Below are 57,671 nucleotides of genomic sequence, written 5' to 3'. Positions count from 1 at the left end.
AAATTCGTGAAACCGAGAATTCCATTCAGGGGAGTCCTGATTTCATGACTCATGTTGTTAAGAAATGATGTTTTCAAATGATCGCTTTCTTCGGCTTTTACCTTGGCTGCCAACAGTTCTTTCTCCTGATTGATTTTATCAATATACACACTCAATTGGTTTGCTATAAGTTCCATGAGCTCGATACTTGCCTGGTTGTATGCGTTTGGGTCATGATAACTTTGAACCACAATTGCCCCTTTTGCGATGTTTGCAATACTTAGTGGTACACCAAGCCATGATTCAGCACAAGTGCCATGAAGGATGATCTCCCCGTCTTCAGCATGTTTGAGAATTGCCGTTCTGCCAATCAGTAATGATTTCATTTCCTTGATTACCTTGCCTGTAAGTGATTTTTCTGCAGGCCAGTGCGGAGTATTCTCTTTTTCGTCTTTTCCAAAGGGTGAAGTCAGTAATCCGGTGGTTTCATCATAAAATACGATATAAAAATTGTTTGCCTCAATGATGGACCCCAGCTCAGTTCTGACAATTTCAAAAAGATCGCCTAAATTCCTGGCGGTAACCATTGCGTTTGCGATCCGGTATTGCATTTTTGTTATATGCTCAGCCCGTTTGCGGTCAGAGATATCTCTTACGATGGCTTGCAGCATTGAGGTTCCTTCAAGAATGACATGATTCAGCGCCACTTCGGCATAAAACAAGCTGCCATCGGTAGTTTTGTGCTGCCATTCAAAAAACTGAGGTTTGTCAGCAAGCGCCTGCTGTATGTACTTTAAGGCTTTAGCTTTAGAATCCTTTCCATCCGGCTGTTTTTCAGGAGAGAATTCATAAGGTTTGCATCCGATAATTTCATTGCGGCTGCAGCGAAACAACTCTTCAGTCCTTGAATTGCAATCTATAAAAACATCTTCGGTCATCAGGAATATTGCATCGTTAGCACTCTCGAACAAGGTCTTGTATTTTTTTTCGCTTTCCTCGAGTGCAAGCACATACCTTTGCCTCTCTTCCTCACCTTCCACCTGCTTGGTTATATCCCGGAAATTGAAAACCAGGGATTCGATAACAGGATTGTGAAACAGGTTCGTAATGGTGCTTTCCAACCATCTCCATGTACCATTTTTATGCAAAAGCCGGTATTGTATGCACATCGTTTTCCCGGGCTGTGTAAGAAGCTCACCCATGGCTGTATGAACAGCCGGCAGATCATCCGGGTGAGTAATGTCATCCGGGTGAAGATCCTTTGCATCGTCAATGGTATAACCCAGCGTACGGGTAACAGATGGGCTCACATAGGTGAACCTGGAGTCCTCATTCAATAGCACGATGCTATCAGGAGCGTTTTCGATAAGTGAACGATAACGAATTTCGTTGCTTCGAATAAGTTCATCAGTAAGTTTTTTTTCAGTAATGTCCTCGAAAGTGCCCAATATTCCAATTACTTCTCCATCGGTATTTACCAGGGGTGTTTTATTGGTTCTTATAAAGATGATGCTACCATCCGGTGAAGTTTGTGGTTCTTCAAAATTCAGTTTTGCTTGATTATTTTCAATAACTTTCAGGTCATCTGCGCGATAAAGTTTGGCTTGTGCTGACCAACATGTATCGAAATCTGTCTTGCCAATGATTTCATTTGGGTCGTTATAACCGGCATCTATGGCAAATGGTTTATTGCAGCCCAGGTAAACAGAATTCCTGTCTTTCCAGAACACCCTTACTTGAATAGTATCAAGGATAGTACGCAACATCTGCTGTGTTTCATGGCTTTTCAGAAGTTCTTCCTCAGCATGTTTTCTTGCCGTGATATCTCTCACAACGGCCACTACCCTGCCTTTCCCTCCGATTTCAGCTTTTTTCAAAGAAACTTCTACCCAAAAACTTTCGCCGTTCTTCTTTTTCGCGAGCCAATCAAAAACCTGAGGGCCTTCATAAATGGCGTTTTTTACATGGGCCTGGGCCACCTTTTCGGTAAAGGAACCTGTGTTGGCGCTTAAGTCGCCAATATTACCTTTGAATACTTCTTCATTGCTATCATAACCGAAAAGAAGCAGCATGGATTCATTCACATTTGTGATCAAACCAGTGCCAGCATCAATTATAAAAATGGCTTCATTGGTTGAATTTAAAATTTCACGGTAATTGCTTTCAGTAATGTCTGATTCATCCCTGAGTTTCTGACATTCAGTTTGCTCACCTAAAACCAAACCGGCGCCAAAGTCCTCATTGGATGGCTTTTTTTTGCTGATTTTAGTCCTTTCCTGTATGTCCTTTTTTTGTGTCATAATTATTATGTGGTATAATCCAAAACTTGCTCTGCCTGTCAAGCAGGAGAGCGGGTTTCAGGAAACTGAGGCCGCATGAGTACCAGTGCTAAAAATACTCTTGATCAGAGCTGTATCAGGGATGTGCAGAATTTGTATTTAAACTCTGAAAACGAGCTTGCTAAAGTAAGGATTAATTCAGTTGGCCTTTGAGTTAATACGCCAATAAGAATTCTATGCATGAATAAAATGCGAGAAATAGCCGTAGGATTTTGTGAAACATCCGCTTGAAAACGTTGATGTTGGAACAGTAGTAATTGTTTCCGGGCTGTTAGGGGTGAAATCTGTCTAAATATTTAAAGTTCGCGGCTTGTAAAAGAACTTTACAATTTCAGTTATTAGATCAACAGGCATTTCAGAACCCGAACAACTTATTGATGGTATCCACTACCTCTTTTTCTGAAAATCCCAGTTCAAAATGCATTGAAGGTTCCAAATAAGACAATGTTTTATCTTGTTTGAAGCGTTCTTCGCCACCGCCCGTGATATTGAGCATAATCAACGCTTCTGCCGGCAATCGGTTCTCAATTTTTTCTTTAATGAGAGAGGCGGTTGCAACAGCTGCAGCGGGGTGGATATCAATGCCTTCGGTTTGCAGAAAAAGCGAAGCCGCTTTGGCAGCTTCCTTATTCGATGCTTTGAGCACGTTGCCACCGCTCTCTGTGAGTGCATTATATAAACCACCCGCAATGCCGTATGGAGGTTTGCGGTTGCTCAGTACTTTGGCGTTGATCTGTGCTGCCTGCTTGCGGGCCAGGTTGTCATTAAGCGGCAATATATGGCGTGAACCGGCTTTCCAGGCATCATAAATCGGGAGGAAGGGTTCGTTTTGCGAAACCATGAGCTTCATCATCACAGTACCAAAGCGGCCATCATTAATTAATCGTAGGTTAGCTTCCCATGCTGCTATTGCTCCTGTGCCGCTGCCAATAGCCTGGAAATAGTACTCAGGAATACTTCCGATTTTGGTAGCTGCGGATAAAACCGTTGTTCCCATTCCATCGCGGCGGGCAATATTTTTTGCGCCGCCCTCAGCAATAAAATATGGACTGCAGCAGGCAAGGTTCGCAAGATGGATGGCATCAAAATAATCGCTGCCCCGGCTGGTAACAATGAGTTTTACATTGTCGCTGATCGGGCTGTCGAACCACATGCTTCCGATATTGTCTTCGGGCATGCACAACAACAGCGGTATGTTATTATCAGAACAAACACGGGCAAACGAACGGGCGGTATTGCCAGCAGATGCAACAACCAGCACTTTTTTTTCTGCATCGTTCATGCGACCACAAACCGAAAAAGCCTCGGTTTCTTTAAAGGAGCATGTTTTCATCATAGCGCCGCGCTCGGGCCAGTAACCGCTGAAAGTTATATAGAGGTTTTTCAGGCCTAATACATTGGCAAGTCCTTCACTTTTATAGGTTACAGGCGCTGATGAGCCCATGAGCAGTCTCTTTACGGGCAACCATGAGGCGAATTTGTACAGGCCATAATTTTCATCCAGCAGATGGAGCTGGGGGTTTTCGTATTCAGCTCTTATAAGCGACGGAGTTTCTTCGCCGGGCGCTTCAAGCAGCCAGCCGCTATCGTCAAATACTTTTCCTGATGCAATAGATTTTAGTTTGTACTGAGTAGGAGTGAAGTTGTTTTTGGTCATCGTTTTCTTAGGATTTATAAACTTCCATCAGGCAGAATTTTCGCCAAAAATACACAAACCGTGAGAAAGGAAGAAAATCCGAAATGTGGCTCAGTCTTGAATTTTGAACTTTGAGCTTGGGGCTTAGAGCTTAGGGCTTTGAATTTTGAATTTTGAATTAATGCCTTTAAATGCTTCCATCAACTGCACCGTCATCATCAGCATCATCAGATTGTAAATTGTGTCTTCGATTGGGATCGTGAACAGGCGGATTCCCAGGTTCTGAGACGGGTCGTACCAAACCACCGGGCTTTCAATAAAACTGCCTGTCAAAATTCCATTGACCAGGAAAAACGGGATAATGGAGACAAAATAGGAGAGCAGGAACATACTCAGCCAGGGTTGACGCCGATAAAGATTATACAGAATCAGCAAGGCTGTGGCAATGAAAATGATGGAAGTATAAAGCCTGTTGAAATAGATGATGCCAACAAGTAGCAATGTGATGCTAAGGATGAAAAGAAAAGGCCGGTGAATGTTTTTAAGCGGGTCAACCTTCAGGTAAGCAACCAGGCAGGCATAAATGAAAACGCAGGCATATGGCACAGTGATGAAAAACATCCACTCTTCAATCGGCAGTCCGAGCATGCGCACTCCAATGAGGTATTCATCATTAAAACCCCAAATTCCAAGCGAAGCAAAAATGGCATCTTTGCCAATGAAAACTACAGCCATAATAAGAATGGCCGGGAACAGGTATTTCCAATCTTTGTAGAATGCTACCTTTTTGTCGAAACTCAACAGCAAAGGAGCAGCGATGGTGAAGATATTGATGTAAAGATATAATCTGTCCATAGTTGGCTGGAATTATTTCAACCGATTGATAGATCCTGGTTCAGGATCAGAATGATAAAAAACAGCGTTTGTATTGCAATTACATAAGCCGCCAGGCGGTTCTTAAGGTTAGCCACAAACTTGAATGTGCCCAGTAGCATCAGGAAAGCAATGAGCCACCATGCTGCATAGTTTTGCAGAGGTATCGAACCTCCGGCCCAGGTCCAGAAATCAAAGTGGATGGCAACGGGTTCGAGAAATAAGTCATAGGCAACCATCAGCGTAGCTGCAACTGCTGCTTTCAGCCATAAGGGCCATGAAAACTGTTGCACGAGCGCTGCGGTTGCAAATACAAGGATTGCCCAGTTCAGGCCAATGATCAGGGGTACATCAAATAGTTTGAGCCCTAATCCTGAGCCATATGCATACTCGCCGAAAATAATTCCTGTAATGATTCCGATTAGTTCAATCACATATCCGGAAACGGCGATAACTGCAAACCATGCAATGTACCTGCGGCTGATCCCTTCGGCATTGTACAACAAAATACCGGATGCAAACAACAGGTTGAATGGCGTAAGTTTCATCAGATCATCAGCATTGCCGAGCAAAACAGTTACTATACCTACAGTATAAATAACTATAAGAAGAAACAGGCTAAGCTGGAATCGGTTTTGAAGAAATTTCATGACGGTTGCGGACAGATTTCTGAAACAATTTTAGCCGATAACAAACATAATGGAATCCCGCCACCTGGGTGCACACTTCCGCCACAAAAATACAAGCCGCCAATGCGACTGCTTTTATTGGCATGCCTTAAAAATGCAGCAAAACGGTTATTTGAGTTTGTTCCGTAAAGCGATCCTCCTAACGAGGAAGTCTTAATTTCAATATCATGCGGAGTAAGCGTACTCTCATTTTCAATAAATTCCTGCAAATCAACTTTCAATATCTGGTTCAATTTCCGGAATATTTCAGAACGGTATAGCGGTATCAGCGTGTGCCATTCGTGCCCTTTATCTTCAGGAACGTTCACCATTACGAACCAGTTTTCGCAGCCAGCCGGTGCATCGGCACGAACGTCTTTTGAAGTGATGTTCACATAAACAGTTGGATCATCGGCAGGAACCCTGCCTTTAAAAATGTCTGCAAATTCCTTTTTGTAATCTTTGCTGAAAAAGATATTGTGCAAGCCCAATTCAGCGAATGTTTTCCTGATTCCCCAAAAGAAAATCAATGCAGAACTTGACCTTTCCTGCTTCAGGATTCGCTCAGGCGCTTGTTGCTGAGCCAATAGCCTGCGATAGGTTGGAGCTACGTCCATGTTAGAAACCACCAACTCAGCTAAAATGGTTTGTGTATTTGTTCGAACACCGGTTACACGATTATTTTCAACGATGATTTCTTCAACCTTCTCGTTGAAATGAAAAACAACACCCAGATCTTTTGCAAGCCTAAAAAGGCTTTCCGTAATATCATGCATGCCGTTGACCGGATGAAAAGTTCCGATTCCGTGTTCAAAATGCGGAATTATATTGAGAACACCCGGCGCCCGGTAAGGGTCCGAACCATTATAAGTTGCATAGCGGTCGAACATCTGCACAAGTTTTGGATCACCAAGAATTTCAGCATTATCCTGGTGCATGGTGCTGAACAGACCCAGCTTGTGCAGATTGAAGAGGGGCTTGATTATATCCTTGTTTATCCAGGTCGAAAAGCGGTTCAGTGGTTTTTCAAGGAAAGTCCGGCCTGCGAGTTCGTACATCAGCCTACTTTTATTAAGCTTTTTGATCACAACGTCTGCTTTTACGCTTAATTTTTCCTCAACTTCGGCAGCAAACTTTTCCTGTTCTGCCCATGCTGTAAGCCTTGTTCCATCATCCCAGAAATACCGGCACGATTCATCTTTGCGCCTGTAATTGAAATATTTGCTTGGATCCTTGCCGGCAGCAATGAAAAGTTCATCCATGTATTGAGGCATCGTAAATAACGAGGGGCCGGCATCAAAGCGGTAATTGCCCTGAGTAAACTGTGTAAGCTTTCCGCCGGGATAAGCATTGGTTTCGAACACATCAACGGAATAGCCTTTAATTGACAAACGCACGGCAGCGGCAAGCCCTGCAATACCTGAACCGATAATGATGGCTTTTGGGGTCATGGCTAGGCGGGTAAGAATATAATTTGTTTTTGTTCAACAGATCAGTAGAAATGCTAAACACTGGAAAGCCTGAATTTGTTTAGGAAGTGTTTAGAGAGTTTAGAGTGTTTAGGATGTTTAGAGAGTTTAGAGTTAATTTTATCTTATTCCTTCACCCGCGTCAGTTTCATGGTTTGCCGGGTATATTTAAAGGCAGTGAATTATAAATTATGGACGTGTAACAATTTCCGTATAATTTTGTTTCTAAGAAACTCAGCCTAGCTACCGATTGAATGAAAGATTTAACTGAAGGAAAACCTTCCGCTCTCATTTTGCAATTTGCCACGCCAATGCTCATTGGCAATGTATTCCAGCAACTTTACAACGTAGTGGATAGCATTATCGTAGGGAATTTCCTCGGAAAAGAAGCATTGGCAGCCGTTGGCGCCTCATTCCCTTTGCTTTTTATGCTCATCTCATTTGTAATCGGCATTGCATCGGGCTCAACCATTATTATAGCGCAGTACTTTGGGGCGAAGGACATAAACAATGTGCGCCGTGCCATTGATACAATGTGGGTGTTTTTGTTTTTTTCTTCTATTGTGATCACGGCATTAGGTATAATTTTCAGTAAAGCAATTTTTCAGCTTATACGACTCCCTGAGGATGTGTTACCACAAGCCTTGTTGTATTTTAATGTTTACATGGGCGGGATCATACTGTTTTTTGGATTCAGCGCTACCAGCGCTATTTTGCGAGGTTTGGGCGATTCAAAAACCCCATTGTATTTTTTGGTGATTGCCACCATCACCAATATTGCCCTTGATCTTCTCTTTATCGTGGTTTTTAAATGGGGAATTGCCGGTGCTGCCTATGCTACCATTATTTCGCAAGGGGGTGCATTCATCTCGGCCATCATTTATTTGAACCGGACCCACGCTGTCTTTAACCTTTCATGGCGGAAACTTGAGTTCGACTGGTTGATTTTTAAGAAAAGTCTTCATATAGGCCTTCCTTCCGGCTTGCAGCAAACCTTTGTCTCGCTGGGGATGCTGGCCTTGTTCAGGATCGTAAATGATTTTGGAACCGATACGGTAGCCGCATACAGCGTAGCGTTGCGGATTGATTCACTTGCCGCGCTGGCATCAATGAATTTTGGCGCTGCATTGTCAACTTATGTGGGTCAGAACCTCGGCGCCAAAAAGCCTGAACGTGTTTACGCCGGCCTGGTAGCCACTTTAAAAATGTCTTCTTTTGTTTCATTAATAGTCACACTGGTAGTCATTCTTTTCCGCCACCAGCTTATGGGTATGTTTACTTCCGATCCGGTTGTAATAGACATTGGCGCGGAATATTTACTGATCGTTTGCTCCTTTTATGTTGTTTTTTCTGCCATGTTTGTGATAGGCGGTTTGCTGCGCGGCGCCGGGGCTACACTCATTCCAATGTTTATCACCCTGTTTGCTCTTTGGGTGATTCGAATCCCTGCTTCATGGTGGCTATCGCGCCAAATGGGAGTTGCCGGAATCTGGTGGGCTATCCCGCTGGGCTGGGCAATTGGAGCCGGGTTCTCATGGATTTATTACCTGAAAGGGAACTGGAGGAAAAAGGTGGTAGTGGGGTAGGAGTGTTTGAGATTTTAGATTTACGAATGTAGAATGACGATTGACGAATGTAGCATCATGAATAATAATTCCTATAACTTTGGGAGAGGAATAACAATTGAATTTTGAAATGTTTAATCTTCGTAGAATGTATATTCAACGTTTACTTCATAATGCTGTGGCAGGGTCTGACCCTGGCCATCAATATATACTTCGCTTCGGATCAGGTTGTTTTCCTTATCAAATTCCCTTTTCACTGAAACCAGTTGTTTGCCCTGGTTGCTGATTTCTTCCTGTTGGATGATATTGTCCTGCTCATCATAGGTAAATTTAATAGCGACATCTTTTTCGCTGCTCTCTTCTATAATGTTGAGCAGCCGGCCTTTTTCATCTTCAGCATAGGAGGTTTCGCTGATTATATCGCCGTCTTCATCGTAGGTGATTTCTTCCTTTTTGCGTCCAAGACTGTTATAGCTGGTTACAATAAAAGCGTTTGTACCGCTTTCGTTGTCAACTTTTCTATGTTCAACGGAGTTTCCTTTTTCGTCGTATTTGAATTCGTCGAGTTGCAACAGCTTGTTTTCACCATCGAAGATCTGTGTTTTTACCAAAAAATCATCCCTGTATTCATTGAATACTTTTTGCTCAATTTCCCCTTCATCGTTTACAGTAACTTTACTGATAATACGATACTGGTTGTCATATTGGTAGGTGGTTGTATCAACGGAATCATCAATATAGTGTTTAAACTCCCTTAATATCAAACCTTTTTCATCGCGTTCAAATGATTTCTCTTCCGAAGTTTCATTAGCATCGGCCATGTATTTTTCGTTGATCAAAAAGTCGTTTGCATCATACTCATTGATAATTCGCTCAACAAGAGCACCATCCTGCGTGTAAACTGACTGTTCGGTCAGGTTTCCTTTTGCATTAAACTCACTGTGGCTATAAAGCCAGGCTTCATGTTGTCTTTTATTGCCAGGCATTGCAAGGAGGTTCTTTCGGTAAAGGGCGATTGATTTCCGTTGAGGCATAGTAGTTTTATTTACTCATTTTCTGCAAAGCTAAACAAACACCGCTTTTCATAATCCTGAACGTGCTAAATTTCGATAAATTTGCATCCTGATCCGTGTAGTTTAGTCCCGTTTTGTTGTGTTCATCAAGATAAATCCCCACAATTACCTGTAACTAATGAGCAACAAGAAGTTTAAAATTATCAAAGCTTCCGGCGAAGAGCAGGACTTCTCAGAAGAAAAGTTGAGGAATTCCCTGCATCGGTCAGGAGCGCCGCAGGCGCTGGTGGATGCCATAGTCACTGAAGTGTATTCATATATGCGTGACGGCATTACGACCAGGCAAATATACGACATGGCTTTTCAGATACTCCGCAAAAGAGTGAGATCCAATGCGGCCCGTTACAGCCTCAAGAGAGCAATTATGGAACTTGGGCCAACAGGATTTCCTTTCGAACGCCTGGTTGCTGAGGTTTTCATAAAACAGGGTTATGCCGTGGAAGTCAGCAAAACGATTCGGGGAAAATGTGTCAGACATGAAGTTGATGTAGTCGCTCAGAAGGATAACGTTATAGTGATGGTTGAGTGCAAATACCATAATACGCAAGGAAAAATCTGCAATGTGCATGTTCCTTTGTATATCCGGTCGCGGTTCAATGATATTGAAAGTGTATGGCGATCGGATCAGCGAAATGAAAATATTGATTTTGAGGGATGGGTGGTCACCAATACACGTTTTTCGGGTGATGCGGAAGAATACGGTATTTGTGCTGGGCTCAAACTTGTGGGTTGGGATTTCCCTCATAAGGACAGCCTAAAAGAAATGATTGAAAAAGCAGGATTATTACCCATTACAGTAATAACCGGACTTGCCGCTAAACAAAAACAAATACTGCTTGAAGCGGGAGTATTGTTATGCAGTGAACTTTGCCAAAAACCACACCTTCTCGACCTGCTTCACCTTGATCCCAGAAAACAGGATAAAGTCATGGAAGAAGTGCATGATTTGTGTTTGCTCTGAAAACCTTATTTTTGACAAATATTTATCACCCAGTCCTGCATGCAACAAACTAACGAATTGAACAATAACTGGCGCCGCGTAGCCGCAAGCGTTTACAAAAAACCTACCGATGCCAAAATCCTTGGTTCGGTTGAGATTGATGTAACAGAAATTGAGGATTATATCAACCGCAAGCGCAAAGAGGGCCTTCGTATCACCCTTACACACGTATTTACACTTATCATTGCCAGGGCTTTAAAGCAAGATGTCCCTGAGCTGAACGTTTATGTCAGCCGCGGAAAAGTCATCCCACGACCAACCATTGATGCAAGCATCAGCGTGTTGTTGCGCGATCAGCAGATGAGTTCCATTAAGGTGACCGATGCAGATACTTTGACCCTTGCTGAACTTGCCGATTTGCTTATGGAAAATATCCGCGATTCGCGAAAAGGAACAGAAAACAAAACCATGAAGATGAAGGGAATCCTGGCAGGTATTCCCTGGCCTTTCCGCGGCTGGATTTTCAGGTTTCTGAAAGTTCTGTCCATTGACATGGGCATCTCCATTCCTGCCTGGGGGCTTTCGGCCAGCAGCTTCGGCTCGTTTATGATCTCAAATATCGGCAGCCTTGGCCTTGATGCCGGTTTTCCAGCGCTTTTTCCAATATCCAATGTTTCGTTTGTGATGATCCTCGGCGGTGTAAACATGAGGCCCTGGGTAGTTGAGGGGCAAGTTGTTCCGCGTCGTGTGCTTTGGCTTGGTACTGCCATTGACCACCGTGCCGTAGATGGTTCGCACGGAGGAAAGTTGTTTCGTTACATCCGCGAAGTCCTCAGGGATGTCGAGCAGCTTGAAAGAAAACCGGTTTGGTTCGAACCAAAAGCTGTTTAAACTCCAAGCCCAAAATCCAAAATCCAAAGTTCAAAGCTCAAAGTCTAAGATTCAACTTCAAATTAGCTGTCATTTGAGATTTACGAATCTTAAATCTGGAATTTTGAACTATTAATCCATCCCTTCATTACTCCATCACTCCACTACTTCATTATGCCATACTGCTAAACTGCTACACTGTATTACAGCATCACTATTCTTGTTGCGAACCATCAGGGAAGGTTGCAGGTTTAGAAAAAGCGGGATTGGTAAGAAACTCGTCGTCTCGCAGGGTTCTGATAAAAGCAAGCAAATCCTGTTTTTTCTTTGGTGTAAGTTGAACGCCACCGTTGTTAACATGGTGCATAAGCGGGTGCACATAAGGGGAAAGTTTCACATCATGAGAGTAAAAATCAATTACTTCCTCAAGTGTTGCGAACCGGCCATCGTGCATGTAAGGCGCTGTTAGTTCGATGTTTCTCAGGGTAGGAGCCCGGTAAGCGCCCTTGTCATTCGGATCGCCTGTGATGGAGTAGCGATCGCGGGGATCATCAAAAACGGTGTCTTTACCGTTGTTGTAATAAAGATTCGTGGTAAAAAGCGGCACACCGCTACCCCCATGGCAATGAAAACAATCAGCGCCTTCTTCGGTCATAAAAAGCTCATAACCGCTGAGTTCATCCTGGCTTAACTGTTCCTCGCCACGCAAATAGCGATCAAACTTTGAGTTTGCCGAAATCAGTGTTCGCATAAACTGGGCAATAGCCTTGCCAATGTTTACCATAGTTACAGTTTCCGAACCGAAAGCCTTGAAAAAGAGTTCAGGGTAACCCGGAATGCTTTGGATTAATGCAACGGTACGGTTGGTGTCGCCGTGCATTTCATGTGGGGCTACAACGCCCATCCACACCAGGTCTTCGAGCTGTCTTCGTGAAGTATCGCTATTGCTTTCGTGGATCAAACCATTCCAGAGATAACCGTTGTGGTTGAAAACCTTATTGATGAGTGGCATCATATTGTGCGGAGTCGGAATACCGGTCAAGCCGAAAGTTTTTCCACCGGTAAATTTCGGATGTTCAATGCCGCAAACAAAAGACCGCGATTGAATATGGCAGGTGCCGCAACTCATCAGCGAATCGGCATGGGTCCGACCCGAGAGACGGCCATCGTAAAAGAGATAGCGGCCAAGTTCCACACCTTCAACCGTCATTGGATTATCATCAGGAATGTTAAGTTTGTTAGGGAAAAACCTGGGAATTTCAATCTCGTAAGGTGTTGGGTCGTAAACAGGATCATCGTTATCCTTGCCGCACAGAGCAAATAGCAACAGGAAAATGAGCGAAGCCAGGAAGAGGAATATTTTGTTGTGATTCATGATGAGCAAAGTTAACGAATCTTTGTGAGACCCATGGCTTTGACTGATGACTTCAGGTTGTATTTCACTGTAAGGAGTTCAATACAGGTCACATCATTTTTTTGCTTCCACAATCCTGGGTTTCTCCTTGCTTACGGTAGCCCCCAGCACAAAGCCTGCGCTAATGATCACGAGGTTTTTAATTATATATTGCCCTTCGAGAGTGGGAGCATACGGAATTCTTGTAAACACTTCGGCGGGGAAAAGAAAAACCGGTGACATGGTTCCGATCATTTGCAGAAAGAGCAGGAAAAGGGTAACGCGCATGTAAATACCGGTGAGCAAGCCTATTCCGATAAGCACTTCCCATACAGCGAGAATATGAATAGAGATGCTTCCCGGGATCAGACCAAATGCCAATACATCAACAGTGCGGATAGCGAGGTCCTGTGCCGGACTGAGGCCGGAAAAGAACTTCAGGATCCCGAACCAGAAGAAAACAATCCCGATACTCAGTCGCAACAGCACAAGGCCATATTTTGACATCCATGAGGTAATGCGCTTATCAAGCCGGTCGTAAAGAATTTTAGGTTCTTGCATGAGATTTTTTTAGCATTGGAAGAGTTGCTTTGATAACATTTTAGGGTGTTTCAATGTTCAGAAAATAAATTCATAAACATTAGAGACAACGCATACCCGGCTTACCTTCTATGCTATCAATAATGCTGTTTAGGGTAATTTGTTTTTAAAAAATACTCTGAGGACTCAGATCTGATGCAATCAAACTCCTGTTTAATGATTACTAAAACTAAAAAGCTAATTTTGGTGTGTTTAAAATAATCATATGAAAACGAAAAGACTGATTCTATTCCTGATGCTTATGACCCTGAGTTTAACAATGATGGGTCAGGTGAAGTATGAACAGGAAAAGAGAATATCTGAAAAGGATGTGCCAAAAAGAGCCAGGAAGTGGTTGAAAGATGCATTTGAGGATATCAGGACAGCAAAATGGTACTTTGAAACCACCCCAGCAGTAAATAGCTATGAAGCAAAGTTCAGGTGGGAGAGCCATGATTATAGTGTGAAGTTTGACACCTCAGGGCTGATTGTGGATGTTGAAAAAAAGATAGAACTATCCGAAATGCCCAAATCAACCAGCTTAGTTATTCTTTCGTATTTCGATGATCATTTTCAAACATACAAGATCCAGAAAATTCAGGAACAAGCAACTGGGGACGAAGATGATCTTGAAGATTTCATTGATGAAAACGAAGAAGAAGGAATTACCATCAGATATGAGATTGAGTTTCATGGTGTCACCCATGAAGAAAATAAACTCTGGGAGATGCTATTCAGCAGTGAGGGAGAATTGATCATGCAGCGCGAAATTTATTTATCTCCTAACTTTAATTTCGACTTCTAAAATTCAAGTATCTGCTGTTTCACCTGAAAAGCCCTTAATTATCTGAAACAACTAATGCAAAGATCAAAATCACTGGCTGTTAGTGGAGCGGAAAAGTTGCCACCACCTCATTTTAAAATAAATCAACTCCTACTGTTCCTTATTTTATTCCTTTTGCCATCGGTTATTCCTGCACAAAAATTCGTAAAATCCTCGGCTTTTTCGCCTGACTTAGCTATTAACTTCAAACTGAACGAGGATTATTTCCTGAACACGAAAATAGAAGCGTTTCACTATTTTGTGGAGCGGGATGTGAATGATTCGCCAATCTGGGTCAGTAACTTCGATGGAACGGATTTTCAACTTTTCCTTACTAAAAGGCTAAATCCTTACAACCGGGTATCGCTGGGTTATCAATATGGTTTTGAACCCAATGATCCTGGTTCGCACCGGATTATACAGCAATTCTCGACTATTTCCCGCCCACGCAATTTAACTATTGGACATCGTTTGCGAAGCGATCAAACCTTTTATCAGGAAGAATCCTTTAAACTCAGGCTCAGATACCGCTTTAGCCTTGAGGTTCCGCTTCAGGGGCAGGCACTTGATCCGGGTGAATTTTTCCTTCTCGCATCTGAGGAAGTTTTATTCGATTATCAGGATTCTACAGTTGGCTTTGAAAACAGGCTGGTATTCAATATCGGCTATATGATCAAACCCTCGCAAAAACTGCAGTTTGGCTTCGATCTGAGATCCGAAAACGGACAGCTATTTACTAACAACACATTGTTGGTCAAGTTAGGCTGGATTGTAAACTTGTAAGAAGTGATACAGGAACAATAGTGACTCCATAGTAAGCCAAGCTTATATAACTAATAATCCCTGAGTTCCCTCGCAATTCTTCAAAATAATTTATTGAAAACAGTACAATTCCCGCGATCTTACTTCTCTTTCCTACAAGGCATTCAGAAAATTTTTCTTAAAAAATGCAAAAAATAATTGAATACGAAGTTTTTCGTACTATCTTTGCTACGAAAAACTTCGTACTATGAATTCTAAAAAGCACAGACCTACCGAAAGCGAACTTGAAATCCTTCAAATACTCTGGGAAAAAGGCCCGGCCACTGTCCGTGAGGTTCATGAGATTATCGAATCCAACCGTGATATTGGCTACACCACTACATTGAAGATCATGCAGATCATGACAGATAAAGGCTTGCTTCAGCGTGACACTTCGCAGCGATCACATTTATACAACCCGGCTTTTAAACGCGAAGATATAGAGGGAGATATGCTGAATAAAATGATTCAAAACCTTTTCAGTGGATCGGCAAGCCGGATGGTGATCGGGGCTTTGTCGCAGAAGAGTTTGACAGAAAAAGAGATCGGTGAAATCCGTGATTATTTAAATCAACTTCAAGTCCCGGAGCCATGAACATCACAGAACATCTGTACCACCCTGCTGTAAATGCACTTGGATGGGCCTTGTTACACTCCCTGTGGCAGTTTGCTTTGATTGCTGCATTAATGATGTTGCTACTGAGGTTTCTCAGGCATTCATCTCCAGTAACCCGGCATAACCTTGTCCTGATTGCGCTGCTGGCAATGCCGCTAACTTTTGGTTACACATTATTCAGTCAGTGGGTGGTTTTTTCAAGAGCGCAGCAGCTTGTTTCGCTTGGCTTTGAGGATGTGGTCTGGTTAACTCACCAGGGCAGCACTTCATTTTTTGCGGTTCCGAAAAATTACCCGGTATTCCTTGAAAAGTTTGATGCTTTCACACCAATGATCTTCCTAATCTATCTCGCAGGCATAATCCTGTTTTCATTGAGCGGTTTGGCTGGTTATATCAGGCTTTTCGTTTACAAAAACCGTTATTCTTATCCTTTGCCCGAAAAATGGGTTGATAGAGTTTCAGACTTGATCTACAAATCAGGGCTTAGGCTAAATGTACAACTATTTATCTCTTCGCGCATCAGCGTTCCCTGTGTGGCAGGGTTCATCAAACCGGTGATATTGTTACCTCTGTCTTTCTTTTCAGGCTTAACACCGGCTCAGATTGAGGCCATTCTTTTGCATGAATTCAAACATATCAAACGCCTTGACCACTATGTTAACATGTTGCAGAATATCCTTGAAACACTATTGTTTTTTCATCCGGCAGTATGGTGGGTTTCTAATCAATTGCGTAATGAAAGAGAGAACTGCGTTGATGAGTGGGTTGTGAAAACCACCGGCAAACCAAGGGTATATGCTGAAGCCCTGCTTTCGATGGAAACCGAAAAACTCAGTGCTATTTTGCAGCCTGCTATGGCGGCTGTTTCAGGTAAGCACCAATTATTCACACGTATTAAAAACATAATGAACATGAAAACACGAAAAATCAATTCCGGACAAAAAATCGCGGCACTGCTGCTTGTTATTTCAGCAGTTGTATCGCTGGCCTGGATCAATCCAGCCTTTATCACTGTGACCCCAACAAATTCCGATCTAATTACAGAAAATAATATCTCTTTAGCCTCCAACGCCAATCCTTTTACAGAACCGGTTCCCGACACCGTTATCAGGAAAGAACCTGAAAACATTTGCTTACAGGATGGAACTACAGTGTTGTGGAAGGATCTGAGTGAAGAGGACAGGAGGGATATTCAGAGGGTAATTGAGGAAGCACGGCTAGCCGTCTCAGTGGCGAAGCTCGAAGTGATGGAACATTTCAATTCGGAAGAATTCCAGGAAGAAATGCGGAAAATGAGAGCTGAGGTTGCCGAGGCAATGGAAATTGCGAGGCAGGAGGTAGAAAAGATTCAATCCGAAGAATTTAGAAGGGAGATGGAAACCGCCCGCGAAGAAATTCGCAAGGCCATGGAGCAGATGGATAAAGAGGAAATGCAACAAGCGAGAGAAGAGATGAGGAAAGCAATGCAGGAAATGGAAAATATTGACTGGACGGAAATAAACAGTGAAATCTCCAAAGCATTAAAAGAAGCGTCCATATCAATGGAAGAAGCTGGAAAGCTACTTCAGGACCTGGGACCAATACTGAACGAAAGTCTGCATCCGATTGAAATTGAAAAGATCATAGAAGAACTCAGCAAATCATTGAAAGAATTGAACGTTGAACTCGACGAAGCCATTGAAGAGCATGAAGAAGATTTAAACTGACCTGGATCAAATCTGAAAATTTCTTAATCCCGGTACATTGATCCGCCGGCTTTTTCACAGGGTTTTAATCTCTGCCTGAGGCAGGGATTTAGACCCTGATTTTTTTGAAACATAAAAATGATTCATGGGATTGCCGAACCGCGCCAGCATCCGGATAGCTGTTATACAGTCAGTTAATCCCAAAATATAATAATTGCTTTCAGTTTAGGTTATTAAAGGGCTAAGGCTTCTCACCTTTCAAAAACCTTAAACCAACCTTATGAAACCATTTATCATTGTGCTTTTCATGGCAGCCCTGTTGGGTTGCAGCAATCAGGAAAAAATAGATTACCAGCAAATTGAGTCATACCAGGACCATAGTGTTCCAACCCTGGAAATGGACTTAACAGACACCTCGAGAGTATTATTGATTTTCCCCCATGCCGACGATGAAATTGTAGTGGGAGGGTTAATCATGTTTCTTAAAGAACAGGGTGCATCAATCCATTTGCTAACCCTCTGCGGGCACAACGAAGCCCGTGGGCAGGAATTGAATTGTTCAGCAGCCCGGTTAGGGATTGAAAAAGTGGATGTTGCAGGCCTGGTAAACAATACCTGGGATGACATTATGGAAGATAAAATTCTATTCTGGTACGATCAGGAAGATAGCATAAAGCGCATTATCCAAAACAAAATCAATGACTTCAAACCGGATGTACTCGTGACTTACGATACAGAAATTGGCGGTTACGGACATCCCGAGCACAGGATATCAGCACAACTGACCGAAGATTTATTTCTTGAGAATAAGGACAATCCGGAATTCCGGCCAAAGCATTTACTGCAACTTACTCTTTCTGATAAGCTTGAAAGCTTCTTCGTTGCAAAATCTCCGGGATATGAATGGGCTAAGAAACTGACCGGAAGCGATGGGCTCCCGGATCCTGATTTTGCCCTGGATATCAGGCCTTACTGGGAAGCTAAAAATGAGGCGGGACTTTGTTATCAGTCACAGATAAAGATTTTAAGAAAATTTTCCCTCGTGTACGATGAGGAAAATAAACAAAGCCATATAAATGCCTTCAGCAAAGAGTATTATACATTGCTAAAAAGATAAAATCCATCATGTGTTAAAAAATTAGTTTATGGAAACGGTTGCCGAATACATCATGACCTTCCCGGAAGAAGTGCAGATGCTTTTAAATCAGATTCGAACCATTATCATAGAATGCGCTCCTGAAGCCATTGAGAGCCTGGCATATCAAATGCCATCGTACAAAATCAATGGGAGACCGCTTGTTTATTTTGCAGCTTTTAGAAACCATATCGGGTTTTATGCAACACCTTCGGGACATGCTGAATTTAAAAAGGAGCTTTCAACATATAAGCAAGGCAAAGGCTCGGTGCAGTTTCCTTTTGATAAGCCCATTCCTTTTGATTTAATCCGGCAAATTGTTGCTTTCAGGGTGGAGGAAAACAAGACAAAGTCAAAAAAACGGTCAGGATAAACAGAGGAGATTTTCGATTTCGGATTTCATCATAAAGATTCAAGATTCAAAATTTCATATTCAAAATTCAGTTTCCTTCTGAGTTTGCTTTTTTATAGCGGGCAAAAAGGCAGTCAGCATTCCAAAATGTAGCTGAAATTTATAGAATCCTGCTGTCAACCGTGGCTTTAGTGATTTGTAAAAAATACTGATAACCAATAAGTTTAATTACCTTTGCCGGATTATAAATCAACCATACAATTAGAATGATGCGTGAACTCAAAATAGGTGGATTAAGCATCCCCATCCCAATTATCCAGGGCGGTATGGGTGTTGGTGTTTCAATGTCGGGCCTGGCTGTAGCCGTTGCAAACGAAGGGGGAGTGGGAGTTATTTCTGCCGCAGGCCTTGGACTTGTGCACCGGAATCCCGCACTTGATTTTGTGGAAGCCAACATCGAAGGTTTAAAGCAAGAGATCAGAAAGGCAAAAGAAAAAACACAAGGGGTCATTGGTGTGAACATCATGGTGGCCATGTCAAATTTCGCCGAACTGGTTCGCACCGCCATAGCTGAGAAAGCCGATATCATTTTCTCAGGCGCCGGATTGCCTCTTCAATTGCCCGAATTTCTCAAATCCGACAGTCTTACCAAATTAGTGCCTATTGTTTCATCAGGCAGGGCGGCCAAACTCATCTGCGAGAAATGGAAAACGGCCTTCAATTATCTGCCCGATGCATTTGTGGTTGAAGGCCCAAAAGCAGGCGGTCATTTGGGTTTCAAGAAAGAAAACATTGATAATTCGCATTTCACCCTCGAGGAACTGGTGCCGGAAGTTGTAAAAGAAGTAAGGTTTTTTGAAGAGAAATATCAGAAAGAAATACCTGTAATAGCCGCCGGTGGCATTTATACCGGTCAGGATATTTACAACATCATGCAAAAAGGCGCCAAGGGCGTTCAACTGGGAACCAGGTTTGTAACTACCGTGGAGTGCGACGCTTCACCAAATTTTAAACAAACTTATATTGATGCCGTTGAAAGTGACATGGAAATCATAAAAAGCCCTGTTGGCATGCCAGGCCGGGCTATTCACAACGATTTTATTGCCAAGGTAAACCAGGGAGAAAAAAAACCAGTTAAATGCCCCTACCATTGCATCAGAACCTGCGATGTGTCAACTACTCCGTACTGCATCATGGCTGCCCTTTTCAACGCTTATAAAGGCAACATGAAAAGCGGTTATGCTTTTGCCGGCAGCAATGCTTACCTGGCAAATAAAATATCAACAGTAAAAGAGATTTTCCACGAGCTGATGACTGATTTTCGCGCAGCCATTAATCGCTCAGAAACAACTGCGTGATTTTCACGAAATTTTGAACACAACAAAAAAGCCTGGCGGGTCGCAACCTGCCAGGCTTTATATAATTTACAGCTTATAATTTATCGTTTGATGATTTTCTGAACGCTAACATCATCGCCATTGAGAACACGAACGATGTACATTCCATTGGGCCTGTCTTCAAGATTGAAATGAAGATTGGTTTTGCCGCTCAAATTGTCGGTGAAAACTCTTTCGCCCATGGTTCCGAAAATCTCAACTATGGTGGGAACCTCATTATCAAAGCCGATCAGATTCAGGGTGAAATTGCCTGATGTTGGATTTGGGTAAAGATTGGTTGATTTACCTTCAGCAACTTCATGAATGGGCTCGATAAATGACTCATCCTCAATTGAAAGTAGGTTTGGAGGGTTGCAGAAGTCGCCATTCGGGTCAATAAAGAAATGCCCGTACGAACCTGCATGAGCCCTGAAACCATCTTTTAGGATTATACTATTTACTGCCGCAAGCTCAAGGCTGGCTCCGCTTTCAAGAAGGAAATTGGTTCCGCCTCCGGCAAGAACAACCTTATCTTCTGAGTCGAAGCATGCAGAGTTTCCATCTTCGATCACGAGATTTGGTGAGTTGTATTCGAACGGGAAGCCAAAGAATGGATAGCCATCGTTATCGCTGTAAGCAGCATCCTCAGCCCATAAATGAATGAAGTTCCAGGTATTAAAAGTGTTGGCGTCATACGGTGAGGTCATTTCTGCAGTGGTTCTGCCAAGCCCCCCATCACTTGTAAGCCTGCCGGATGTTTGTGTGTCCCAGTAGCTGTTTGAAGTTGTGGCTGAAGAAGAGGAGCCTGTAAGACCGCCAACCGACGAAGTACCTGATACTGCTCCCGTTGAATATGAGTTTATAATATCAGCATAATAATTCCATCCCACTAAGCCACCTACCCTTGCCAAACCTGTAATGCTGGCCCTGCTGTAACAATCTGTTATTAAACCGATAGATGTACCTAACCCATCGTTGATACCTGCAATCCCGCCTGCATCTCCTGAAACGGTGTTTGTAACTGAGCCTGTAGAATAACTTGTGAGGATAGTTCCATTGTTATAACCAGCCACAGCCCCCACATACCTGCCACCGGTAATATCAGCATCAAGAATGCTTGTTCGTGATATCCTGCCGGCGGGAGAGGTAAGCCCAAACAAGCCAATGTTGCTTGTTGCAGGCCTGTTTATAAACAGGTTTTCGATCACGAACCCATTACCGTCAAAAAATCCATGAAATGGACTGGCAGTGCTGCCAATTGGTAGGAATCCGGTTCCAGTGGTCATATCGGTTTTAAAATCTTCCCAGTTACCTAATTGTTCGTAGCTGTTGTCATCGTCAAAATCCAAATCATTCATTAGGATGTAATGAGCTTTCAGGTTATTTCTGATATTATCCAAGTCCTGAATAGTGTGTATCTCAACTGGCAGTGGACCAGGTAAAGGTGATTGTGTATTATTTATAAGATAGGGATAAGATGCCTTTTCAACAATTGACCAGATATTATCAAAATCCCACCCGGAGAATGCTAATTCAAGTTTCATTTCCCAGATCGTGAGTGACGCACCCTCAGTGCTGGAATTTACTGCAGCAGTTTCAAGGTTCCAATAGCTATTTAATGAGGTACCTGCTGAAGTTGTACCGACCAATCCTCCTGCTTCGCTTGGGGATGAAACAGCACCGGCTGCATAGCTGTTGATAATTTCTCCATAATAATTCCATGCTGATAAGCCCCCGGCACGGGTTGAACTCGCATGGGCATTAGCCAGCGAATAGCAATTGATAATCAATCCGGGGTCGGTAGCACCAAGCCCATTGTTGATCCCGACCAAACCACCGGCAGTTTGAACTGCCATCACCTCGCCGGTTGAATAACTTGTTGCAATGGTTCCATGACTGTAGCCCTTGATGGCACCTACATAGTACCTGCCTGTAATATTCACGTCTGTCACACCCAGGTTCCTTACCTCACCAGCGCCGTTGCTATAACCGATCAATGCAATATCATCAGCGGTTGGCCTGTTAATATACAAGTTACTAATTGAATAACCATCGCCATCAAGCAAGCCATTGAAACGGTTTCCTGTTACGCCTATGGGAGCGAAGCCTAAACCAGTAGTTACAGATGTTTTGAAGGCTTCCCAACCACCAACCGGATCATAACTGCCATCATCATTGAAATCGAGATCTTTAGTGAGTATATAATGGCCATGCATGAGGTTGCGAATATTGTCAAGGTCCTGAATACTGCTTACTTCAAAAGGAATAGGGGCTGGAGGCGGTACCTGCGTATTTTCCTGCAGGTATGGATAGGATGAACCAGGATTTATTGCCCATATATTAGCGAAATCCCAGCCTGAAAAGGATGAGGCTTGCTTCATCTGAGCCATTGTTAAACCATCCCCACCGTTACTGCCTACCTGGGCAGAGGTTTCAGAATTCCAATAACTATTGGTGGTAGAACCTGAAGATGAAGTTCCGACCAGTCCTCCGGTGTTACTGGGAGATGAAACACCACCGGTAGCATAGCTATTAATTATTTCGCCATAATAATTCCAGCCTGAAAGTCCACCGGCTCTTGATGAACTTGCTTGAGCATAGGCCTGAGAGTAGCTGTTCTTGATAAGGCCGGGATCGGTAGCAGCAAGCCCGTTATTAATACCTACAAGCCCGCCGGCAGTTTGAAACGCTTCAACAATACCTGTTGAATAGCTAGTTGAGACGGTACCATGACTATATCCAACAATGGCGCCTACATAATACTCGCCGCTAATATTTACGTCTATCACACCCAGGTTCCTTACTTCACCCGCACCGTTGCTATAACCTATCAATCCTACTTCATCGGCAGTTGGCCTGTTAATATACAAGTTACGGATCGAATAACCATTTCCATCAAGCAATCCGTTAAACCGGTTTCCCGTAACACCTATGGGAGTAAAGCCCTCCCCTGTGGTTACAGAAGTTTTGAAAGCTTCCCAGCCGCCAATCGGATCATAGCTGCTATCTTCGTTAAAGTCGAGATTCTTTGTCAGGATATAGTGGCCATGCATGAAGTTCCTGATATTGTCAAGATCCTGAATACTGCTGACCTCAAAAGGGTTCGGGCCTGGTGCCGGCGTTTGCTGGCTGCTCTGAAGGTAAGGATAGGAAGAGCCGGAATTAATTGCCCAAATACTTCCGAAATCCCAGCCTGTAAATGAAGATGCCTGCTGCATTTGAGCCATTGTTAGTCCACTGCCAGCGGCACTGGAAACCTGAGCTGAAGTCTCGGAATTCCAATAACTATTGGTAACAGTTCCAACAGATACTGATCCAAGTAACCCACCTGAATTACTGGGAGCAGAAACGCCTCCCGCGGCATAACAATTTGTGATGGTCCCATAATAATTCCATGCTGCCAGGCCTCCTGCTCTCGAAGATGAAGCCCGTGCATAAATCTGCGAATAACTATTGGAGATAGCCCCGGTATTACTACCATTTCCATTGTTGTAGCCCACAAGTCCACCAGCACTCTGAAACGCTTCAACAATCCCAGTTGAGTAACACAGGTTAACAGTACCTTCGTTATTTCCTACCAAAGCACCAACGTAGTATCGGCCAGTTACGTTCACATCAACAACTCCAGAGCGGCTGATTACAGCCGTTGCGCTGATGTAACCAAATAACCCGATATCATCACTTAAACTCCGGTTAATGAATACATTTGAAATAGTATAACCTTGTCCGTTATAATTTCCGGTGAACTTTGCAGAACTTTTACCTATAGGTTCCCAACCGTCACCGGTGTTATAAGGGGAAACATTCAGGTCAATGTTGGCAGTTTGAATAAAGTACGAACCTAACTGGGTTCGCACATTATTCAAATGTGTGGGCGTAGCAACAAGGTAGGGATCACCTATGGTTCCGGTTCCGCCACCAAACTGTGCGTACATTGTCATGGGTAAGCTAAGGGCAATAGCGAGTACCGCAACAATGTACCTGTTTGTAAAAATTTTCATAGTAATTTGATTTTTGGTTTTTAAACGCTGAATTGTAAAAAAATAGAATTTATTATTTCAGTGAATATTGCAGGTTGGAATAAGATTAGACTTGAAACCGGCAAATTACAATCGTGAATTCATGAATGTCCATTAGGTATGAACACCATATTTGCACTTGTGTTTACTTACCAAATGCTTGTTTAGCGTTAACGAAATGTTAAATTTTACATTTACTGGAACCTTCGTTATACTGATTGTCAGAAACTATGCCGGGAATTTTCCAGATCGACACCATGACAGGGTTTGAAAGCCAAATCCACAGACTTCACCAGCTTTCTTTTTATATTTGGACCCGGATGTAATCAAAACATCTGATCACCAAGCATTGCGCCTGGAATTATAGAAAATAAACTAATTTAGTCCCTCAGAAAACAAGCCGTTTCATGATACTGAATGCACTCAAACCACGAAAAGCGCTGAATAATGCGATTTTGAAATACTACCAATCTACAAAACCAACTCGACCAATTGGTTTACCAGTTTTATGGGTTGACGGAAGAGGAGATTGGGATTGTGGAGAAGGGGTGAGCTTTTAAAAATTAAACAATCATGGCAGAAATAAAAACAAAACAAACCGAGGCAGACGTTCACGAATTTATCAATGCGTTTGCCGATACAGTGCAAAAACGTAAAGACAGTTTTGAGCTTTTGAAGTTGATGCAAGATGCAACAGGGTTCGAACCAAAGATGTGGGGACCGTCTATTATTGGGTTTGGAAGCTATCACTACAGATCTGAACGAAGCCGGCAAGAAGGGGATTGGCCGCTTGTTGGCTTTTCGCCACGCAAAGCAGCCATTTCACTTTACGTTTATTCTGGTAGCCCGAAACACGAACATCTATTAGCAAATCTCGGGAAATTTAAAATGGGCAAAGCCTGTATTTATGTCAAAAAGCTTTCTGACATAGACCAGAATGAACTGAAAAAATTAATTTCGGAGACTATTAACTTTATGCAATCGAAATATGGGAAACCTTAAAATCGAAATCAAATGGGCGATCATTTTTACTGTGGTGGGATTGCTATGGATGCTGCTGGAAAAACTATGCGGACTACACAGCACTTATATTGACTATCATATTTATCTGACCAATTTGTTCGCAATCCCGGCAATAGTAGTTATGGTATTAGCGCTGAAAGACAAAAAGAAGAATTTTTACAACGGACAAATATCCTACAAGCAAGGCTTAATTTCAGGCATAATCTTGTCAATAATTATAGCTTTGCTGAGTCCGTTAGCTCAATGGATTACTTCGTATTTCATCACACCGGAATATTTTCCAAACGTGATAAAACGCTCAGTTGAAATAGGGTATTACAGCTCGACAGAAGAAGCCCAGGCAAATTTCAACTACGCGAACTATGCGAAACAAGGAGCTATTGGTGCTTTAGTTATGGGCATTGTTACCACCGCGATAGCAATGATTTTTATTCGTTCAAAATCTAAACATTGAGTCTGCTCCGAAAAGTTACAAATTGCTGATTTTTATCGTTTTTAGCCCCTGACCCCTAAAGGGGAAACGCTAAAAATCAGCAATTTGTGGAAGTCCCCTTTAGGGGATTTAGGGGCAGATTGACTTTTCGGAGTGGACTCAACATTAAAATATCAAGATTGCCTTCATTAGCGAACCCTGACAGGCTTGCGAACCAAAGAAATCAAAACCTGATCAGTGAATCATCATAACTTTCAGGTTTCTCATATCCTAGTAAATTCAAAATCGTTGCGGCAATGTTGGACAGGCCGGCATTGTTTGGTGCTTGCATTGTGTATTCATAATTGTAAGCCGGGTCAACAATAATAAAAGGAACAGGGTTGAGGGTGTGAGCTGTTTTTGGCGTTCTGATGCCATTTTTTTCTGTGTACATTTCGTCGGAATTGCCGTGGTCGGCGGTAACAATGGCGATGCCGCCAAGTTCTTCAACCACTGTGAGTAGTTTTGCAACACATTCATCCACGGCTTCAACTGCGATAATGGCGGCTTTAACCTTCCCTGAATGTCCAACCATATCTCCATTGGGGAAGTTCAACCGGCCAAAACGGAATTTGCCGCTTTTCAGCAGTTCAATGGTTTTTTCGGTGATCTCATAGGCCTTCATTTTCGGGGCTTTGTCAAACTCAATCCTATCGGATGGGATCTCAATATAAGTTTCAAGCTTTTGATCAATATAGCCCGAGCGGTTGCCATTCCAGAAATAAGTAACGTGGCCGAATTTCTGGGTTTCGGAAATGGCAAAAGAAGTCACACCTTCGGCACAAAGGTATTCGCTGATGGTATTATTAATTTCGGGTGGGAACACCAGGTAATTTTTGGGAATCAGCAGATCGCCGTCGTATTGCATCATGCCGGCATAATATACATTGGGAACACGTTCGCGGTCGAACTCACTGAAATCTTTCTCTTCAAAAGCGCGGGTAAGTTCAATGGCACGATCGCCCCGGAAGTTGAAAAATACTACGGCGTCGCCGTCTTCAATTGTCCCCACTGGTTTTCCTTCTTTATCTGCGATCACAAAGGAGTCGAGGTATTGGTCAATGATGCTTTCATCTTCAGCATAATAAGTTTCAATGGCTTCCTTTGCCGAACCAAACTTGCGTGCTTTGCCAAGAACATGTGCTTCCCAGCCGCGTTTTACGATATTCCAGTCGGCGTTGTAACGATCCATAGTCACATTCATACGGCCACCTCCGGAAGCGATTTTGTAATCAAAACCATAATCATTGATTTCATTGAGAACCTCTTCCAGCGCATCAATATATTTCAAAACGCTTTTGCCTTCCACATCGCGGCCATCGGCTAGCATGTGAACCCTGACTTTTCTCACACCTTCATTTTTACATTGTCTAAGCATAGCAAAAAGGTGTTTTACATGTGAATGTACATTGCCATCGGAAAGCAGTCCGATAAAGTGAACGGTTCCGTTGCTATTGTCTTTTTCGATAATACTTTTCCAAACATCAGTCTTGAAAATCTCACACGAATCCAGCGCATGGTTCACACGTTTGGCGCCTTGTGGTACTGTGCGCCCCGCGCCAATGGCATTGTGGCCGACCTCGCTATTGCCCATATCATCATCGCTGGGCAAGCCTACTGCTGTGCCGTGTGCTTTGAGTTCGGTATAGAGTTTTGAGCCAAAAAGTTTATCCAGGGTGGGTGTGTTTGCCATGCGAACTGCATTTCCGGGATAGTCTTTGCCAATGCCAACACCGTCCATGATGATCAGCAGCAGCGGTCCTTTGCGGCCATGAAAATTGTTCAGCTTTTTAAGGTTGAGATTTTTATCAGTTTTTGTCATGGTGATTTTATGTTTAATTTCGTGTTTGCAAAATTTTCAGTATTTGAGGGTGCAAAGGTAGGATTTGAATTGACGTTTTTTGATTTACGAATTACGTTTTTTGATTTAATGGAACGCTAATGACGCTGATTTGGCTGATTTTCACGAATAGTGTTGCCCGGCACTTTGAACCCGAAACCTTGAACCTGCAACTTTGAACCATAAACCTGGAACCTCAAACGCCGGACGCCGAACGTCGAACTCCTAAACGCATTAATTCTGCATCACAAAGAAAATGTACCTGACCACCTCACCAAGACTTATACGCTACCTGATGCCTCCCGGTTTGATCTGGGAAATCCCTGAAAAGGAAAAGGTATTGTATTTGACTTTCGATGATGGCCCCGTTGCCGGTGTAACTGATAAAACATTGGCAATACTTGATCGGTTCAAGGCTAAGGCTACTTTTTTCTGTGTTGGCGACAATGTTAGAAAACACCCTGAGATTTTCAAAAGGATCATTGAGGAAGGCCATGCGGTAGGCAATCACACCTTCAACCACCTGAATGGATGGAAAACACCAGCCGATGCATATCTCATCAATGTTCAGAAATGTGCTGAACAGCTTGAATCAAAGCTCTTCCGCCCTCCTTACGGGCGCATTACACGACAACAGGCAAGATTACTGTCAAAGAATTACAAGATAATCATGTGGAGTGTTTTAAGTGGTGATTTTGATCCGGCAACGAGCGCCCAACAATGTATAAATAATGTTTTGAACTCAGCAAAACCAGGATCTATCATTGTAATGCACGACCAGCAAAAGAGTGCGAAAACCATGTTGACGGCATTGCCTCAAATTTTAGAGCATTTTACAAGAAATGGTTTCAAATTTCAACCACTCAGGATGGATTAATCTCCTTTAACCTTCCTTTGATTGCTGAAGCCAGTCAAAGTTTGATGAGATTCGTTGCAGAACTGCAATTCAGCAAACTTGTCAGCAACCTGTTAATCATGTAATCATTTGCCATAATTATGTAATGCATCAGGCATTTTATTACATGACCTTTGCACATTGTTTGAAGAAAAACTAAAATGATAAACAAAATGAAAAAATTAAGTATAAGATGGGTATTGTATGTGTCTGTTACAGCTTTATTATTTGCAGGCCCCATAAATACCAAAGCACAGACAGGTGAAGTAGGCCTTAGGTTTATGCCAACATTCTCTGCCTTAAACATTAAGACTTCTGATGGTGGCACAATTAAGGGCAAACTAACAATGGGTTATGGTGGTGGGATACTTCTTGGGTACCATTTCTCTGAGCATGTCGGAGTCCAAGGCGAGATTATTTATTCCGCTATTGCACAGAAATACAAGGAAGAAGATGTTGAACGCGAAATTTTATTACGCTATGTGAACATTCCGTTGCTTCTATCTTTGAACACAGGTAAAACACAGCCTTTTAACTTTACTGTTGTTGCAGGCCCACAGATTGGTTTTAGTGTTGGAAGCGAGCTTACTGCGTCAGGCGGAAATGGTTCAGCAACTGGTGAAGCTGTATTGGCCGTTAGAAAAGGTGACCTTGGTATTGCTTATGGCGCCGGCTTAGATTTTGGGCTTAACAGTGCCAGTACACTTCGGATGGGTATTGGTTTCCGCGGTGTGATGGGTCTTATTGATATCAGCGATAATTCAAAGAACGCGAGCACCCAGGATTACTATGTGCTTGATAAGAACCGAATGAGAACCTACGCAGGATATATTGGGGTTTCGTACCTGTTTTAAGAAATAATGACGGCTGATGCCTGAATACATCGGCAACATTAACAAGGACCCGCTTCGTAATGAAGTGGGTTTTTATTTTATGCACTTGGTTTTATGTAAATCAGTATTTGAGTGATGCAGATAGGCTCTTTGCCAAATGCTTGTTGCCAAGTTTTCTCTGAAAGGCTTTTATCTGAAACGAATAAATTTCGCTTTTGAGAAGTCTTTTTCAGGCAATGTGTGAATGATGTAACATTTTGCAAAAGTTGTGTAAGATATCCATGTTTTCAATGAAATACCTTTGTGAAATCAATAATTACATCTAAAAATTAAATTTATGAGTTCAGGAAAAGTGTTATTAGGCGTTTTAGCTGGCCTGGCCGGCGGTGCATTGTTAGGAATACTTTTAGCTCCGGCAAAAGGTTCGGATACCCGCAAAAAATATATCAAAATGGGGACAGACTTCACCGATGAATTGAAAAACAAATTCAATGAAACCGTTGATGATATTTCCGATAAGTATAATGAAGTCAGAAGTGGTGCATCGGAGTTTGCCAGGAAGGCTCATAAATAAGCCGAAAAAGCTAAAAGTGGAGTTACCAACTTTTAAAATCTGTACTTTATAAAACAAAACTATGGAAGATGATGCTAACCGGTTTGAAACATTGCTTGAAAGAGCTATAGATTATAGCAAAACAAGCATAAAATTAGCCAAACTTCAGGCAGTGAAGGAAATTACTGACGTTGTTTCTACCTGGATACCTCATACCATAGTACTTGTTTTAGTTTCTACCTGCATTTTGTTTATTAGTCTGGGTCTTGCTCTGCTGATAGGCGAGGCACTGGAGAATATTTATTACGGATTTTTCATAGTTTCCGGATTCTATGGGATCATTGCGTTAGCGTTGCATTTCGTTTTCCATAAAGGACTCAAGAAATACTTTCTTCAATGCTTAGTCAAAAACCTATTTAATTAAACCCATATGGAAACAATAACTTCCATTGGCGAGCTTGACGCTACCATAGCGATATTGAAAGCTGAGCAAGAGTATAAGGAACATTTACTTTGGGATGAATTCTTTGGTGTAGTCGAAGGTCTGAAGCCAATCAACCTCCTTAAGGATACATTCAGGGAGGGGGCATCTTCTCTAAAGTTTGATGGTGTATTAGGGGCTATTGCAGGTGTAGCAGTGGGTTCCCTATCCAGAAGTGTTTTTGTTGGAGCCTCTTCAAATCTGTTCAGAAAACTCCTGGGTACTGCTTTACAATTTGGGGTTACCAATATTGTAGGCCGAAACACTAACAGAATAAGGACATTTGGCAATTTTATAGCACAACGCATCTTCAAAAGAAAAAAGGCAAATCAGGTAAACTATGACGGATAGTAAAAACTACTTGTCCATATTTGCAAAGGCAAGTGTATCGTTTATGGGTATTGTTACCCTGTTTATAATTTTGTACATAACCAGGGGAATAGTACTCCCTATTATTTTCTCAGTCATCATAGCCGTGCTACTTCACCCGGTGGTTAATTTCTTTATCCGGCTAAAAATCAACAGGGTGATTGCTATTTCAATAACCTTACTCATAACTATCGTTGTTCTCTCCGTTTTAAGTGTCTTGTTATTCAGCCAGGTAAGCCGGTTTAGTGAATCCTGGCCTTTACTGATTGATAAATTTACTGAGTTACTCAATGATACGATAGTATGGGCATCTGGTTATTTCGATATTAACCCACAGAAATTTCATATCTGGATAGCGGAAACGAAAACAAATATTGTCAATTCCAGCATGGACTCACTGGGAAAAACGATAGTTACTGTTAGCGGGTGGTTTATAGTGTTGTTTCTGGTTCCGGTTTACATTTTTTTGATCCTGTTGTACCAACCCCTTATTATTGACTTTATTCACAAACTTTTTAACACAAGCCAGCATAGTCAGTTGAACGAAATGATTACACAATCAAAGAATGTGATTCAGAGCTATCTTGTTGGACTTTTTATGGAATTTATACTTATACTGATTTTATATTTAATCGGGTTTCTGGTGCTGGGCATTCAATTCGCAATCCTTCTTGCTGTTGTAGGGGGCTTACTGAATATAATCCGATACATCGGGCCATTTGTTGCAATGTTGCTGTTCATGGCATTTGCTTTAGTAACCAAATCACCAGTTTATGTATTTTATGTTTTTGTTTTACACTGGATTATCCAGCTCCTTGATAATTTCTATATTGTTCCCAAGATTGTTGCTTCAAGGGTTAAGCTCAATGCGCTTTTCTCAATAATAATAATTATTTTAGGGTACGAATTATGGGGATTGTCGGGTATGTTCCTTGCCATCCCCTTGCTTGCCATTATAAAACTGGCTCTTGACAATATTGAACCACTAAAACCCTGGGGATTCCTGCTTGGTGATACAATGCCACCACTGATAAAGATAGAACCTTTATTTAGGAGATTTAAAAAAATACGAACACATTAAAGAATTTGAAAAGCAAATCAGTCGGATATAGCTGCAATGCTTATTGTGCTTTAGAGCATTGAAAGATTTTAAACTCTAAGCCAACTTTCTGAACAATGAAATCAAGCGTCATAAAATGAGAAAGATTATCCATGTACCAAAGGTAATTCCTACGATTCGTAATGCAACTGCAAAAACATTAAAGGCAACCACAAATACCATTACGAAAATCAGCGAGAAAACCCTTGCTGGCAGCGAAGATGCGGGCAACTTTTTAACTAAGTCTGCGGATGTTTTCCTGTTTATTTCACTTGCGTTTAAAGAAACCTTTAGCAGGGATTTTGAGTTCCGGGAGTTTTTCCGTCAATGTTTTCAGATTGGATATAAAACCTTGCCGCTCATTTCAATTACAGGGGCTATTATGGGTTTGGTACTTACCATTCAGTCCAGGCCGGTACTGCTGGATTTCGGTGCAGTTAGTATGCTTCCCGGTATGGTTGCGGTTTCGCTTATCAGGGAAATGGGACCGGTGATTACAGGCCTGATCTGCGCCGGGAAAATCGGCTCGGGCATGGGCGCTGAATTAGGCTCAATGAAGGTAAGTGAGCAAATTGATGCTATGGAGGTTTCTTCTACCAACCCCATGCGCTACCTTGTTGTAACAAGGGTGTGGGCAGCAACGCTGATGATCCCTATTCTAGTTCTTTATGCTGATGCACTTGGCATAATTGGAAGCTGGGCTGGCGCTAATATCAGGGGCGATGTACCTTTTGTGTTGTTTATGTCGCAGGCATTCAGCGCAGTTGATTTTAATGACCTGATCCCTGCTATTATTAAAACATTTTTCTTCGGGGCAGTAATTGGTCTGGTAGGAACCTACCAGGGATTTAACGCCGGCCGTGGAACTGAAAGCGTGGGTGTAGCAGCAAATAAAGCTGTGGTAGTAGCATCGCTGCTGGTAATTGTGGTTGACCTTCTTGCTGTTCAAATAACTGATATGTTCGTGATATGAGTACTGATAAAACAGATGTTTTGATGAACCTGGAAGTAGCTTCCAACAATGGCAGCCCGGTCATCGAAATCAGCAACCTGAGGAAAACTTTTGGTAACCTGGAAATATTGAAAGATGTTTCGTTGAAGCTTAACCAGGGCGAAAACCTGGTGGTGCTTGGCAAATCAGGCACAGGCAAATCGGTTCTGATAAAGTGTATTGTTGGGTTGTTGAGGTCTGACAGTGGTGTAATCAGTGTATTTGGTAACGATATAAATACATTGAGCCGTAAAGAAATGAACGAATTGAAGACGAAAATTGGTTTTCTTTTTCAAAGTGGCGCATTGTATGATTCAATGTCGGTAAAGCAAAATCTTGAGTTTCCATTGAAAAGGCTTAAAAAAAATCTTCGTGAAAAAGAAATCAATGAAAAAATAGATGAAGCCCTGAAAAATGTAGGCCTGGCTGATGCATTGAATAAAATGCCCTCCGAACTATCTGGTGGCATGCGTAAACGAATTAGCCTGGCTCGTACACTTGTAGTGGACCCGATGATCATGCTTTACGACGAACCCACAACCGGGCTCGATCCTGTTACTTCAGATGAGATAAGCGCATTGATCAATGAAATTCAGAAAAAATATAAAACCTCATCAATGATTATTACACATGATATAAGATGTGCCCAAACTACAGCAGACAGAATTGTGATGTTGGAAAGTGGAGAGGTTTATGAGGAAGGTACATTAGAGCATTTTACCAAGTCGAAAGATCAGCTCATTCAGGCTTTCTTCAAAGGATAACAGATTAATCAGAAATAACATAAAAGATATAGGATTGTCATGAAATCACATACACAACAATATAAAGTCCGACTTGGGCTTTTTGTCATCGGCGGAATAGCGCTCTTTGTGCTGGCCATTTTTATAATCGGTAAGCAGCAAAATCTTTTTAACCCGGTATTTAATGTTACCGCTACTTTTTACAACGTCAGTGGCTTGCAGGTGGGTAACAATGTCCGCTTCTCGGGTATCAATGTTGGAACCGTAAACAACATCAGTATCATTAATGATTCAACTGTAAGGGTTGACATGATAGTAAGACGCGAAATTCAGCAGTTCATAAAAGCCGATTCGGAAGTTGCCATTGGTTCGGAAGGGCTTATTGGCGACCGTTTGTTAATCATTACACAAGGTAGCTCTGATGCGCCAATAGTTGCTGAAGGACAGGAGCTTACTTCAAAAGAACCAATTGAAACTGATGCCATTATTGCAAGTTTGGCGGTAACATCAGGTAATGTGGAGGTTATCACTAAACAACTTGCCGAAATCATGATTGGTATAAACAAGGGTGAAGGAACGCTCGGCTTATTGCTTCAGGATACTGCTACCGCTAAGAATATTGACCAGACAATAGCGAACTTTAAAAAGAGTTCTGAAGGCTTGGATCAAACTATCGAGATAACCAAGGACAATGTATTTGCATTTATGGAGAGTCTGAAAGTCACTGCAGGCAAAACTGAAATTGCTTCGCAGGAACTTGGAGAGATCATGACAAAAATTAATAGCGGCGAAGGTGCATTGGGTATGTTAATTCAGGATACATTAATTGCTGTAAACATTAATAAAACCATTACGAACCTTGAAAGCAGTACAAAAGGACTGGATGAAAATATGGAGGCGCTTAAGAATAGCTTCTTGTTTAGAAGGTATTTCAGAAAGAAAGCCGAACGGGAAGCGCTTGAGAAACTTCAGGATGACAAAAATCCGGAGAAGGAAATTGAATTGGAACTGCCGGAGTGATGCTGTATTATTGTGCTGCAGTACTGCAATAATACAGTGATGCAGTATTGGGTTCCGGTGACTGAGCTTGTCGAAGCCTGGAGTACTGGAGTAAACATGTGATGCTGTAGCTTCATTGGGCTTTAAACTTGGGACTTGGGACTTTGAATTTTAGACTTTGAACTTGGGACTTTGAATTTTGTTCTTTGAATCTGAGACTTGATACTTGCTCATGTGGTTAAATATAAAATACATACTCGTGATTGTTCTGTTGTCAATGAGTTTTTCATCGGCAGCACAGAAGGATAATGACAAAAACGATTCCATCAAACTTTATTCAAATATTGAAACCTACTCAGAACGAAGTGGGTTTACGCGGCTCATGTACCGCCTGTTTTTCAAGCCGGTAACCAAAAGTTCGAAGAAAAGCAGACTGCCATTGCATGCAGAACAAATCCCTTACAGCTATTTTGAGGGTAAAACCATCAGAAAAATACATATCGTTACGCTTGATCCGTTTGGCAATTCAATTGGCGATACCATAATAGCATCAGAAAGTTTCATTTCAAAAACTGGAAATAAACTTCACATAAAAACCCACCAGCATGTAATTCGAAACCTGCTGCTTATTGCCGAGAATCAGGTTTTCGACTCATTGCTTGTAAGAGAATCAGAACGCCTTGTGCGTAAAAACACTTTTGTGAGCGATGTTTCATTTTATGTAAGCAGCAGTTCTGAGAACTCCGATATGGTTGACATTCACATCCGGGTGCTTGATACCTGGAGCATCATCCCGAATGGATCATACAATGCCGGCCGTGCAACCGTTGGATTGACTGAAGATAATTTTGTCGGCTTTGGCCATAAATTTCAGAACCAGTTTACCTGGAACACTTCAAACAATGCGTATGCTCACAATCATGGCTATTATATCCCGAATTTCCATAACACCTATATAAGCTCAGCCCTTATCTTCAGGAGTGAAGAAAACAAGGATTATGATGTAAGTTTCAAAGTTGACAGGCCGTTTTTCTCGTCTTTTGCGCGCTGGGGAGCAGGAGTATATCTGTCGCAACAATTTCAGCAGGACTTCTACCCGACAAATGATACGATACCCGGGAAGCATACGATCAGGTTTAACACCATGGATTATTGGGCGGGGAAAGCTACACCAATCTTCAGGGGACGCTCAGAAATTGACCGCACTACCAACTTAATAACCACGATAAGATACCAGAGAAATCACTTTCTTGAAAATTCCTATGTGGTTGAAAATGATGAGCCGGTTTTTGCCAACGAAGACTTATTCCTTGCAGGAATTACCCTGGCGGCCAGGCGCTATGTTCAGGATAAGTATATTTTTAATTTTGGCTTGACTGAAGATGTCCCGGTTGGGAGAATTATTAGCCTTATTGGTGGATTTCAGCTAAGAAACAATCAAAAAAGACCCTATATTGGAACGCGTTTTACATTAGGAAATTACTATTCAAGAGGTTACCTGAGCATAGATGCTGAATACGGTACTTTCTATCATGCTTCAAATTTTGAACAGGGTGCTCTATCAGCAAGTCTCAGTTTTTTCACAAACCTGATTGAAGTTGGAAAATGGCGGTTCAGGCATTTTGTAAAACCAGAGCTAACAATTGGGGTAAACCGTTTTGCCAACGATGGATTAACACTTAATGATGGATACGGCCTGACCGGTTTTAACAGCATGGGCATTTCGGGAACCAAACGCCTGTTATTAACTCTACAAACGCAATCTTACGCTCCATGGGATTTGGTCGGGTTTAATTTTGGACCCTTTTTATCACTCTCACTTGGCATACTTGCCGATGAAACAAAAGCATTTAAAAAGAGCAAAGTCTATTCGCAAATTGGTGTGGGTGTTCTGATTAAAAATGTTCACCTGGTTATCAATACTTTTCATGTTTCCCTGGCCTTTTATCCTTCCATCCCCGGTATCGGCAATGATATTTTGAGAATTAATTCATTCAGGACAACCGATTTTGGGTTTACTGATTTTGTGATCGGAAAACCTGAGGTTGTGATATTTCAATGATGCAGGGTCTTGTGTCTTAATCATTTCGATAAACTGGCAAGGTTTTATTGCCATTAAATAACTGTGAATTATGTAAGGTTATGATGAAATTGTGTAATACTTTCAGTATGTGTAGTGAATATCTTTGTTGCTGGTAAATCTTTAAAACAATCAGTTAAGATGAAAAAGTTATTGTTTTATTCAATGGCAGTGCTGGGGTTGTTAGCTATAGGTTCTATGCAATTAAAAGCAGTGCCGGAAAGCAGTTCAACTCATGATGTGACTACCGATAATACTACGTCAGATGCGGTATACTCCCTGCTGGCCAGGCTTGACGAAATAAAAGCCATGGATAAATCGGTGATGAGCCCATCAGAAAAGAGAGAATTACGCAAAGAGGTTCGCAGCATTAAAAAAGAACTAAAAGAGCTTGGCGCCGGAGGATATATCATAACCGTTGCCGCATCAATAATTATTATTTTGCTTCTGATCCTGTTGCTTTAGGAGGTTGCCAGTATTGGTATCAATTTATTCACACATTTTAAAATTAAAATTATGGGAAATCTACTTTACATCGTCGCAGTTGTGTTAATTATTCTTTGGGCAATTGGCTTTCTTGGCTTTAGCGCCGGAGGTATCATACACGTTCTTCTTGTTATTGCCGTCATTGCCATTATATTAAGGCTTGTTCAGGGAAGAAGAGTCTGACCCCAATGCAGCATTAGGTACTTCTGCAATTGGAATAATGCTGAATTATTCATGCTGAAGAGAACATCTTTTTACAATTATGAAAAGCGAGAAACATCAATCCAATGCATCATTTCATCAGGGTGAGGAGTCCTTACGGACTTCTATGATACCATATGATTTGCCTGCATTGGTAAAGATGTTAAAAATCAGCAATTCATGGGAAAAGGGAGAGCTTTGTTCTACGGTATTATTGAAAAGTCCGGTTAAGCAAATTGTGCTGGCCGCCATGCCTGAAGGAACGGAAATTACATCAAACAGATCGGATGACCCAATTACCTTACAAATCATTGAAGGAAGTTTGATGTTAAAAACCCGAAAACAAAACCGATCGCTCAATAAAGGGCATTTGCTTACACTCACTGAAAACACTAAGTTCCTGCTGGCATCAACTGAAGAGACCGTTCTACTAATTACCGTTGCAGCCAATGCAATGGCTACGGAATACAACGAACTTTATTAAAGCATTAGTGCTTGCGAAATTTTGAATGTAATGATGTTAAATCATATACAGTTGCTACAGCTATCAGTTCTTGTTTGAAAATAAAATGAAAATAGCACTATCATTCGATTAGCTTTTAGGGTGTTTTGGATTTTTTGAATTACAAAGCATCCTGCTTAGGATAGAGCTGAAATACTAACTAAATAACCATCAAAATCATGAATTTTTCTACCCAGGTTCTTTCCAATACAATCAATTATCCTTCTACTTCAATTAATGGTAATAAAACCAATTTATCTAAAACGGATATCGCTTTTGATGATGAGGTAAAGGAGACTTCTTTCATGTCGAAATTGAAAGAAATGAAAGAGCAAATAGATAAGCTGGAAGCGCTTGCCGAAGTAAGGGAAAATGAGATTTCTCAGATTGTTTCAACAAGAAATAAGTTCATCGCACTCATATCGCACGACTTACGTGGCCCTTTCAGTTCAATAATGTGTGCACTGGATTTATTGAAGCTCAAACTAACGCGCAGGAATATAAAGGACATTGAAAGGTATGTTGACATAGCTACTGATTCAGCAAACCGAACCTTACATCTTCTTGATGACCTCTTAACATGGACCATCTCGCAAAATAAAGAGAATTGCTTTCGCCCCGTAATGATTAATTTGCATGAAGTGATAAGCGGGGAGCTAAAGGGATTCAAATTTGCAAGCATGCAAAAAAGAATTACCCTGTGCCGGAAAGTCTCGGAAAATCTTATTGTCAAGGCAGACCTTCAAATGATTAAAACAGTTATCAGGAACCTTATTAGCAATGCGATCAAGTTCACACCTAATGACGGTATAATAACTGTGAGTGCAACGGAAAGCAAGCAGTTAATTCAGATTTCAGTAAAAGATAATGGCATTGGGATTTCCGCGGCAGACAGAAAAAGCCTGTTTGATCCTAAAAAGATTCACTCCATGCCCGGCACCAATAGTGAAACTGGTGTTGGTCTGGGGCTGTTACTGTGCAAGGAGTTTGTTGAAATGCATGGCGGGAAAATTTGGGTTGAAAAGGCCGGATCAGTTGGGAGCGAATTTAAATTCAACCTGCCAAAGGCAAGAATTAATAAAACAGACATTCAAATTTCACAAAATAATTGAAAACAAAGTTGAAAATTCAGGTGATTAAGAAAATCGTTTTTTTGTTATTTATAACAACCTCGGCATTTGCATCAGCAGGTGGTGATCTCAACCAGTCTATCAGGCTTTTCATTGGTGACAAAACAATTGATTCGCGATATACAATCCAGGAAGAATATCTTTATTCAGGTGAGCTGCTGAACCACTTCTACCTGGGCAGAATGTTTCAACCTGCATGGATCAGGAATAATACTTTAACCCAAAATGGCTATGATCTGCTGAATTATATCCGGCAGGTTGACAAGCATGGACTTGAGCCACTGGATTATCATTTGGTGCTAATAGAGAAGTTAGTTGAACAAGCCCGGTCTATTGTACCCATGTCCACCGAAGAGATGATGCATGTGGATGTCCTGCTCACAGATGCCTTCATTATTTTGGGATCACAACTATATTATGGCAAGGTTGACCCTTCAAAAGAGGGTGTCAACTGGAATATGGAGCGCAAAGCTGCTGAACACAGAATTGACCAGAAATTGGAACAAGCATTATTGAAGAATGACATTGCACATTCATTGGATTCGCTTGCACCACGGTACAGTTCGTATTGGATGATGCATAAAGAACTGGATTTTTTCCTTGGGTTAAACAAGCAAGTATGGCCGGAAATCCGGATACTTGAAACCATTCATCCCGGCGACTCTGGCATAGTCATTCCTATGCTCAGGCAAAGGATGATAATGCTGAGATATTCGTTGACTGATAGCATTTCCCTGAATTATGATGAGGAATTTGTTAACCAGATTAAATTGTTGCAGTCCGACTGGGGCTTAAATGCTGATGGTGTAATAGGCGATGGTACAATGGCTGCCATAAACAGCGACCCCGGTAAGCTCGTTGGCCAGTTGAAAGTCAATATGGAAAGGTTCAGATGGCTGCCCGTACAATTGACGGAGAAATATATCATAGTAAACATTGCCAATCAAAGGCTTGATTTTATTGATCGCACAGATACCCTTCTTTCAATGAGGGCAATTGTTGGAACAAATTACCGGAAAACACCAGTGTTTGGTGCAAAAATGACCTACCTGGTTTTTAGCCCTACATGGACAGTTCCTTCAACCATATTGAAAGAAGATGTAATTCCGCAATTATTAAAAGGCCCCGGGTATCTCAAGCAGAAAGACATGATACTGTTGAGGTTTGATGGTTCGCAAATAGCTTACAATGACATTAATTGGTCAAAAATATCAGTTGATAATTTCCCCTATATGGTTCAGCAAAATCCAGGGCCTCAGAATTCCCTGGGCCGCGTGAAATTCATGTTCCCTAACTCTTACGATGTATATATACATGATACACCCTCAAAAGGAGTATTTACCAAAGACGATAGAGCTGTTAGTTCTGGATGCATAAGGGCGGAATCACCCTATGATCTTGCCTTGTTGCTGCTATCAGATATGCCTGAATGGACGCCGGAAGTGATCCGCAAGGCCATGCAACAAAAAAAGGAGAAAAAAGTGGTTCTTAAAACGCCGGTTGATGTGGTAGTAATTTACCTGACAGCATGGACGGATGGAGAAGGACGGGTGCAGTTTAGAAAAGATCTTTATGAAAGGGACGAATTATTGTTAAAGGCTTTAAACCAGAAACCGGAAGGAATCAGAGATGCTGGGTATCCAATTTAATGCTTGCAATTTTACTGATTATCTGTGATTTAGAAGTGTAACTATCTTTCGGCACATAAATAAAAAGGCAGGAACCATCTTTAATGGTTTCAATAATTTCCTTACTCAATTGAGTTGGAACGGCGGGGCAACCGTGACTGCGGCCAAGCCTGCCATGTTTACTGATAAAGTCTGGTGTAACATAATCAGCACCATGTATGACAATAGCGCGTTCGCGTGCTTTATCGTTGATTCCTTTTTCGAGGCCGTTAAGCTTGAGTGACAAACCATGTTGTCCAAAATAAGTCTCACCAGTAGTATAGAATCCCGGACTGCTGGTAAAGGAGCCCGGAGTGTTTGAAAAATTTTCTGCCATTAGTTCACCTGAGTTGCGGCCATGCGAAACGAGAGAATGAAACAAAACTTTTGCCTGATCAAGATCAATAACCCATAGGCGTTCGCTGGTAGATGGAAGACTAAAATCAATAATCGTTATTACTTCAGGCCGATTGATAAAGTTATCCTGTTTAAGCAAATCGTATCCTGAAAGGGCTAAGTGAAGCAGATCAAATGCAGGAAGCGCAACATCATTACCTTCCTGTGTTAGCAAAAGCTTATCAATAAGCCCGTATGTGATCACTTTATGATCGTCAGCAATTGCATCAGGTCTTAAGAATGTTGCCGGGAAAAACAGCAGTAAGAAAAGCAGGGATTTTTTAACCATTGCTGGCAAAGATAATTCTTTTATCTATAAATGTGTGAATTATGTAACACTATTAAAAAGTTGTGTAACAATTTATTAATTAACAGAATTTACCTTTGCGCAGTACCACTACGTTTAATTGCGCTTTAAGCAAGATTTTATGTCTTGTCAGCTTTCGGAAGAAAGTAAAAGAAGTTTACGTGGAATCGTTGTTCAAAAATAAATCAATAAGCACTTTAACTCCTACAATGATGAAAAAGTTTTTGCCTTTAATACTGATCACCGGTCTTTTGACCGGATGCGTTTTAAATATGGTAACCGGACGCAAGCAATTAAGCCTGGTGAATGAATCCGAATTGCAGGTTTTAGCTGTGACCCATTACAATGACTTCCTTGATGAAAGCAATGTATTAAGTTCCGGCAATAAAGATGCTGCAATGGTACGCCGAGTTGGAGAAAGAATTTCAAATGCAATAACCAGGTACTACAACAGCGAAGGAAAATCAGCGGTAGTGGAGGGGTATAACTGGGAGTTTAACACCGTTGAAAACAAAGAGGCTAATGCATGGTGTATGCCGGGAGGAAAAGTTGTTGTTTATACCGGCCTTTTGCCATTAACTCAAAACGAAAACGGGCTGGCAATTGTAATGGGTCATGAAATAGCTCATTCCATTGCCAAACACGGCAGCGAAAGAATGAGCCAGGGTTTGGTGCAGCAATTGGGCGGTGTAGCCCTTGAGGTTGCATTATCGCAACAACCTCAGCAAACAAAGGATTTGTTTTTGCTTTCATATGGAATTGGGAGTACAGTTGGGGCTATGTTACCCTGGTCGAGGCAGCAGGAAACCGAAGCTGACAAGTATGGGTTGATTTATGCAGCCATGGCTGGTTACGATCCACGGGAGGCAATTCCTTTCTGGCAACGAATGTCGCAGGCCGGTGGCGGAAGCCCACCAGAGTTTCTTAGCACGCACCCATCCGATGAAACAAGGATGAAGAAATTGAATCAGTTTATGCCCGAAGCTTTAAAATATTACAAACCAGCTAAGTAAATTTTAATTGGTTCAACAGGTTACCGGTTTGAAGCCTATAGAACATCTGGAATAGGCTTGTTGAATTTTACCAGGCTTTACGCTTACTACTTATTGTGATAAATAATTTGTGACTTTAGCTACTATCAAAATTATATACCGGGTTTTAATCAATCAATCACCTTAACAAAGAAATATGGATTCACTTACTAAAGAATTACTTAAGGAGCTCCTGCTAATAGACCGGGCGCCTTGTCTCTCGCTTTACATGACTACTCACAAGAGCCATCCCGACAATCTTCAGGATCCGATAAGATTTAAAAATCTTGTCAAGCAAATGGAAGAATCCTTGCTGCGAAAGTATTCGGCCGATGAAGCCCAAAAACATCTTGGGCCGTTCGAAGAGCTTATGGATGACAAAGATTTTTGGAATCACACTTCTGAAGGACTTGCTGTTTTAAGCGCCGACGAACTTTTTAAGGCCATAAGGCTTCCGATTGCTGTTGAAGAGTTGGCAGTTGTAGCCGATAGCTTCCATACCAAACCCTTACAAAAATATTTGCAATCCTCTGATAACTATCACGTTTTGGGCTTAAGCCTGCACGAAATCCGGCTTTATGAAGGAAATCGCCACTCTCTTGTTGAGATTAATGTCTCACCTGGGGTTCCAAAAACCATAACCGAAGCACTTGGAGATGAGTTGACTGAGAAACATACAACTGTTGCATCTTATGGAGGCGCCGGAGGAGATAGTACAAGCATGCATCATGGCCATGGAGGCCAAAGTGATGAAACAGAAAAAGATGCTGAACGGTTTTTTCGTGTTGTTGCTGAGGCTGTTGCGGAACACATTTCGAAGCCAACCGGCTGGCCTCTGGTGCTTGCTGCTTTACCCGAACACCACAGTCTGTTTCAAAAAGTAAACAAAAATCCGTTGGTTCTTCCCGATGGCATCATGATTAATCCAACATCTGTTTCAACTGACAAACTGGTTGAACTGGCCTGGGAGGCATTTGAACCGGTTTATTCTTTAAAACTTAAGAGCCTGGCCGAAAGATTTGAGCAGGCGCGCGCAAATGGTAAAGGAAGTGATGATTACAAAGAAGTAGCTGTCGCAGCTGTGGAAGGTAGGGTTGATACACTGCTGGTTGAAGCTGACCGGATAATTGCAGTGAGGATAACAAACCTGATCACTGGCAATACCCAGAAAAAAGATATGGATAACCCTAGAGTTGACGACCTGCTCGACGATATGGGTGAACTGGTTACAAAAATGGGTGGCCTGGTCATGGTTCTTCCACCTGAAAGTATGCCTTCTGAAACCGGTCTAGCAGCTATGTTTCGATATTGAGAAAATCGAAAATCCTGATAACGGAAACAAAACAACAAACACAGTATCACTGCATAACTGTATTACAGCATCACAAAAAAATAGCTTATGAAAATTCAAATTAATACAGACAACAATGCAACTGCCAGCGAAGAACTCAGAAATTCGCTAATGGAATTAATATCTGAACCTCTGAAAAGGTTCGATAACCAGATCAGCCGTGTGGAAGTTCATCTTTCAGATGAAGATGGCAGTAAGGACGGACATGAAGACAAACGATGTTTGCTTGAAGCCCGCCTTGAAGGCCTGCAGCCGCTTGCTGTTTCTGAGCAGGCAGATACTTATGAGAAGGCAGTAAAAGGCGCAGTGGATAAAATGAAAACCTCCCTTAGTACCATGCTTGGGCGATTGAGAAATTATTAAAATTGAGTTGTCTTTCTAAACATCCTAAACTCTAAACCTTCTAAACTTTCATAGCTTCTTGGCGAGATTTATTAATAAATAAGTTAAATTAACGAACAAATGAATAAAGAAAAAAAGGCTGTTGTTGCCAGGGCTGAGTATATTGAATCAGAACCCAATGTGCGCCTTCATATTACGGATGCAGGCAAGGGAAGGCCCATTGTGCTGATACACGGATGGCCGTTAAGTGATGAGATGTTTGAATATCAATACAACGATCTGGTAAATAATAACTTTCGTGTAATTGGCATTACGCTCAGAGGTTTTGGAAAATCCGACAAACCATTTGGAGCTTATGATTATGGTGTGCATGCTTTGGACTTAAAAAACATCTTAAACAAACTGGAAATAGAAGATGCAGTGATGGGTGGCTTTTCAATGGGTGGAGCAGTTGCCATTCGTTATGCATCAGTAGATGATGGAGCTCATGTTACGAAACTGGCCTTATTTGGAGCTGCTGCACCCATCTGGACACAGCGTGATGATTTTCCATATAACCTTCCGAAGAGTGCAGTAGATGAACTCATTGAATTGAACTACAAGGACCGGCCAAAGCTTTTAGCCGATTTCGCAAAAATATTTTCAGCTACTGAAACTTCATTGAATGAAGGGATTGGCAGTTGGCTGAACGGGATTTGTTTAAGCGCTTCTTCGCATGCAACGGCTCAATGCCTGATTGCATTGCGCGACACCGATCTGAGAGAAGATCTGGCAAAAATAAAAATCCCAACTTTGATCATGCATGGCAAAAAGGACAAAATATGCTCGTTTGATCTGGGGGAGCAAATGAAGGCTATGATTAAAAACTCACAACTCATTGCTTTTGAGAAAAGCGGCCATAGCTTGTTTCTTGAGGAAACCCGGAAATTTAATTCAGAGTTAATAAAATTTGCAAAGATTTGACCCACTTTCAGTAAACTAAAATGTAAAGGATAAAATTCATGAAAACACAAAAGTTAGACAAAGTACTCATCGCGATTGATTATGATCCAACCGCACAAAAAGTAGCTGAAGTAGGTTATGCAATGGCCAAATCAATGAATAATGCCAGGGTTTTTCTATTGCATGTTATTGGCGACCCTGTTTTTTATTCTTCAACGGCATATTCGCCGATAATGGGATTTACCGGTTACTCTGACATTGGCCAACTTCAATTGAACATTGACGAAGCGCTGGAAGATGCAACTTTACAATATCTTAATAAAATAAAACAACACCTTGGCAGTGAAGACATAGAAACCATCATTGAAGTAGGTGATTTTGCTGAATCAATTCTAAAGGCAGCCAATGACTTACATGCAGATATCATTGTTATGGGATCGCATAGCCAAAAATGGCTGGAAAAGATACTGGTGGGCAGCGTTACTGAAAAGGTGCTTCAACTTACAGAGGTCCCGCTGCTCGTTGTCCCTACCAGGAATCATGATTAATTATTAAAACAACACACAATGGCAAAAGAAAGAGAAGGAAAAGAAAAATCAGGTATGAAAGCCCCCGCAAAAACCCTGAAAGAAAAGAGGGCTGCAAAAGAGGCTAAACGGGAAGATAAACGTGCAGATAGCAAATACGCGATTCCTTTCAAACCTAAAGGTTCAGGCTTAAATTAAAACTATTACAGGTTTAAAAATCCTGTATCACAACCGGATGCAATGGGGTGAAGCAATCATCAATCAAATAGATTCAATATGTTCATTGACTATTATAAAATTTTGGAGATTGACAAAGTTGCTACTGTTAAGGACATCAAAAATGCATACAGAAAATTAGCCCGTAAGTATCATCCCGACTTAAACCCAAATGATAAAGATGCGAAAAGGAATTTTCAGCAAATCAATGAAGCCAATGAAGTATTGAGTGATCCTGAAAAACGCAGGAAATATGATCAGTACGGAAAGGATTGGAAACATGCTGAAGAATATGAAAAGGCACAACAGTACGAGACCAAATCATCAAGTCCGCATAGAACCGGGTATTCAGGAGCATACGCTGAACATGATTTCTCTGATTTTTTTGAATCTATGTTTGGTCGGTCAGCAAGCAAGAGTGGAAGCAGACAGATTAAATACAGGGGAGAAGATTATAACGCAGAGTTGCAACTTAACCTTATTGATGCTTATAGAACCCACAAGCAGACTTTAACAGTAAACGGAAAGCAAATAAGAATTACTATCCCTGCAGGAATTGAAAACGGACAAACAATTAAAATCGCCGGACATGGTGGTCAGGGAATAAACGGAGGGCCGAATGGCGATTTATATATTACCTTCTCCATTGCCAATCATCAAAAAATCAAACGCTTGGGTAATGATCTTTACGGTATGGCCGAGCTGGATTTGTTCACTGCGGTATTGGGTGGCGAAACCACTATTGACACTTTAAACGGACAAGTGAAAGTTAAAGTGCCTGCCGGGGCTCAGAATGGAAGTAAAATAAAGTTAAAAAATAAAGGGTTTCCAGTTTATAAGCAAGAAGGGCAATTTGGAGATTTATTCATAACCTGGAATATCAAAACTCCAACGAATTTAACAGAGAAACAAAAAGCATTATTTACTGAATTGGCTAGCTCGTAATCTTCAAAAGAAAAGCCATGCAAACAAAATGTTTAATAACTGTTAATGAACTTTGTGCTAAGCACGATATTGAGGTTTCGTTCATCAGCTCATTGGAGCAATCAGGATTGATAGAAATCATTACAGTTGAAGAATCAGGGTACGTAGACGCGGACCAGCTTCGACAACTTGAGAAATGTATGGGCTTTTATTATGATTTGGACATTAACCTTGCTGGAATTGAGACCATTACACACTTGTTGCAGCGCATAGAAATATTGCAGGATGAAATTTCGGTACTCAGAAACAGACTTCGTTTCTATGAGTAGCATGTGTGAATTATGTAACCCTTTGTTAGTTTCATGTAATACAAATCAATTTTAAGGAGCTTAATTTCGCTTCTCTAAATTCAATTATCATGGTGCAGAAAAAAAATAATACCCCAAATTTGTCAGACACAGAATTAAAAAGCGATGAAAGCAATTTGCCCGGATACCCAAGCTATCCAGCAACTGATGATATATACAGTAACTACCTGGAGGAGGAAGATATAAATCCTGAAGATATACTCAAAACCAAAGGTTCAGAAAAAGAAAATTTGGATGAATTATTACCTGGTGGAGATTTAGATGTTCCCGGATCAGAATTGGATGACGACATGGAAGATATTGGAAGTGAAGATGAAGAGAACAACTATTACAGTTTAGGTGGAGACGCTCATAACGATCTGGATGAGAACCACGGGTAATGGATCGGATCAAATTAGCCGTTTAACTCAAAACGGAAGAAGCGCTGAACATTACTCTATATAATTCTTAAAATTAGCTATTATGATAGAAGTCGAAAAACATGGTATCCTAATTTCAAAAACCGATTTTGAATTTGAAAACGATGGCGTACTGAATCCGGCAGCAATACGCGAAGGTGACAGCGTTCACATATTTTACAGGGCTGTTCAGAAAGGCAATTATTCCACCATTGGTTATTGCCGGCTTGCAGGCCCTTTGACGGTAGCAGAACGGTGGGAAAAGCCTATTATGATTCCGGAATTCGATTACGAAACGCAGGGTGTTGAGGATCCCCGTATTGTTAAAATTGATGATTTGTATTTTATGTCCTATACGGCTTATGATGGGTTAAATGCCCGCGGGGCTTTGGCAACTTCGAAAAATTTAAAGAAGTTCAAAAAGCACGGAATCATAGTCCCTCCAATTTCTTATGCTGAGTTCGTATTTCTTGCAGAAACCGCAGGAAAGGTAAATGAAAGGTATTACCGGAACCAAAAGTTTTACTTTCAGGAATCTGACCCTGAAAAAAAGATCATGCTTTGGGATAAAAACGTGGTTTTCTTCCCGCGAAGGGTTAAAGGTAAGTTGGTTTTCCTGCATCGGATCAGACCGGGCATTCAAATCGTTTCAATAGATAATTTAAAAGATTTAAATCAAGCTTTTTGGCAGAAATACTTCCTCAAGCTTGAGGATCATATAATTCTCGATCCTGTTTTTCAGCATGAAAGCAGCTATATCGGCAGTGGGTGTCCTCCAATTGAAACAGAATACGGCTGGCTTTTAATATACCATGGTGCAGAAGAAACTGATCATGGAATTGTTTACTCAGCCTGCGCTGCAGCGCTACTAGATTTAAATAATCCCGCAAAAGTAATCGCAAGATTACCGTATGCGCTCTTCTCACCAGAATTCGAATGGGAACGAAGAGGAGAAGTTAATAACGTGGTATTTCCTACTGGCAGTGCCTTATTTGAAGATACACTATTCATTTATTATGGTGCAGCCGATTCTGTAATTGCTACAGCCTCAGTGAGCCTATCGGCATTATTAGCAGAATTGTTAACTTATGCCGTTAAAGATGAAAAATAAAAAAGATTTCAACCAATACTATGTGGATGAAAGCAAATCAAATGATCTGTTTGAGCCTGTTAATAGAGCCTATCTGAATATTGATCCAAAAAAAAGCCACAAATATTCTGCTCCTTCTCCCGATCGCAATTTAGCCGAAATCCTGATTATCGCCTCCTATCCGCCGCGTGAGTGTGGCATTGCAACCTATTCACAGGATTTAAAAAAGTCGCTTGATAATAAATTCAGCGACTCGTTAACTATTAGAATTTGTGCGTTGGAAAACGGCGATGTCAAGTATCAATATCCCGATGAGGTTAAATTTACACTTGATACTTCATCTGTCAATGATTATAAAAAATTGGCATCAAATATTAATAACGACAGTTGCATTGAAATGGTTCTGATCCAGCATGAGTTTGGTTTGTTCAGAAAACAAGAAAAAGCATTTTTAAAATTCTTATACGAGATTTCAAAGCCGGTTTTGATAGCATTTCACACAGTACTTCCCAATCCTGGCGAAGAACTTAAATCAAAAATCAAAGCAATTACCACAGCCTGCGAATCAATCATTGTAATGACTCATAATTCTGCTGAGATTTTAACGTACGATTATGGTGTTGATCCTAAGAAAATAAATGTAATCGCTCATGGTACCCATTTAGTGCCACATTTGAGTAAAGATTTATTGAAGCAAAAATATGGGTTTAAGAACCGGAAAGTCCTTGCAACATTTGGATTGTTGAGTTCTGGTAAGGGTATTGAAACTACTATTGAAGCATTACCGGCTATTGTTAAAGATTGTCCTGAAGTGATGTTTCTTGTGCTTGGAAAAACTCACCCTGAAGTTGTAAAAAATGACGGGGAAACATATCGTGACAGTCTGGAACAAAAGGTAAAAGAGTACGGACTTAACAACCATGTGACATTCATTAACAAATATCTGGCACTGCCCGTTTTGTTGGAATACTTACAGTTGACTGACATTTATCTGTTTACCGCCAACGATCCGAACCAGGCTGTAAGCGGCACTTTTGCTTACGCTATGAGTTGCGCATGCCCAATTATTTCAACACCCATTCCACATGCCAGGGAAGTTTTAACTCAAGACATGGGCATTATCTTCGATTTTCACAATGCACAACAATTAGCAATTGCTGTTAGTCGGTTGCTCAACGATGAACCATTACGAAAACATCTCAGTGTAAATTCATTGCAGAAAATAGTATCAACAGCCTGGGAAAATTCAGCCGTGGCTCATGCCATTTTGTTCGAAGAAATGAGTTTTGGTGTGATTGCTATACAGTATAACCTTCCGGTTATCAATATGGCGCATCTGAAACATATGACAACAGAAACCGGAATTATCCAGTTTTCGAAAATAAACCAACCTGATATAGAGTCGGGCTATACGCTCGATGATAACGCAAGGGCATTGGTGGCCACGTGTATGAACTTCAAATTGACAGCACATAAAGAAAGCCTGGATAGCATAAGTATATACCTCGGCTTTATCAAACGTTGCCTTCAACCTTCAGGTGACTTTCTTAACTATGTTGACAAAGACACCCAATTTACTGATCAAAACAGTTCCACCAATTTAGATGACTCTAACGGCAGGGCTATTTGGGCCTTAGGGTATTTAATCTCATTGTTTGACATAATACCTGATGGAATAATATCTGAAGCCAAAGCAATTCTGAAAAGATCGCTTATACATATTGATACGGTAAATTCTACACGTGCTATGGCTTTTGCAATCAAGGGTTTATACTATGATAATTATGCCTTTAAGTGTCCGAAAAACCTTGCTCTTCTGAAAAAGTTGGCCGACCGTTTGGTGCAAATGTTCAGACATGAATCAAAAGAACATTGGAGATGGTTCGAGAGTTACCTTACCTATGCCAACAGCATACTGCCCGAAGCCATGCTGTACGCGTGGTTATTGACCAAAGAACCAATTTATAAAGTCATTGCCATTGCATCGTTTAATTTCCTGTTATCGCAAACCTTTCACGAAGACGGCATAGAAGTGATCTCAAACAAAGACTGGTTACAAAAAGGAGGTAAAGCAGGTCGTTTTGGTGAACAGCCCATTGACGTTGCCTACACAATAATGACGCTGGGTAAATTTTACGATGTTTTTATGGATGAAGCATACCGCGAAAAAATGGATACAGCATTTAACTGGTTTTTAGGAAAGAATCACCTGCACCAGATTATCTACAATCCCTGCACCGGAGGTTGTTACGATGGTTTGGAAGAAAACAATGTGAACCTTAACCAGGGTGCTGAGTCAACAGTTAGCTATCTTATGGCGCGATTAACAATGGAAGGGTATAAGAACTCAGATAACGCGACCCAAAGTAACCATAAGAAATCCACTTATTCTGAAGCCTCAATCACAGCGGGACATACAGTAAGTATCTATGATTGTCAAGGGAAGACTTAGATGGCATTTTTGATATTGACCTTGATGGTATTGAACCTAATATTTACCTGTTGCAGCGCATAGACTTGATGAAGGATGAAATTCCGGTTCTTAGAACAAGCTTCATTTATAGCCTGTTTTATTCACAAATCTTCGTGTCAAACCGCTAAGGCCTACGGAATAAGTCACTTAGTGGAAAAAGTAATAATGTTAATTGTTGCAATCAACATCTCTTATTCTCTTTCAAATCAAATCTTTGCGTCCTGGCGTCCTGGCGGTGTGAAATTATTCAGGCTATAAGTTTCATGCGTGAATCATGTAACTCTTTCCAATAGTTTTGTAACACATTTAAAATTTAAGCAAATTACCTTTGCGGTTAATCTTAAACCTTAATTATGTCACTTTTAACAGTTTTCATTGTATTGATCGTTGCAGGCGTGGCGCTCTGGCTGGTCAATAGTTTCATTCCGATGGACCGGAAAATAAAATCCATTCTCAATGTGGTGGTGGTTATTGTTGTGATCGCATGGCTTCTGATGGAGTTTGGTGTAATTGACTATCTGAAGAATATCAATGTGTAGGTGCTGTGATGCTTTTCTGTTGTGATGCAGTGATACAGTTATACAGTGATGGAGTGATGGATTAATGGAGTAATGCAATGTGTAAATGGTTTAAAAGTCAATTGGCTAATTGGTTGGAGTAATGGAATGATAGAGTTAATAAATCAAAATTCCAGATTTAAGATTCGTAAATCTACAAACCAAAGTTATTTTGAATTTGAACTTTGAGTCCACTCTAAAAAGTTACAAATTGCTGATTTTTATCGTTTTTAACCCCTGACCCCTAAAGGGGAAACGCTAAAAATCAGCAATTTGTAAAAGTCCCCTTTAGGGGATTTAGGGGCAGATTGACTTTTCAGAATGGACTCAACTTTGGATTTTGGGCTTTGGACTTCATCTTTAGTTGATTAGTTAATGGAGTATTCTACTTCTTTGGGCTTGAGACTTGGTACCTAGAATTTGGGTCTTGGCTCTTGTGCCCCCTGCCAATGTGTGAATGTTGTAATTCTTAGATGAAATTATGTAACACATTTTGCTTTTAAAGACTGGAACTTTGTAGAGTAATAATTGTGTTGCAACTGCCCCGCCAGTAGCGGGAAATTAATAACATTCAAAATGTATAAAGTAAGAAGTGAATTTCCCGCGCTAAGTGTGCTGGTTCTTGCAGCTGTTGTATTATTTTCCGTAGGGTGCAAGAAAGATGATACCCCGAACAGAGAAACTGAGTTTGATCTTATGGTGCAGGATGTGCTCGGCGTAACGGGTAAAGCTACTTTTATAGAAACGAGCAAATCAAGCACAACCATAAAAATTGAGTTGTTTGGCTCTCCTGATGGTTCACACCCTGCTGAACTGCGTATGAATTCCGCGGTTGAAGGCGGACTTGTAGTTGTAACTCTTGATCCTGTTGTTGATAACGGTTCAAGTTCAACGAAAGTTACATTAATGACTTATGATGAGCTTATAGCATACGATGGCTTTATCAGGGTTGCGAAAAGTAGTAGTGAACCCAATGTAATTCTTGCACAGGGTGATATAGGTGGCAATGTGCTTACAGCTACCAAAAAAACATATACCTTATCTCCAATGGAATCATTCGGGGTATCAGGTAATGCGTTGTTTGAAGAAAGGGTAAATGGAAATACCCTGGTAACCATCACGCTGATTGGAACTATCGCAGGTGAAACCTACCCTGCAAGCATTAATCTAAGTTCAACTTCCACCATTGGTGGCGGCCCGGTAGTGAATATTCTAAGCAGTGTTAACGGAACAACCGGCATGAGTTACACAAACATCCGGCAACTTGATAGTGGAATTCAAATGACTTATGGGAATTGGATGGAGTATGATGGCCATATCAACGTATATCAGAACTCAATGACTTTCCCAAATATCATCTGCCAGGGAAATATTGGATCAAATTAACATCTTCTAAAAGTCTGAAATTTTACCGCGAAGTCGCTAAGACGCTAATTATTAATTGCGCCTTAGCGACTTTGCGGTTAAAGACTTATCACATCAACGCATTTATAAAAGCGCCTGGTGTATAATTCGGATCCCAAATTACTGATGATAATACCTTTGACAATCCCCGAAGAGGAATGAATAAATTTTGAATTCATTCCATCAGCTTCGCAAATTATGCCAACATGCCCGATTTGTGTATTGTCGTTAAAACCATAAAACACAAGAACATCGCCTGCTTTGAATTCTTCAGGTTTCAGTTTGGGTTGCAGGGAAGTATATTCCTTCGAACTGCGAGGCATATCAATATTGAAGTGTTTAAAAACAAAATAAACAAAGCCCGAGCAATCAAATCCTTTCATGGGGTCAGCGCTGGCATATTGATACGTTGTACCGAGATAGCTTTTTGCGAACGCAACCAGTTCTGACCTGTTAATTTCAGAAGCAATTATTGGCTCGCGATCCAATTCCGCCAATTGTGTTTCAGGCTGCGGTTGTATACAGTTTGCAAACAGTGAAATGAAAGTAACGGATAGGAGTTTTATAAACATTTAAACGATTCTTTTTTCAGACATTAAATTATTGAGTCCACTCCGAAAAGTCACAAATTGCTGATTTTTATCGTTTTTAACCCCTGACCCCTAAAGGGGAAACGCTAAAAATCAGCAATTTGTAAAAGTCCCCTTTAGGGGATTTAGGGGCAGATTGACTTTTCAGAGTGGACTCAATTATTGAATTCATTAGTATCCGGTTAAAATATAGGAGATCGGGCTGTATTAAGGTTGAATTGAATCTTGTCATCCTGAACGCCCGCCTGAATGACGTAGTCGGGCAGGAAGTGAAGGATCTTTATTTGATTGTAGATTAGATTCTTCTCCGCCGCGGCGGAGAAGAATGACAAAAAATAGCAAATTCAGAAGTTTTAAAACGTCCCCCATCTTAAGCTCATTTTGCAATATTTTCAATTTATTCTGAGACTACTTCATTGAAATCTCACCAACTAAAACCTTCAGTTCAGTATTAAATTGCGCCAGCAGCCACAGATAAATGTTTTTAGCTGTGTTTGTGTTGATTAGTGCAGGATCAAAAAAACCAATTATTTCCCGAATTTGGAAATATCAACCACTGAAAGCAGGCAATTCTGTTCATCGCCGGAAACGACGCCTTCCATATAAACATGGCCTAACGGATTATTATCATAACCAAGCATTACCTCGCAGGACTGCTTTTCATTACTTGTAAAAACACTGTTCAGGAAATTATTGAAGACTGCCTTGTATCCATCGGAAATGTATAGTTTAAAGTTACTGCCAACCAGACCAAACCGTCGCTCGCCCAGCATTTCGGCAGCGGTAAAGTTCAGTTCTGCAATCGTACCGTTACTTTCCAGTGTCAGATAACCCAGTGGGGCCAAATCATACAGCATCGTGTATTTTTTCAATGCTGCTTCAGCCGTTTCATAAGCCATGCTCAACTCTTCATTCTGCATTTCCAGTTCAATCTGATGAACCTGCAGTTCGTGCAGCAGTTTTTTCGAGTCGGTTTCCAAAGCATGCTGGTCGGCTATATTTTGTTTTTCTTTTAGCTTTTGTTCCGCTTTAATGCGCAGCGACCGTGCATCTGTAAAATCATGTTCTTCCGTGTTCATAGGTTTGTTATTATTGATTTTCACTTAGTGCGACGTCTGAAGATTCCTGACTTCCTCCTTCCGCCTTCAAAATTATTCCTGTTGCCTGGCTTTCAGTATTCACTAATATACTGGCTGTCCACTCAACGACAGGTGTTTCACTCCCGGAGACTTTCATCTGTAAATTCATTCTGCTATCCTGCAATTCATTCATTATCTCTTTCAGTTCTTTTTCTGTCTTTTTCCGGTTTGGCTCTGATATAAACATTTCCAAAAAGTTTTTGCCCATAGCTTCGGCTCTTTTTACTCCGAAAAATCTACGGGCTTCCTCATTGTATTCCAGCACCTTCCACTTGGCTGACAATTTAATAATGATGTCTTTGTCTGAATCGAAAAGCAAACGCTGAATCTGTTCTGACTCGTTTAATTTTTCCTCTGAGTGTTTGAGTTCGGTGATGTTGATAAAAGTAATAACCAGCCCGTCTATTCGATCGTCGAAAGTGCGGTAAGGCATAATGCGGACTGAGAACCATTGCCCGTTCTTACCTGGAATCTGTCTTTCCTTATACACAAGGGTTCTTAATACTTCGTGCGCATCGTCAACCATTTCGGGATAAATAAGATCGGAAGCCTGATCGGTGAACGGACGCCCGATATCGCTCTTAATAAATTTAAAAATCCTGGTCGCCTGCAGGGTGTAACGACGGATGCTCAAATCTTTATCAAGGAACAGCGTGGCGATATCGGTACTGTTCAGCAGGTTTTTCATATCATTGTCAACCCGCGTAAATTCATCAATCTTGGCCTGAAGTTCCGCATTTACAGTTTGAAGTTCTTCGTTCAGGCTTTGCATTTCTTCTTTTGAACTGGTAAGCTCTTCGTTTGTGGATTGTAGTTCCTCATTTGAAGATTGCAATTCCTCGTTGGCAGATTTTAGTTCTTCCTGCGAAGCCTGCATTTCTTCCACAGAGCTCTGCATTTCTTCGCGGGTATGTTGCAACTCCATTTCCAATTCCACCTCTTTTGAACTTTTTTTCTCGTTCTTCCCCTGCTTTGCAATTGGCCTGAGATTAGTTTTATCGGGCACATTATTAAAAACAATCATCACAGTACCTGATAATGGCTCCGGCTTATCAATGGATCGAATAGTGATGTTCACCGTTTGTGAGCCACCATTTACGCCAACTTTAAGATTACGTAACACAACAGGTTCTTTTTTCCTGATGGCCTGATGGAAGGCAACAGGGAATTCGTTGCGCAAACCCTCCCTTAACATAGAAAATATGTTAAAGTTGGCTTTCCCTACTGCCGGTTCCAGGTATTTCCCGGTACGCCCGCTAATATAAATAATATCACCGGCTTCGTTTACCAGAACACCAGGAGGCGAAAATTGCTGTAATAAAACCTGGTCGGCAAGTGATTGGATATTCTCGGATGGGACAAGAGTTGGTCGAGTATTGGTTTTTTTGGGTTTTTTTTGCGAGAATGATGAGGGAAAATTAAATAATTCAGACACATGCGAATCACCTGAGCGCTTGTAAATTCTATGTTTACCATCAAGGGTTTTAAACAGGTTGATGTTTGAGCCAAGTGATTCTGAACTTCCCAGAAGCATGATCCCGTTGTTGTTCAAGCTGAAATAAAACAACTTCAAAATCTTCTTCTGCAAGTCGGCATCCATATAAATCAACAAATTGCGGCATGAAAGGATGTCAATTTTTGTGAATGGTGGATGCATGATAGTGTTATGTTGTGCAAACACGATCATTTCCCTTATTTCAGTGCTTACACGATAACCATTATCGGTTTTGACAAAGAAACGGCTCAGGCGCTCAGGTGAAACATCGGAAGCGATATTTACAGGATATAGTCCCCTCCTGGCAATTTCAACAGCTTCATGATCGAGATCAGTTGCAAAAATCTGTAATGATACATTACTTTTTGTAGTTGTTTTTTCAAGCGCTTCCTTAAAAATAATGGCCAATGTATACGCTTCCTCACCGGTGGAACAACCTACTGACCACGCTCTCAAATTTGTGCCTGCCGGCGCATTGGCAATGATTTCCTGCAAAATAACATTGCATAGTTTTTCCCAAACGGCAGGATCGCGAAAAAAATTAGTTACACCAATCAGTAATTCCTTAAAAAGAATTTCTACTTCCCTGGGGTTTTCCTGCAGGAAGGTTATATAGTTAGCTATTTTATCAATTTTGTGAACACCCATCCGCCGTTCAATACGGCGATAAAGTGTGTTTTTTTTATACAACGAGAAATCATTACCGGTTTGGTCTCGCAATAAAATAATGATTTTATCAAGTGCACTATTGTCTTTAGACTCCGGGTTATAATTAGCATCCAGCAATGGCATTTGTTTCAAAAACAGCATGAGTTTTTGAGGTAACTCGTCAGCGGGGGCTACAATATCCACCATAACCGACTTAATTGCATTACGGGGCATGCTGTCGAATTTTGATGTGGCCGGATCCTGCACCATCACAATTCCGTTATTTTCTTTTATGGCACGCAACCCTTCGCTTCCATCAGAACCCATACCAGAAAGTATAACCCCAACACTATTCTCTTTGCGGTCGGTGGCAAGCGATCGCAGGAAGAAATCAACCGGAAGACGCAATCCTCTGACTTCCTGCGGCTCAAACAGGTAAAGAACTCCTTTTAAGATGGACATGCTCTTATTTGGCGGTATTACGTACACGCAGTTTGGCCTCACCACCATGCGGTCTTTTGCCTGATGTACTTTCATTCTTGAAACCCGCTGTAGCAACTCCGGCAGCATACCTTTCTGTGTTGGATCCAGATGTTGAATGACAACATACGCCAGACCGCTGTTATCAGGAATGTTTTCAAGAAATTGTTCCAGCGCTTCCAGCCCTCCGGCCGAGGCTCCAATGCCAACAATAGGAAATAATTCAGGGTTGGAACCAGTTGGCTTTACTGTTGAGGCTCCAGCTTTTTTTTGAGATTTGCTGGTCGGCTGAAGTGGTTTTGATTTTGCCATGATCGGATTTTGAAATATAAAATTTCCCGCTGCGAGTAGCATACAAAGCTAGGCGAAAAAAACTGATTAGCAGCTAAATCAAATGTTAAAAGTGAAAAGTAAATGATCCAGGCCTCTCGCCGAAAT

The 57,671-nt window shown here is 41.4% G+C and carries 54 protein-coding genes (1 of these 54 running past the window's edge); 40 read left to right on the top strand and 14 right to left on the bottom strand.

Annotated elements, in window-relative coordinates:
• The 5 genes from IH597_08285 to crtI form a co-directional block, all read right to left on the bottom strand.
• Positions 1–2,279, bottom strand: partial view of a PAS domain S-box protein gene (locus IH597_08285; GenBank protein MBE0662452.1) — the 5' portion only. Its footprint begins 1,027 nt before the window's first position; the window shows 2,279 of its 3,306 coding nt (coding positions 1–2,279); its start codon is at positions 2,277–2,279; the stop codon falls past the left edge of the window.
• A 394-nt stretch (positions 2,280–2,673) separates the two neighbouring features.
• Positions 2,674–3,975, bottom strand: coding sequence for a cysteate synthase (locus IH597_08280; GenBank protein MBE0662451.1), 1,302 nt, complete (start codon positions 3,973–3,975; stop codon positions 2,674–2,676).
• Positions 3,976–4,098: 123 nt separating this feature from the next.
• Positions 4,099–4,809, bottom strand: coding sequence for a lycopene cyclase domain-containing protein (locus IH597_08275; GenBank protein MBE0662450.1), 711 nt, complete (start codon positions 4,807–4,809; stop codon positions 4,099–4,101).
• Positions 4,810–4,826: 17 nt separating this feature from the next.
• Entirely contained in the window at positions 4,827–5,477 is a 651-nt protein-coding gene (locus IH597_08270) for a carotenoid biosynthesis protein (protein ID MBE0662449.1), read from the bottom strand.
• The gene (crtI, locus tag IH597_08265; protein ID MBE0662448.1) at positions 5,474–6,946 is read right to left on the bottom strand and encodes a phytoene desaturase; all 1,473 of its coding nucleotides are present in this window, start codon (positions 6,944–6,946) and stop codon (positions 5,474–5,476) included. The genes IH597_08270 and crtI overlap by 4 nt, the downstream gene beginning before the upstream one ends.
• A gap of 272 nt (positions 6,947–7,218) precedes the next feature.
• On the opposite strand from crtI, the gene IH597_08260 reads away from it, so the two are divergent.
• Positions 7,219–8,550 (top strand): MATE family efflux transporter, encoded by a 1,332-nt coding sequence (locus IH597_08260; GenBank protein MBE0662447.1) that lies wholly within the window; start codon positions 7,219–7,221, stop codon positions 8,548–8,550.
• A gap of 113 nt (positions 8,551–8,663) precedes the next feature.
• Here the strand turns inward: IH597_08260 and IH597_08255 are convergent, their stop codons facing one another.
• The gene (locus tag IH597_08255; GenBank protein ID MBE0662446.1) at positions 8,664–9,563 is read right to left on the bottom strand and encodes a hypothetical protein; all 900 of its coding nucleotides are present in this window, start codon (positions 9,561–9,563) and stop codon (positions 8,664–8,666) included.
• A gap of 157 nt (positions 9,564–9,720) precedes the next feature.
• Here IH597_08255 and IH597_08250 point away from each other — a divergent pair, with 157 nt between their 5' ends.
• Both IH597_08250 and IH597_08245 read left to right on the top strand, forming a co-directional pair.
• Positions 9,721–10,563: a restriction endonuclease gene (locus IH597_08250; protein MBE0662445.1), complete on the top strand. Its 843-nt coding sequence runs from the start codon at positions 9,721–9,723 to the stop codon at positions 10,561–10,563.
• Positions 10,564–10,602: 39 nt separating this feature from the next.
• On the top strand, positions 10,603–11,433 hold the full coding sequence (locus IH597_08245) for a 2-oxo acid dehydrogenase subunit E2 (GenBank protein ID MBE0662444.1): 831 nt from the start codon (positions 10,603–10,605) through the stop codon (positions 11,431–11,433).
• Between the two features lie 193 nt (positions 11,434–11,626).
• Here IH597_08245 and IH597_08240 read toward each other — a convergent pair whose 3' ends face one another.
• Both IH597_08240 and IH597_08235 read right to left on the bottom strand, forming a co-directional pair.
• Positions 11,627–12,787: a cytochrome-c peroxidase gene (locus IH597_08240; protein ID MBE0662443.1), complete on the bottom strand. Its 1,161-nt coding sequence runs from the start codon at positions 12,785–12,787 to the stop codon at positions 11,627–11,629.
• Positions 12,788–12,880: 93 nt separating this feature from the next.
• Positions 12,881–13,366, bottom strand: coding sequence for a DoxX family protein (locus tag IH597_08235; GenBank protein ID MBE0662442.1), 486 nt, complete (start codon positions 13,364–13,366; stop codon positions 12,881–12,883).
• 244 nt (positions 13,367–13,610) lie between these two features.
• Between IH597_08235 and IH597_08230 the strand changes: the two genes are divergently transcribed.
• The 7 genes from IH597_08230 (at position 13,611) to IH597_08200 (ending at position 20,154) form a co-directional block, all read left to right on the top strand.
• A complete protein-coding gene (locus IH597_08230; protein MBE0662441.1) occupies positions 13,611–14,189 on the top strand; it encodes a hypothetical protein in 579 nt (192 codons plus the stop codon).
• A 54-nt stretch (positions 14,190–14,243) separates the two neighbouring features.
• A complete protein-coding gene (locus IH597_08225) occupies positions 14,244–14,990 on the top strand; it encodes a DUF2490 domain-containing protein (protein MBE0662440.1) in 747 nt (248 codons plus the stop codon).
• Positions 14,991–15,216: 226 nt separating this feature from the next.
• Complete coding sequence (locus tag IH597_08220) at positions 15,217–15,603, top strand: BlaI/MecI/CopY family transcriptional regulator (GenBank protein ID MBE0662439.1); 387 nt, start codon at positions 15,217–15,219, stop codon at positions 15,601–15,603.
• Positions 15,600–17,330, top strand: coding sequence for a hypothetical protein (locus tag IH597_08215; GenBank protein MBE0662438.1), 1,731 nt, complete (start codon positions 15,600–15,602; stop codon positions 17,328–17,330). The genes IH597_08220 and IH597_08215 overlap by 4 nt, the downstream gene beginning before the upstream one ends.
• Positions 17,331–17,589: 259 nt before the next feature.
• Entirely contained in the window at positions 17,590–18,426 is an 837-nt protein-coding gene (locus IH597_08210; GenBank protein MBE0662437.1) for a PIG-L family deacetylase, read from the top strand.
• Between the two features lie 28 nt (positions 18,427–18,454).
• Positions 18,455–18,817 (top strand): DUF1801 domain-containing protein, encoded by a 363-nt coding sequence (locus tag IH597_08205; protein MBE0662436.1) that lies wholly within the window; start codon positions 18,455–18,457, stop codon positions 18,815–18,817.
• Positions 18,818–19,065: 248 nt separating this feature from the next.
• Positions 19,066–20,154 carry a nitronate monooxygenase gene (locus IH597_08200; GenBank protein MBE0662435.1) on the top strand — a complete coding sequence of 363 codons (1,089 nt, stop codon included), beginning with the start codon at positions 19,066–19,068 and terminating at the stop codon, positions 20,152–20,154.
• An 80-nt stretch (positions 20,155–20,234) separates the two neighbouring features.
• Here IH597_08200 and IH597_08195 read toward each other — a convergent pair whose 3' ends face one another.
• Positions 20,235–24,173, bottom strand: coding sequence for a T9SS type A sorting domain-containing protein (locus tag IH597_08195; GenBank protein ID MBE0662434.1), 3,939 nt, complete (start codon positions 24,171–24,173; stop codon positions 20,235–20,237).
• A gap of 591 nt (positions 24,174–24,764) precedes the next feature.
• Between IH597_08195 and IH597_08190 the strand changes: the two genes are divergently transcribed.
• Both IH597_08190 and IH597_08185 read left to right on the top strand, forming a co-directional pair.
• Positions 24,765–25,193: a DUF1801 domain-containing protein gene (locus IH597_08190; GenBank protein ID MBE0662433.1), complete on the top strand. Its 429-nt coding sequence runs from the start codon at positions 24,765–24,767 to the stop codon at positions 25,191–25,193.
• Positions 25,180–25,668 carry a DUF4199 domain-containing protein gene (locus IH597_08185; protein MBE0662432.1) on the top strand — a complete coding sequence of 163 codons (489 nt, stop codon included), beginning with the start codon at positions 25,180–25,182 and terminating at the stop codon, positions 25,666–25,668. Before IH597_08190 ends, IH597_08185 begins: the two co-directional genes overlap by 14 nt.
• A 202-nt stretch (positions 25,669–25,870) precedes the next feature.
• Here IH597_08185 and IH597_08180 read toward each other — a convergent pair whose 3' ends face one another.
• Positions 25,871–27,508, bottom strand: a complete 1,638-nt coding sequence (locus tag IH597_08180; protein MBE0662431.1) for a 2,3-bisphosphoglycerate-independent phosphoglycerate mutase — start codon at positions 27,506–27,508, stop codon at positions 25,871–25,873.
• Between the two features lie 274 nt (positions 27,509–27,782).
• Here IH597_08180 and IH597_08175 point away from each other — a divergent pair, with 274 nt between their 5' ends.
• From IH597_08175 to IH597_08105, 15 genes are all read left to right on the top strand, one after another.
• Positions 27,783–28,403 carry a polysaccharide deacetylase family protein gene (locus IH597_08175; GenBank protein ID MBE0662430.1) on the top strand — a complete coding sequence of 207 codons (621 nt, stop codon included), beginning with the start codon at positions 27,783–27,785 and terminating at the stop codon, positions 28,401–28,403.
• Positions 28,404–28,594: 191 nt separating this feature from the next.
• Positions 28,595–29,275: a PorT family protein gene (locus tag IH597_08170; GenBank protein MBE0662429.1), complete on the top strand. Its 681-nt coding sequence runs from the start codon at positions 28,595–28,597 to the stop codon at positions 29,273–29,275.
• 316 nt (positions 29,276–29,591) lie between these two features.
• Positions 29,592–29,828, top strand: a complete 237-nt coding sequence (locus IH597_08165) for a YtxH domain-containing protein (protein MBE0662428.1) — start codon at positions 29,592–29,594, stop codon at positions 29,826–29,828.
• Between the two features lie 61 nt (positions 29,829–29,889).
• The gene (locus IH597_08160; GenBank protein MBE0662427.1) at positions 29,890–30,231 is read left to right on the top strand and encodes a hypothetical protein; all 342 of its coding nucleotides are present in this window, start codon (positions 29,890–29,892) and stop codon (positions 30,229–30,231) included.
• Positions 30,232–30,237: 6 nt separating this feature from the next.
• Positions 30,238–30,639 (top strand): hypothetical protein, encoded by a 402-nt coding sequence (locus IH597_08155; protein MBE0662426.1) that lies wholly within the window; start codon positions 30,238–30,240, stop codon positions 30,637–30,639.
• Positions 30,629–31,738: an AI-2E family transporter gene (locus tag IH597_08150; GenBank protein ID MBE0662425.1), complete on the top strand. Its 1,110-nt coding sequence runs from the start codon at positions 30,629–30,631 to the stop codon at positions 31,736–31,738. The genes IH597_08155 and IH597_08150 overlap by 11 nt, the downstream gene beginning before the upstream one ends.
• A gap of 115 nt (positions 31,739–31,853) precedes the next feature.
• Positions 31,854–32,729: an ABC transporter permease gene (locus IH597_08145; protein ID MBE0662424.1), complete on the top strand. Its 876-nt coding sequence runs from the start codon at positions 31,854–31,856 to the stop codon at positions 32,727–32,729.
• Between the two features lie 23 nt (positions 32,730–32,752).
• Entirely contained in the window at positions 32,753–33,511 is a 759-nt protein-coding gene (locus IH597_08140; GenBank protein ID MBE0662423.1) for an ATP-binding cassette domain-containing protein, read from the top strand.
• Positions 33,512–33,550: 39 nt separating this feature from the next.
• Positions 33,551–34,510 (top strand): MCE family protein, encoded by a 960-nt coding sequence (locus IH597_08135; GenBank protein MBE0662422.1) that lies wholly within the window; start codon positions 33,551–33,553, stop codon positions 34,508–34,510.
• 238 nt (positions 34,511–34,748) lie between these two features.
• Positions 34,749–36,551, top strand: coding sequence for a hypothetical protein (locus tag IH597_08130; GenBank protein ID MBE0662421.1), 1,803 nt, complete (start codon positions 34,749–34,751; stop codon positions 36,549–36,551).
• 159 nt (positions 36,552–36,710) lie between these two features.
• Positions 36,711–37,034 carry a hypothetical protein gene (locus IH597_08125; protein MBE0662420.1) on the top strand — a complete coding sequence of 108 codons (324 nt, stop codon included), beginning with the start codon at positions 36,711–36,713 and terminating at the stop codon, positions 37,032–37,034.
• Between the two features lie 51 nt (positions 37,035–37,085).
• Positions 37,086–37,238, top strand: coding sequence for a lmo0937 family membrane protein (locus IH597_08120; protein ID MBE0662419.1), 153 nt, complete (start codon positions 37,086–37,088; stop codon positions 37,236–37,238).
• Positions 37,239–37,317: 79 nt separating this feature from the next.
• On the top strand, positions 37,318–37,740 hold the full coding sequence (locus IH597_08115) for a hypothetical protein (protein MBE0662418.1): 423 nt from the start codon (positions 37,318–37,320) through the stop codon (positions 37,738–37,740).
• A gap of 197 nt (positions 37,741–37,937) precedes the next feature.
• Positions 37,938–38,870 (top strand): HAMP domain-containing histidine kinase, encoded by a 933-nt coding sequence (locus IH597_08110; GenBank protein ID MBE0662417.1) that lies wholly within the window; start codon positions 37,938–37,940, stop codon positions 38,868–38,870.
• Positions 38,867–40,537 (top strand): L,D-transpeptidase family protein, encoded by a 1,671-nt coding sequence (locus IH597_08105; GenBank protein MBE0662416.1) that lies wholly within the window; start codon positions 38,867–38,869, stop codon positions 40,535–40,537. Before IH597_08110 ends, IH597_08105 begins: the two co-directional genes overlap by 4 nt.
• Here IH597_08105 and IH597_08100 read toward each other — a convergent pair.
• A complete protein-coding gene (locus IH597_08100) occupies positions 40,512–41,240 on the bottom strand; it encodes a murein L,D-transpeptidase catalytic domain family protein (GenBank protein MBE0662415.1) in 729 nt (242 codons plus the stop codon). The two genes, IH597_08105 and IH597_08100, sit on opposite strands and share 26 nt — an antisense overlap.
• 230 nt (positions 41,241–41,470) lie before the next feature.
• Between IH597_08100 and IH597_08095 the strand changes: the two genes are divergently transcribed.
• The 13 genes from IH597_08095 to IH597_08035 all read left to right on the top strand — a co-directional run bounded on the left by IH597_08095 (position 41,471) and on the right by IH597_08035 (position 52,863).
• Positions 41,471–42,271 (top strand): M48 family metallopeptidase, encoded by an 801-nt coding sequence (locus IH597_08095; GenBank protein MBE0662414.1) that lies wholly within the window; start codon positions 41,471–41,473, stop codon positions 42,269–42,271.
• 175 nt (positions 42,272–42,446) lie between these two features.
• Entirely contained in the window at positions 42,447–43,601 is a 1,155-nt protein-coding gene (locus IH597_08090; protein ID MBE0662413.1) for a hypothetical protein, read from the top strand.
• Positions 43,602–43,688: 87 nt separating this feature from the next.
• Positions 43,689–44,003 carry an HPF/RaiA family ribosome-associated protein gene (locus tag IH597_08085; GenBank protein MBE0662412.1) on the top strand — a complete coding sequence of 105 codons (315 nt, stop codon included), beginning with the start codon at positions 43,689–43,691 and terminating at the stop codon, positions 44,001–44,003.
• 99 nt (positions 44,004–44,102) lie between these two features.
• Positions 44,103–44,945: an alpha/beta hydrolase gene (locus IH597_08080; protein MBE0662411.1), complete on the top strand. Its 843-nt coding sequence runs from the start codon at positions 44,103–44,105 to the stop codon at positions 44,943–44,945.
• 38 nt (positions 44,946–44,983) lie between these two features.
• Positions 44,984–45,472 carry a universal stress protein gene (locus IH597_08075; protein MBE0662410.1) on the top strand — a complete coding sequence of 163 codons (489 nt, stop codon included), beginning with the start codon at positions 44,984–44,986 and terminating at the stop codon, positions 45,470–45,472.
• An 18-nt stretch (positions 45,473–45,490) separates the two neighbouring features.
• Positions 45,491–45,649 (top strand): hypothetical protein, encoded by a 159-nt coding sequence (locus tag IH597_08070; protein ID MBE0662409.1) that lies wholly within the window; start codon positions 45,491–45,493, stop codon positions 45,647–45,649.
• 78 nt (positions 45,650–45,727) lie between these two features.
• A complete protein-coding gene (locus IH597_08065) occupies positions 45,728–46,612 on the top strand; it encodes a J domain-containing protein (GenBank protein ID MBE0662408.1) in 885 nt (294 codons plus the stop codon).
• A 17-nt stretch (positions 46,613–46,629) separates the two neighbouring features.
• Positions 46,630–46,920, top strand: coding sequence for a chaperone modulator CbpM (locus IH597_08060; GenBank protein ID MBE0662407.1), 291 nt, complete (start codon positions 46,630–46,632; stop codon positions 46,918–46,920).
• 89 nt (positions 46,921–47,009) lie between these two features.
• A complete protein-coding gene (locus tag IH597_08055; GenBank protein MBE0662406.1) occupies positions 47,010–47,339 on the top strand; it encodes a hypothetical protein in 330 nt (109 codons plus the stop codon).
• An 82-nt stretch (positions 47,340–47,421) separates the two neighbouring features.
• Positions 47,422–48,468, top strand: coding sequence for a pesticidal protein Cry7Aa (locus IH597_08050; protein MBE0662405.1), 1,047 nt, complete (start codon positions 47,422–47,424; stop codon positions 48,466–48,468).
• Complete coding sequence (locus tag IH597_08045) at positions 48,458–50,899, top strand: glycosyltransferase (protein MBE0662404.1); 2,442 nt, start codon at positions 48,458–48,460, stop codon at positions 50,897–50,899. The genes IH597_08050 and IH597_08045 overlap by 11 nt, the downstream gene beginning before the upstream one ends.
• Before the next feature lie 374 nt (positions 50,900–51,273).
• Entirely contained in the window at positions 51,274–51,459 is a 186-nt protein-coding gene (locus tag IH597_08040; protein ID MBE0662403.1) for a hypothetical protein, read from the top strand.
• 594 nt (positions 51,460–52,053) lie between these two features.
• A complete protein-coding gene (locus IH597_08035) occupies positions 52,054–52,863 on the top strand; it encodes a hypothetical protein (GenBank protein MBE0662402.1) in 810 nt (269 codons plus the stop codon).
• A 77-nt stretch (positions 52,864–52,940) separates the two neighbouring features.
• On the opposite strand, the gene IH597_08030 is transcribed toward IH597_08035, so the two are convergent.
• The 3 genes from IH597_08030 to IH597_08020 all read right to left on the bottom strand — a co-directional run bounded on the left by IH597_08030 (position 52,941) and on the right by IH597_08020 (position 57,545).
• Positions 52,941–53,453: a C40 family peptidase gene (locus tag IH597_08030; GenBank protein MBE0662401.1), complete on the bottom strand. Its 513-nt coding sequence runs from the start codon at positions 53,451–53,453 to the stop codon at positions 52,941–52,943.
• Positions 53,454–53,998: 545 nt separating this feature from the next.
• Complete coding sequence (locus IH597_08025) at positions 53,999–54,550, bottom strand: hypothetical protein (GenBank protein ID MBE0662400.1); 552 nt, start codon at positions 54,548–54,550, stop codon at positions 53,999–54,001.
• A gap of 10 nt (positions 54,551–54,560) precedes the next feature.
• Positions 54,561–57,545 carry a PAS domain-containing protein gene (locus IH597_08020; protein ID MBE0662399.1) on the bottom strand — a complete coding sequence of 995 codons (2,985 nt, stop codon included), beginning with the start codon at positions 57,543–57,545 and terminating at the stop codon, positions 54,561–54,563.
• Between the last annotated feature and the right edge of the window lie 126 nt (positions 57,546–57,671).

The organism is Bacteroidales bacterium, assembly GCA_014860575.1.
Classification (GTDB): Bacteria; Bacteroidota; Bacteroidia; order Bacteroidales; family JAAYJT01; genus JAAYJT01.
The sequence above is the reverse complement of the archived record's forward strand: the minus strand, read 5'-3'. Positions and strand labels throughout refer to the sequence as shown.

Bases quoted from the DNA above. Each gene is read 5' to 3' on its own strand.
- IH597_08280 (MBE0662451.1), bottom strand. From the start codon at position 3,975: ATGACCAAAAACAACTTCACTCCTACTCAGTACAAACTAAAATCTATT.
- IH597_08275 (MBE0662450.1), bottom strand. From the start codon at position 4,809: ATGGACAGATTATATCTTTACATCAATATCTTCACCATCGCTGCTCCT.
- IH597_08270 (MBE0662449.1), bottom strand. From the start codon at position 5,477: ATGAAATTTCTTCAAAACCGATTCCAGCTTAGCCTGTTTCTTCTTATA.
- crtI (MBE0662448.1), bottom strand. From the start codon at position 6,946: ATGACCCCAAAAGCCATCATTATCGGTTCAGGTATTGCAGGGCTTGCC.
- IH597_08260 (MBE0662447.1), top strand. From the start codon at position 7,219: ATGAAAGATTTAACTGAAGGAAAACCTTCCGCTCTCATTTTGCAATTT.
- IH597_08255 (MBE0662446.1), bottom strand. From the start codon at position 9,563: ATGCCTCAACGGAAATCAATCGCCCTTTACCGAAAGAACCTCCTTGCA.
- IH597_08250 (MBE0662445.1), top strand. From the start codon at position 9,721: ATGAGCAACAAGAAGTTTAAAATTATCAAAGCTTCCGGCGAAGAGCAG.
- IH597_08245 (MBE0662444.1), top strand. From the start codon at position 10,603: ATGCAACAAACTAACGAATTGAACAATAACTGGCGCCGCGTAGCCGCA.
- IH597_08240 (MBE0662443.1), bottom strand. From the start codon at position 12,787: ATGAATCACAACAAAATATTCCTCTTCCTGGCTTCGCTCATTTTCCTG.
- IH597_08235 (MBE0662442.1), bottom strand. From the start codon at position 13,366: ATGCAAGAACCTAAAATTCTTTACGACCGGCTTGATAAGCGCATTACC.
- IH597_08230 (MBE0662441.1), top strand. From the start codon at position 13,611: ATGAAAACGAAAAGACTGATTCTATTCCTGATGCTTATGACCCTGAGT.
- IH597_08225 (MBE0662440.1), top strand. From the start codon at position 14,244: ATGCAAAGATCAAAATCACTGGCTGTTAGTGGAGCGGAAAAGTTGCCA.
- IH597_08220 (MBE0662439.1), top strand. From the start codon at position 15,217: ATGAATTCTAAAAAGCACAGACCTACCGAAAGCGAACTTGAAATCCTT.
- IH597_08215 (MBE0662438.1), top strand. From the start codon at position 15,600: ATGAACATCACAGAACATCTGTACCACCCTGCTGTAAATGCACTTGGA.
- IH597_08210 (MBE0662437.1), top strand. From the start codon at position 17,590: ATGAAACCATTTATCATTGTGCTTTTCATGGCAGCCCTGTTGGGTTGC.
- IH597_08205 (MBE0662436.1), top strand. From the start codon at position 18,455: ATGGAAACGGTTGCCGAATACATCATGACCTTCCCGGAAGAAGTGCAG.
- IH597_08200 (MBE0662435.1), top strand. From the start codon at position 19,066: ATGCGTGAACTCAAAATAGGTGGATTAAGCATCCCCATCCCAATTATC.
- IH597_08195 (MBE0662434.1), bottom strand. From the start codon at position 24,173: ATGAAAATTTTTACAAACAGGTACATTGTTGCGGTACTCGCTATTGCC.
- IH597_08190 (MBE0662433.1), top strand. From the start codon at position 24,765: ATGGCAGAAATAAAAACAAAACAAACCGAGGCAGACGTTCACGAATTT.
- IH597_08185 (MBE0662432.1), top strand. From the start codon at position 25,180: ATGGGAAACCTTAAAATCGAAATCAAATGGGCGATCATTTTTACTGTG.
- IH597_08180 (MBE0662431.1), bottom strand. From the start codon at position 27,508: ATGACAAAAACTGATAAAAATCTCAACCTTAAAAAGCTGAACAATTTT.
- IH597_08175 (MBE0662430.1), top strand. From the start codon at position 27,783: ATGTACCTGACCACCTCACCAAGACTTATACGCTACCTGATGCCTCCC.
- IH597_08170 (MBE0662429.1), top strand. From the start codon at position 28,595: ATGAAAAAATTAAGTATAAGATGGGTATTGTATGTGTCTGTTACAGCT.
- IH597_08165 (MBE0662428.1), top strand. From the start codon at position 29,592: ATGAGTTCAGGAAAAGTGTTATTAGGCGTTTTAGCTGGCCTGGCCGGC.
- IH597_08160 (MBE0662427.1), top strand. From the start codon at position 29,890: ATGGAAGATGATGCTAACCGGTTTGAAACATTGCTTGAAAGAGCTATA.
- IH597_08155 (MBE0662426.1), top strand. From the start codon at position 30,238: ATGGAAACAATAACTTCCATTGGCGAGCTTGACGCTACCATAGCGATA.
- IH597_08150 (MBE0662425.1), top strand. From the start codon at position 30,629: ATGACGGATAGTAAAAACTACTTGTCCATATTTGCAAAGGCAAGTGTA.
- IH597_08145 (MBE0662424.1), top strand. From the start codon at position 31,854: ATGAGAAAGATTATCCATGTACCAAAGGTAATTCCTACGATTCGTAAT.
- IH597_08140 (MBE0662423.1), top strand. From the start codon at position 32,753: ATGAACCTGGAAGTAGCTTCCAACAATGGCAGCCCGGTCATCGAAATC.
- IH597_08135 (MBE0662422.1), top strand. From the start codon at position 33,551: ATGAAATCACATACACAACAATATAAAGTCCGACTTGGGCTTTTTGTC.
- IH597_08125 (MBE0662420.1), top strand. From the start codon at position 36,711: ATGAAAAAGTTATTGTTTTATTCAATGGCAGTGCTGGGGTTGTTAGCT.
- IH597_08120 (MBE0662419.1), top strand. From the start codon at position 37,086: ATGGGAAATCTACTTTACATCGTCGCAGTTGTGTTAATTATTCTTTGG.
- IH597_08115 (MBE0662418.1), top strand. From the start codon at position 37,318: ATGAAAAGCGAGAAACATCAATCCAATGCATCATTTCATCAGGGTGAG.
- IH597_08110 (MBE0662417.1), top strand. From the start codon at position 37,938: ATGAATTTTTCTACCCAGGTTCTTTCCAATACAATCAATTATCCTTCT.
- IH597_08100 (MBE0662415.1), bottom strand. From the start codon at position 41,240: ATGGTTAAAAAATCCCTGCTTTTCTTACTGCTGTTTTTCCCGGCAACA.
- IH597_08095 (MBE0662414.1), top strand. From the start codon at position 41,471: ATGAAAAAGTTTTTGCCTTTAATACTGATCACCGGTCTTTTGACCGGA.
- IH597_08090 (MBE0662413.1), top strand. From the start codon at position 42,447: ATGGATTCACTTACTAAAGAATTACTTAAGGAGCTCCTGCTAATAGAC.
- IH597_08085 (MBE0662412.1), top strand. From the start codon at position 43,689: ATGAAAATTCAAATTAATACAGACAACAATGCAACTGCCAGCGAAGAA.
- IH597_08080 (MBE0662411.1), top strand. From the start codon at position 44,103: ATGAATAAAGAAAAAAAGGCTGTTGTTGCCAGGGCTGAGTATATTGAA.
- IH597_08075 (MBE0662410.1), top strand. From the start codon at position 44,984: ATGAAAACACAAAAGTTAGACAAAGTACTCATCGCGATTGATTATGAT.
- IH597_08070 (MBE0662409.1), top strand. From the start codon at position 45,491: ATGGCAAAAGAAAGAGAAGGAAAAGAAAAATCAGGTATGAAAGCCCCC.
- IH597_08065 (MBE0662408.1), top strand. From the start codon at position 45,728: ATGTTCATTGACTATTATAAAATTTTGGAGATTGACAAAGTTGCTACT.
- IH597_08060 (MBE0662407.1), top strand. From the start codon at position 46,630: ATGCAAACAAAATGTTTAATAACTGTTAATGAACTTTGTGCTAAGCAC.
- IH597_08055 (MBE0662406.1), top strand. From the start codon at position 47,010: ATGGTGCAGAAAAAAAATAATACCCCAAATTTGTCAGACACAGAATTA.
- IH597_08050 (MBE0662405.1), top strand. From the start codon at position 47,422: ATGATAGAAGTCGAAAAACATGGTATCCTAATTTCAAAAACCGATTTT.
- IH597_08045 (MBE0662404.1), top strand. From the start codon at position 48,458: ATGAAAAATAAAAAAGATTTCAACCAATACTATGTGGATGAAAGCAAA.
- IH597_08040 (MBE0662403.1), top strand. From the start codon at position 51,274: ATGTCACTTTTAACAGTTTTCATTGTATTGATCGTTGCAGGCGTGGCG.
- IH597_08035 (MBE0662402.1), top strand. From the start codon at position 52,054: ATGTATAAAGTAAGAAGTGAATTTCCCGCGCTAAGTGTGCTGGTTCTT.
- IH597_08030 (MBE0662401.1), bottom strand. From the start codon at position 53,453: ATGTTTATAAAACTCCTATCCGTTACTTTCATTTCACTGTTTGCAAAC.
- IH597_08025 (MBE0662400.1), bottom strand. From the start codon at position 54,550: ATGAACACGGAAGAACATGATTTTACAGATGCACGGTCGCTGCGCATT.
- IH597_08020 (MBE0662399.1), bottom strand. From the start codon at position 57,545: ATGGCAAAATCAAAACCACTTCAGCCGACCAGCAAATCTCAAAAAAAA.